Annotated in this window: 45 protein-coding genes and 1 pseudogene (1 of these 46 running past the window's edge); 26 read left to right on the forward strand and 20 right to left on the reverse strand. The window is 44.2% G+C overall.

The window, feature by feature from the left end:
- Window positions 1–1,617, reverse strand: partial view of a TonB-dependent receptor gene (locus KL866_RS15645; RefSeq protein ID WP_214995886.1) — the 5' portion only. The gene continues 747 nt to the left of window position 1, outside the view; only the first 1,617 of its 2,364 coding nucleotides appear in the window; it begins with the start codon at window positions 1,615–1,617; its stop codon lies off the left edge, out of view.
- 311 nt (window positions 1,618–1,928) lie between these two features.
- Between KL866_RS15645 and KL866_RS15650 the strand changes: the two genes are divergently transcribed.
- Together KL866_RS15650 and KL866_RS15655 are read left to right on the forward strand one after the other, a co-directional pair.
- Entirely contained in the window at window positions 1,929–2,210 is a 282-nt protein-coding gene (locus KL866_RS15650) for a PepSY domain-containing protein (RefSeq protein WP_014950922.1), read from the forward strand.
- A gap of 101 nt (window positions 2,211–2,311) precedes the next feature.
- Window positions 2,312–2,881 carry a cytochrome b/b6 domain-containing protein gene (locus KL866_RS15655; RefSeq protein ID WP_214995888.1) on the forward strand — a complete coding sequence of 190 codons (570 nt, stop codon included), beginning with the start codon at window positions 2,312–2,314 and terminating at the stop codon, window positions 2,879–2,881.
- 181 nt (window positions 2,882–3,062) lie between these two features.
- Here the strand turns inward: KL866_RS15655 and KL866_RS15660 are convergent, their stop codons facing one another.
- Complete coding sequence (locus tag KL866_RS15660) at window positions 3,063–3,707, reverse strand: tetratricopeptide repeat protein (RefSeq protein ID WP_214995890.1); 645 nt, start codon at window positions 3,705–3,707, stop codon at window positions 3,063–3,065.
- Window positions 3,708–3,869: 162 nt separating this feature from the next.
- Window positions 3,870–4,121 (reverse strand): TIGR02647 family protein, encoded by a 252-nt coding sequence (locus tag KL866_RS15665; protein WP_025257612.1) that lies wholly within the window; start codon window positions 4,119–4,121, stop codon window positions 3,870–3,872.
- 322 nt (window positions 4,122–4,443) lie between these two features.
- On the opposite strand from KL866_RS15665, the gene ubiD reads away from it, so the two are divergent.
- The 4 genes and pseudogenes from ubiD to KL866_RS15685 all read left to right on the forward strand — a co-directional run bounded on the left by ubiD (window position 4,444) and on the right by KL866_RS15685 (window position 9,619).
- On the forward strand, window positions 4,444–5,910 hold the full coding sequence (gene ubiD, locus KL866_RS15670) for a 4-hydroxy-3-polyprenylbenzoate decarboxylase (protein ID WP_025257611.1): 1,467 nt from the start codon (window positions 4,444–4,446) through the stop codon (window positions 5,908–5,910).
- Window positions 5,911–6,008: 98 nt separating this feature from the next.
- Window positions 6,009–6,704, forward strand: a complete 696-nt coding sequence (gene fre, locus KL866_RS15675; RefSeq protein ID WP_214995892.1) for an NAD(P)H-flavin reductase — start codon at window positions 6,009–6,011, stop codon at window positions 6,702–6,704.
- 204 nt (window positions 6,705–6,908) lie between these two features.
- A pseudogene (locus KL866_RS15680) lies at window positions 6,909–8,320 on the forward strand (M28 family metallopeptidase).
- Between the two features lie 273 nt (window positions 8,321–8,593).
- Window positions 8,594–9,619 (forward strand): ABC transporter substrate-binding protein, encoded by a 1,026-nt coding sequence (locus KL866_RS15685; protein WP_025257608.1) that lies wholly within the window; start codon window positions 8,594–8,596, stop codon window positions 9,617–9,619.
- A gap of 202 nt (window positions 9,620–9,821) precedes the next feature.
- Here KL866_RS15685 and KL866_RS15690 read toward each other — a convergent pair whose 3' ends face one another.
- Window positions 9,822–12,542, reverse strand: coding sequence for an ATP-binding protein (locus KL866_RS15690; protein ID WP_029661593.1), 2,721 nt, complete (start codon window positions 12,540–12,542; stop codon window positions 9,822–9,824).
- 222 nt (window positions 12,543–12,764) lie between these two features.
- Between KL866_RS15690 and KL866_RS15695 the strand changes: the two genes are divergently transcribed.
- The 4 genes from KL866_RS15695 to KL866_RS15710 all read left to right on the forward strand — a co-directional run bounded on the left by KL866_RS15695 (window position 12,765) and on the right by KL866_RS15710 (window position 16,292).
- Window positions 12,765–13,322: a GbsR/MarR family transcriptional regulator gene (locus KL866_RS15695; RefSeq protein ID WP_025257607.1), complete on the forward strand. Its 558-nt coding sequence runs from the start codon at window positions 12,765–12,767 to the stop codon at window positions 13,320–13,322.
- 11 nt (window positions 13,323–13,333) lie between these two features.
- Window positions 13,334–14,707 carry a cytochrome ubiquinol oxidase subunit I gene (locus tag KL866_RS15700; protein WP_025257606.1) on the forward strand — a complete coding sequence of 458 codons (1,374 nt, stop codon included), beginning with the start codon at window positions 13,334–13,336 and terminating at the stop codon, window positions 14,705–14,707.
- An 11-nt stretch (window positions 14,708–14,718) separates the two neighbouring features.
- Window positions 14,719–15,726: a cytochrome d ubiquinol oxidase subunit II gene (locus KL866_RS15705; RefSeq protein ID WP_025257605.1), complete on the forward strand. Its 1,008-nt coding sequence runs from the start codon at window positions 14,719–14,721 to the stop codon at window positions 15,724–15,726.
- A gap of 401 nt (window positions 15,727–16,127) precedes the next feature.
- Complete coding sequence (locus tag KL866_RS15710; protein WP_012519908.1) at window positions 16,128–16,292, forward strand: hypothetical protein; 165 nt, start codon at window positions 16,128–16,130, stop codon at window positions 16,290–16,292.
- Between the two features lie 36 nt (window positions 16,293–16,328).
- Here KL866_RS15710 and KL866_RS15715 read toward each other — a convergent pair whose 3' ends face one another.
- The 9 genes from KL866_RS15715 to prlC all read right to left on the reverse strand — a co-directional run bounded on the left by KL866_RS15715 (window position 16,329) and on the right by prlC (window position 26,294).
- The gene (locus KL866_RS15715; RefSeq protein WP_214995894.1) at window positions 16,329–17,924 is read right to left on the reverse strand and encodes a methyl-accepting chemotaxis protein; all 1,596 of its coding nucleotides are present in this window, start codon (window positions 17,922–17,924) and stop codon (window positions 16,329–16,331) included.
- A 244-nt stretch (window positions 17,925–18,168) separates the two neighbouring features.
- Window positions 18,169–18,651, reverse strand: coding sequence for an Lrp/AsnC family transcriptional regulator (locus KL866_RS15720; RefSeq protein WP_214995896.1), 483 nt, complete (start codon window positions 18,649–18,651; stop codon window positions 18,169–18,171).
- 77 nt (window positions 18,652–18,728) lie between these two features.
- Complete coding sequence (locus KL866_RS15725) at window positions 18,729–19,373, reverse strand: hypothetical protein (RefSeq protein ID WP_214995898.1); 645 nt, start codon at window positions 19,371–19,373, stop codon at window positions 18,729–18,731.
- Between the two features lie 403 nt (window positions 19,374–19,776).
- Window positions 19,777–19,986, reverse strand: coding sequence for a cold-shock protein (locus tag KL866_RS15730; protein WP_012519905.1), 210 nt, complete (start codon window positions 19,984–19,986; stop codon window positions 19,777–19,779).
- Window positions 19,987–20,279: 293 nt separating this feature from the next.
- Window positions 20,280–21,908 carry a ubiquinone biosynthesis regulatory protein kinase UbiB gene (gene ubiB / locus KL866_RS15735; protein WP_025257601.1) on the reverse strand — a complete coding sequence of 543 codons (1,629 nt, stop codon included), beginning with the start codon at window positions 21,906–21,908 and terminating at the stop codon, window positions 20,280–20,282.
- Window positions 21,909–21,931: 23 nt separating this feature from the next.
- Window positions 21,932–22,567: an SCP2 domain-containing protein gene (locus KL866_RS15740; protein ID WP_214995900.1), complete on the reverse strand. Its 636-nt coding sequence runs from the start codon at window positions 22,565–22,567 to the stop codon at window positions 21,932–21,934.
- The gene (gene ubiE, locus KL866_RS15745; protein ID WP_025257599.1) at window positions 22,567–23,364 is read right to left on the reverse strand and encodes a bifunctional demethylmenaquinone methyltransferase/2-methoxy-6-polyprenyl-1,4-benzoquinol methylase UbiE; all 798 of its coding nucleotides are present in this window, start codon (window positions 23,362–23,364) and stop codon (window positions 22,567–22,569) included. The genes KL866_RS15740 and ubiE overlap by 1 nt, the downstream gene beginning before the upstream one ends.
- A gap of 173 nt (window positions 23,365–23,537) precedes the next feature.
- Window positions 23,538–24,251 carry a DNA-3-methyladenine glycosylase I gene (locus KL866_RS15750; protein WP_214995902.1) on the reverse strand — a complete coding sequence of 238 codons (714 nt, stop codon included), beginning with the start codon at window positions 24,249–24,251 and terminating at the stop codon, window positions 23,538–23,540.
- A 6-nt stretch (window positions 24,252–24,257) separates the two neighbouring features.
- The gene (prlC, locus tag KL866_RS15755) at window positions 24,258–26,294 is read right to left on the reverse strand and encodes an oligopeptidase A (RefSeq protein WP_214995904.1); all 2,037 of its coding nucleotides are present in this window, start codon (window positions 26,292–26,294) and stop codon (window positions 24,258–24,260) included.
- A 286-nt stretch (window positions 26,295–26,580) separates the two neighbouring features.
- On the opposite strand from prlC, the gene KL866_RS15760 reads away from it, so the two are divergent.
- The 5 genes from KL866_RS15760 to gorA all read left to right on the forward strand — a co-directional run bounded on the left by KL866_RS15760 (window position 26,581) and on the right by gorA (window position 32,643).
- Entirely contained in the window at window positions 26,581–27,141 is a 561-nt protein-coding gene (locus KL866_RS15760) for a response regulator (RefSeq protein ID WP_025257596.1), read from the forward strand.
- Between the two features lie 23 nt (window positions 27,142–27,164).
- Window positions 27,165–27,989: a phosphate/phosphite/phosphonate ABC transporter substrate-binding protein gene (locus KL866_RS15765; RefSeq protein ID WP_214995906.1), complete on the forward strand. Its 825-nt coding sequence runs from the start codon at window positions 27,165–27,167 to the stop codon at window positions 27,987–27,989.
- 11 nt (window positions 27,990–28,000) lie between these two features.
- Window positions 28,001–29,680 (forward strand): ATP-binding protein, encoded by a 1,680-nt coding sequence (locus KL866_RS15770; RefSeq protein ID WP_025257594.1) that lies wholly within the window; start codon window positions 28,001–28,003, stop codon window positions 29,678–29,680.
- Window positions 29,681–29,746: 66 nt separating this feature from the next.
- On the forward strand, window positions 29,747–31,051 hold the full coding sequence (locus tag KL866_RS15775) for a response regulator (protein ID WP_025257593.1): 1,305 nt from the start codon (window positions 29,747–29,749) through the stop codon (window positions 31,049–31,051).
- Window positions 31,052–31,293: 242 nt separating this feature from the next.
- Window positions 31,294–32,643 (forward strand): glutathione-disulfide reductase, encoded by a 1,350-nt coding sequence (gene gorA, locus KL866_RS15780; RefSeq protein WP_025257592.1) that lies wholly within the window; start codon window positions 31,294–31,296, stop codon window positions 32,641–32,643.
- A gap of 178 nt (window positions 32,644–32,821) precedes the next feature.
- Here gorA and KL866_RS15785 read toward each other — a convergent pair whose 3' ends face one another.
- Window positions 32,822–35,074: a molybdopterin oxidoreductase family protein gene (locus KL866_RS15785; RefSeq protein ID WP_025257591.1), complete on the reverse strand. Its 2,253-nt coding sequence runs from the start codon at window positions 35,072–35,074 to the stop codon at window positions 32,822–32,824.
- 529 nt (window positions 35,075–35,603) lie between these two features.
- On the opposite strand from KL866_RS15785, the gene KL866_RS15790 reads away from it, so the two are divergent.
- Window positions 35,604–38,939 (forward strand): amidohydrolase family protein, encoded by a 3,336-nt coding sequence (locus tag KL866_RS15790; protein WP_214995907.1) that lies wholly within the window; start codon window positions 35,604–35,606, stop codon window positions 38,937–38,939.
- A 77-nt stretch (window positions 38,940–39,016) separates the two neighbouring features.
- On the opposite strand, the gene KL866_RS15795 is transcribed toward KL866_RS15790, so the two are convergent.
- Window positions 39,017–40,561, reverse strand: a complete 1,545-nt coding sequence (locus KL866_RS15795) for a hydroxymethylglutaryl-CoA reductase (protein ID WP_214995909.1) — start codon at window positions 40,559–40,561, stop codon at window positions 39,017–39,019.
- Window positions 40,562–40,993: 432 nt separating this feature from the next.
- Here KL866_RS15795 and KL866_RS15800 point away from each other — a divergent pair, with 432 nt between their 5' ends.
- From KL866_RS15800 to KL866_RS15830, 7 genes are all read left to right on the forward strand, one after another.
- Entirely contained in the window at window positions 40,994–42,247 is a 1,254-nt protein-coding gene (locus KL866_RS15800) for an HlyD family secretion protein (RefSeq protein ID WP_214995911.1), read from the forward strand.
- Between the two features lie 2 nt (window positions 42,248–42,249).
- The gene (locus KL866_RS15805; RefSeq protein WP_214995913.1) at window positions 42,250–44,517 is read left to right on the forward strand and encodes a peptidase domain-containing ABC transporter; all 2,268 of its coding nucleotides are present in this window, start codon (window positions 42,250–42,252) and stop codon (window positions 44,515–44,517) included.
- Window positions 44,514–44,825, forward strand: coding sequence for a helix-turn-helix transcriptional regulator (locus tag KL866_RS15810; RefSeq protein ID WP_214995915.1), 312 nt, complete (start codon window positions 44,514–44,516; stop codon window positions 44,823–44,825). The genes KL866_RS15805 and KL866_RS15810 overlap by 4 nt, the downstream gene beginning before the upstream one ends.
- 47 nt (window positions 44,826–44,872) lie before the next feature.
- Window positions 44,873–45,079, forward strand: coding sequence for a hypothetical protein (locus KL866_RS15815; RefSeq protein WP_025257585.1), 207 nt, complete (start codon window positions 44,873–44,875; stop codon window positions 45,077–45,079).
- Window positions 45,080–45,192: 113 nt separating this feature from the next.
- Window positions 45,193–46,191, forward strand: coding sequence for a RimK family alpha-L-glutamate ligase (locus KL866_RS15820; RefSeq protein WP_214995917.1), 999 nt, complete (start codon window positions 45,193–45,195; stop codon window positions 46,189–46,191).
- A 142-nt stretch (window positions 46,192–46,333) separates the two neighbouring features.
- Window positions 46,334–46,675: a DUF4258 domain-containing protein gene (locus KL866_RS15825; RefSeq protein ID WP_214995919.1), complete on the forward strand. Its 342-nt coding sequence runs from the start codon at window positions 46,334–46,336 to the stop codon at window positions 46,673–46,675.
- 9 nt (window positions 46,676–46,684) lie between these two features.
- Window positions 46,685–47,128 (forward strand): helix-turn-helix domain-containing protein, encoded by a 444-nt coding sequence (locus tag KL866_RS15830; RefSeq protein ID WP_025257582.1) that lies wholly within the window; start codon window positions 46,685–46,687, stop codon window positions 47,126–47,128.
- Between the two features lie 122 nt (window positions 47,129–47,250).
- Here the strand turns inward: KL866_RS15830 and hslU are convergent, their stop codons facing one another.
- Window positions 47,251–48,579, reverse strand: coding sequence for an HslU--HslV peptidase ATPase subunit (gene hslU, locus KL866_RS15835; RefSeq protein WP_025257581.1), 1,329 nt, complete (start codon window positions 48,577–48,579; stop codon window positions 47,251–47,253).
- An 82-nt stretch (window positions 48,580–48,661) separates the two neighbouring features.
- On the reverse strand, window positions 48,662–49,186 hold the full coding sequence (gene hslV / locus KL866_RS15840) for an ATP-dependent protease subunit HslV (RefSeq protein ID WP_025257580.1): 525 nt from the start codon (window positions 49,184–49,186) through the stop codon (window positions 48,662–48,664).
- A 316-nt stretch (window positions 49,187–49,502) separates the two neighbouring features.
- On the opposite strand from hslV, the gene KL866_RS15845 reads away from it, so the two are divergent.
- Entirely contained in the window at window positions 49,503–50,123 is a 621-nt protein-coding gene (locus KL866_RS15845) for a DUF1294 domain-containing protein (protein WP_214995921.1), read from the forward strand.
- Between the two features lie 241 nt (window positions 50,124–50,364).
- Here the strand turns inward: KL866_RS15845 and KL866_RS15850 are convergent, their stop codons facing one another.
- Both KL866_RS15850 and priA read right to left on the reverse strand, forming a co-directional pair.
- Entirely contained in the window at window positions 50,365–50,955 is a 591-nt protein-coding gene (locus KL866_RS15850; protein WP_025257578.1) for an SPOR domain-containing protein, read from the reverse strand.
- A 132-nt stretch (window positions 50,956–51,087) separates the two neighbouring features.
- Window positions 51,088–53,277 (reverse strand): primosomal protein N', encoded by a 2,190-nt coding sequence (priA, locus tag KL866_RS15855; protein ID WP_214995923.1) that lies wholly within the window; start codon window positions 53,275–53,277, stop codon window positions 51,088–51,090.
- Window positions 53,278–53,707: 430 nt separating this feature from the next.
- Here priA and rpmE point away from each other — a divergent pair, with 430 nt between their 5' ends.
- Window positions 53,708–53,920 carry a 50S ribosomal protein L31 gene (gene rpmE, locus KL866_RS15860; RefSeq protein WP_025257576.1) on the forward strand — a complete coding sequence of 71 codons (213 nt, stop codon included), beginning with the start codon at window positions 53,708–53,710 and terminating at the stop codon, window positions 53,918–53,920.
- A gap of 180 nt (window positions 53,921–54,100) precedes the next feature.
- Here the strand turns inward: rpmE and KL866_RS15865 are convergent, their stop codons facing one another.
- Window positions 54,101–54,418 (reverse strand): hypothetical protein, encoded by a 318-nt coding sequence (locus KL866_RS15865; RefSeq protein WP_025257575.1) that lies wholly within the window; start codon window positions 54,416–54,418, stop codon window positions 54,101–54,103.
- Window positions 54,419–55,065: 647 nt separating this feature from the next.
- Between KL866_RS15865 and KL866_RS15870 the strand changes: the two genes are divergently transcribed.
- Window positions 55,066–56,301 (forward strand): malic enzyme-like NAD(P)-binding protein, encoded by a 1,236-nt coding sequence (locus tag KL866_RS15870; RefSeq protein WP_025257574.1) that lies wholly within the window; start codon window positions 55,066–55,068, stop codon window positions 56,299–56,301.
- Window positions 56,302–56,431: the final 130 nt, after the last annotated feature.

The raw sequence follows: 56,431 nt of genomic DNA on the forward strand, positions 1-56,431 counted from the left end.
GCGTGGCAATGTATCGTCAAAGTCGCGCTCGGCATCGAAAGTAAAAGCACCGTCTGCGGTAGTAAAGGTATTTCGCGTATAACGGGTTTCATCGATGTAGCGAACGCCAGCCGTTACATTAATATTGTCGGTCACGTAATAAGATACTTCAGCAACATAAGACGCTATGTCTAGCTCAGCCTCGAAGGTGAACGGTCCTTGTATAAAAATAGGCGGTAGCGCAGGGTTAGAAATAGGTGAGCCATCTGCATTAAATAGCTGAGACACCAACATGGCACGTAGGGCTTCTATTTCCTCTAGCGATGCATTGGTCGCTATATTCTGATTAAGCGGAATGTTTGAGGTGGCCTCAAGCTGTGCTCTTACAGCGTCGAAAGTACCGCGTATAAATGGGTCTACCATTACATAGTAAGGCAAAATCGATTCGTCTTGGGTGATGGACGCGCCTAAGAACGCAGCCAATTTATCACCCGAATCATACACCAAACGCATTGATGCACCTTGAAGCGTGGCATCGTTATCGAAATACGCGTCTTGAATACGCAACGCTGAACCGTCAGCGTCAAAACCTTCGCTTACTTCAACGTCTTTGTAGTAGGCATCGGCGTGTAGACTAAGCATTTGGTTAAAATCGTAGTTTAGGGTTAAGTCGTAGGCTTGGAGCGTACGCTCAATACCTAACTCACCACCCAAACTAAACTCAGCATCAGTAAAAGGGCTAGTATCTCCACCATTAGGGGCGATAGAGCCAGATTTGAATGCGATACCCGGCTGATCGTTATACTCCATTGCCGCACGAGCAATAATTTCTAGCTTCTCATAGCTTGCAAGCCAGGTTGCGCGAAGGGCTTGCACCGACACACCCTGAAGGTCTTCGCTGTTGCACGGCACTTCTTCACCTAGGTGGTTGTACATGTTTGCATTGCCATAATAAGAATCAGCGCTACAAGCATTATTTTCTACAATACCGTCCATTTCTCGGTAAAGCCCAGCAATACGGAAACTGTGGTTGTCGTTAATAGGCTGGTTATACATAAACTCAACTTCTTGGCCTTGCTCTGAGTTATAGCCAACCTGCACCTTTCCTTCCTGTTCAAAGGTTGGAAGGTTAGAGTGAATGCTTACCGCGCCGTTGGCAGCCGCTACGCCAAAAAGTGTTGGCTGCGGGCCTTTTAAAACTTCAACGCGGGCGATATCGTAAAGGGCCACACTGGCTACGGTTTTCTTGCTGATATCAAAGCCATCTTGATATACCGAGATACGAGGCGTTGCTGACACTGATGAAACATCATCGGTGACACCGCGAATATTAAAAGACGGCAAGCTTACGGCTTGTTCCTGAATTTGAACGTTCGGCAATATGCGAGACAGCTCATCAAGCTCCATGATATTGGTACGCTCTAGAAACTGGCTGCCTATAACATCCATAGTAACGGGCACATCCATTACGGACTGCTCTCGCATTTGGGCGGTTACCGTAATCTCTTCTATATAGTCAGTTTCGTTTTCTGTGTCGGGCGCAACTTCTTGTGCAATTGCAGCGGTAGATAGTGCAAGTGCAATTGTCGTAGCAAGCAAAGAGCGTGAATAAACGGATCTAGGGTACAGAGGACGCATCAAATCATTCCTTTCGTGTGCTTATTGGGTGTTTTGTGTTTTTTATAAGCATTTCGCCGATAGATTGGCGACATTGCTTACCTTTTAGAATTATCGAAGCACAAGAATGTAGAGCGCTTTTGAGACGGTTCGATGAAGTATCCGTGACAAATGAAAGGCACTTTTGTGACAGATATATTCCATTCGAAAAATCTAAGCTGTGATAAATGGCTATTGCAAAAACGCCCCTTTGCATCATAGAGCAAACTAAGTACACTCATTCCACGTAGGACAGAAATAACTTTTAACTAAAAAGCGAAATGGAGACTGCAATGAAGAAATTAATGATGGCTACGGCTATTGGCGCTGCGACCCTATTAAGCGCTTGTAGTGCAGAGCATGGCACTACGCAGTGTACTACTGCACCTGAAGCTGAATGGCAGAACCAAGATGCGTTTCAGGCTCAACTATTAGCGCAAGGTTACAAAATTAACGAGTTTAAAGTAACAGGCGGCAATTGTTACGAAATCTACGGCTTCGACAAAGAAGAAAACAAAGTAGAAATTTACTTCAACCCAGTTGATGGCAGCATTGTTAAAAAAGAAATGCACTAAGTCTGTTTTAGCGAGCCGTGCATAAATGCTTGCTTTAATACTTGATGAAAACGCTGCAAACCATTGCAGCGTTTTTTGTTTTATCTTGAGAAAGCTATGTAATGTACAGACCTAAAGATACGCCTTCGGATATTTATATTTGGGATTGGGTAGTGCGCCTGTGCCACTGGGGCCTTGTTGTGACCTTTGTGATCAACTACTTTATTGTGGAGCCAGGTCGCCTTTATCATGAAATAGCCGGCTATATGGCGGTAGCGCTTATATCTATACGGGTCGGCTGGGGCTTTTTATCAACCAAATTCGAAGAAAGTAAAAGGGTTGCTACTGAGTACGCAAGCTTTTCTACTGTATCATTACATCAACAAGCCTTCGCTGAACATGTTCAACACATAAAACAAAAACAAATTCCCACTCATCATGGTCACAACCCGTTCGGTTGGCTCATGATAATGGCTGTTATTACTCTGCTGTTGGGGTTAGGTATTACCGGTTTTATGATGGAAGAAATAGATGCCATGTTTGGTAATAGTACGCTGGAATGGATACACAGTATTATGGCTGATGTTCTTTACGCATGTGTGCTAGTGCATATTTTTGCGGTGTTTGCTGTGCAATATATGGGAAATGTCCAGTTAGTTCGCCCTATGCTCACAGGTTGGCGAAAGCGCTAAGCCCTTGTTAGAGCGAACATGCACTGAGTCCACAAATACGCTAGGGCTATCGCTATTGCAGAAGCCCATTCATGCTATCTGCTAGCTTTTTTCTGTTGGTCTAATTGCCTGTAGCCTCTTATGTTTAAATCGGCTCTGGTAATCAATTGGGCGTTTATTATCAATTACGTACTAATAGCATTTAGCTATCTAGTGGTCGCTTTGCTTCACGCACCGCTTTGGGGTGCATCAGCTTTTCTAAGCGAGCTAAATATGACGATATTTGCTGATGCTGTTTTTTATCGTTGGTCACTGAGTTATAAAGCCAGTGATATGCATCTTCATAATCGTAAGGGCTACCGTGACCGTCTAAAAACAACTCGACCAAATGAATTTGCGCTTTTAAGTTCTTAAGGGCTGCAGCTTCTCGTAAATACACAACAGCGCGAGATTTATCTTGCTGCACCAGTGTGCCTTTTGCGTAGTAACGTCCAAGCTGCTCAAGTGCGGCAGGCAAACCTTGATTAGCGGCGTCTTCCATATAGCCAATTCCACGGGCAGGTTCAGCATCTACGCACACCCCCCATGCCAGCATGTCTCCCCACAAAAACTGATAGGCAGGTACTTTTAACACATCAGCACGGGCTTCAATGTCTTGCACTAGCTGACACCGGTCCGCTACCACTTTATCTAAATGCGTATTGGCGTTAATCATGTCGATTAATGCGTCTTGGCTATAAAGCTGAACTGCGCGAAGTTCTTCAATAGTTTCCCCTTCAAGGGCATGAGCGGAAAAACCCGTTACGGAGGCACAGATTAATAAAGCGGTAGAAATAATTCGTTTCATAGCGAAGCAATAAATGTTGATAACACAAACTTAGTTAAGTTATCGACCTAGTATAGATTAACTTAACTAAGACATGCTTTTCTTTACATAAATAATAGCAAGAGGCCACAGCCTGTTTCGCTTTGGCCTCTAGGCTAAAAGGTATAGCAAAAAACGTCTAGGCTAATGACTACTTTTTCGCGGGCACATAGCCGATTGGATGTGGCGAGCATGGTCGGCAAGATCAATACCTAGATCAGTAAGATAGCCACCATCAGCCTGAGTAATCAAGCCTTTGGAATACAGCCTAGATGCTGCGTTCACCATGCTTTGACTGGCATCGTGGTGAATTTTCAAACCTTGAAGCAGACTGTCTGCAGGAAACTTCAGTAACAAATTTAATTCGTCTAGCATGTCCTGATCGAATGAACTCATGTAACCACCTTAGGCAAAAAGGTTATAGGGTTTAGTACACTGGCCGTTGCAACACCCTTCAGTATAGCGCTTTTATCAAAGCGTTTTACAAACGCACTTTGACCACAAAGCCTGTACAGAAGCGCATACGCCAAAGCACTATTCGCCCTTGATTTGTTAATTTTTTTTAACGCTTTCTTATATCACACCCAAATGGCACCTCTGTAAAGCGTAATTTGCCTGTAAAACGTTTAATCGTGTAATCACAACGCTAACTGATCGGACTTTGGCGCTAAATAGTATATTCTTGCCATATATTGAGTTTGTGGATGCACCTGCACTGATGAAGTACAAAGATTTACGCGACTTTATTCGCCAGCTAGAAGCTAAAGGTGAATTGGTACGCATTAGCCAGCCCATTGATACCGACCTTGAAATGACAGAAATTGCCGATAGGACTTTGCGTGCCGGCGGCCCAGCTCTGTTGTTTGAAAACCCCAAAAACCATGACATGCCTGTATTGGCTAATTTGTTTGGTACGCCAGAGCGCGTAGCTATGGGCATGGGGCAGGAATCTGTTGAAGCACTACGCGAAGTCGGCAAACTGCTGGCTTACTTGAAAGAGCCTGAGCCCCCCAAAGGGCTTAAAGACCTTTGGGAGAAACTGCCAGTATTCAAACAAGTGCTTAATATGCCTGCTAAAGTGCTGAAAAAGGCACCTTGTCAGGAGGTTGTGCTTACCGGTGATGAAGTAGATTTGTCAAAAATTCCGGTACAGCGCTGCTGGCCTGGCGACGCTGCACCTTTGGTAACCTGGGGTTTAAGCGTCACCAAAGGGCCGCACAAAAAGCGTCAGAATTTAGGTATTTACCGTCAGCAGGTTATTGGCAAGAATAAACTCATTATGCGATGGTTATCACACCGTGGTGGTGCGCTAGATTTTCGTGAATGGTGCCAAACGCACCCGGGTGAACCCTATCCTGTGTCTGTAGCACTTGGCGCGGACCCCGCTACCATACTAGGTGCAGTTACCCCGGTTCCAGACACCTTGTCGGAATATGCTTTTGCAGGCTTACTGCGCGGTGACAAAACTGAGGTAGTTAAGTCTATCAGTAATGATTTGCAAGTTCCTGCCAGCGCAGAGATAGTGCTTGAAGGCTACATTGCGCAGGATGAAACTGCGCCCGAAGGCCCTTATGGCGATCACACCGGCTATTACAATGAAGTCGACGACTTCCCTGTGTTTACCGTTACTCATATAACCCACCGCAAGAACCCAATCTACCATTCAACCTACACGGGCCGTCCACCCGATGAGCCTGCTATTTTAGGTGTAGCCCTAAACGAAGTATTTGTGCCGATTTTGCAAAAGCAATTTCCTGAAATTGTCGACTTCTATCTGCCGCCAGAAGGCTGTTCGTATCGTATGGCGGTGGTTACCATGAAGAAACAATACCCAGGTCACGCCAAGCGCGTAATGATGGGCGTGTGGTCGTTCTTACGACAGTTCATGTACACGAAATTTGTGATAGTGTGCGATGACGACGTTAACGCGCGCGACTGGAACGATGTTATCTGGGCCATTACAACCCGCATGGACCCAGCTCGCGATACGGTAATGATAGAAAATACACCTATCGATTATTTAGACTTTGCGTCACCGGTTTCAGGGCTAGGTTCGAAAATGGGTATGGACGCCACAAATAAAATGCCGGGCGAAACCGACCGTGAATGGGGCGTACCCATTGTTATGGATGAAGACGTTAAAAAACGGGTTGATGATATTTGGGACAGTCTTGGTATTATGTAGCGACTATTTTTAGCGCTATTTATTTTGTATTAAGCATGCGCTTGCCTGAAAGCGCATGAAAAGGCGACACGCTAAGCAAGAAGGTTTAAAGAGAATACATGTCAGAAATTAAGTGTAAGGTTGCAAGCATCACGCCTTTAACCGAAGTGGTACAAAAAGTTGAATTAACGCCAGAAAGCCCTGTTGAGTTTAAGGCAGGTCAGTACGCTATGGTGGTCATGGGCGAAAAAGATATGCGCCCATTCTCTATTGCCAACGCCGCCTTTGATAATAGCCGCATTGAATTACACATTGGCGCAGAGCCTGGTAACAGCTACGCCGGTGAAGTGCTAGAGCGCATGCGCGCAGATGGCGAAATTACCCTAAATGTGGGTAATGGCAATGCCTTTTTGCAAAGTAATGGCCTGCCAATGGTGCTTATCGCTGGTGGTACAGGCTTCTCGTATACCTACTCCATTCTGCAAGAGCACCTTAACAGAGGTGACAAAACACCACTTACCCTTTATTGGGGTGGTAAGCACGCGGCTGACTTGTATCTAGCCGACGAGCTAACGGCGCTTGCTGAAGCAAATGAGCACTTCACTTTTGTGCCGGTTGTTGAGTTTGCATGTGATGAGTGGAAAGGCAGAACGGGCTGGGTACATCACGCAGTAATGGCAGACCATGCTGACTTTGCGAACGTTCAGGTTTATGTTGCAGGTCGCTTTGAAATGGCCAAAGTCGTACGCGATGATTTTACACAGCGCGGCTTAAAAGTTGAGAACCTGTTTGGCGACGCGTTTGCGTTTATTTAATCGCTAGCGCAGTAATTACATGCTTGAAGCCGGCTGTCGCCGGCTTTTTTATTTTCCTCTACAGGTACCACATTGTTCTCTCAGCTTTTCTGTATTTGCGTTTATCTTTAATTTCTTGCGATGACTAACTACTCCACGCGTTTACTCCAATTGTAGCCAAGCCACGTATTGGTTATGGTGAAAAGATAAACACTGGAGAGAACAATGATAAAAAACCTATCCGCACTCGCTAACATCAGCGCAAAGATAAGAAAAAACAGCCTACTGGCATCTACTATAATATTGAGCAGCACAGTTTCTTTCGCAACTTACGCGCAAAGCGAACAGCAGCAAGCACTTTACGATATTGCCAAAAATGTCTCCGCCGAAAACATTGAAAAAGACATTACTAAGTTAGTCAATTTTGGTACTCGTCACACCCTTTCTGAAACCGAGTCTGATACCCGTGGTATAGGCGCTGCGCGTCGCTGGATTAAATCTGAATTTGATAAAATTTCAGCTGAGTGCGGCGGCTGCTTAGAAGTGTACTACCAGTCGGAAGTTATCAGCGGTGAAAAGCGTATCCCCGACCCAGTGGAAGTGGTTAGCGTTATTGCTATTCAGCGCGGTAGTACTGATCCAGGCCGCTACGTGATTATGTCTGGCGACATTGACTCACGAGTATCTGATGTAATGGATTTCACGTCTGATTCACCGGGTGCAAACGACAACGCCTCGGGTGTTGCCGGTACTCTTGAAGCCGCGCGAGTATTATCAAAATACAAGTTTAACGGCAGTATCGTGTATGCCGCTTTATCAGGTGAAGAGCAAGGGCTTTTCGGCGGACGTATTATGGCAAACCAAGCCAAAAAAGACGGCTGGCGAATTAAAGCCGTGCTCAATAATGACATGATTGGCAATATTGAAGGGGTTAACGGTGTGATTAACAACACCACGGCTCGCTTGTTTGCCGAAGGTACTCGTGTAACCGAAACGGAAAAAGAAGCGCGAATGCGACGTTTCACCGGCGGTGAAGTTGACTCACCAAGCCGTAACCTTGCCCGCTATATCGATAAAATCGCCGATAAATATATTGAGAATTTAGACACTATGGTGATTTATCGCCTAGACCGTTTTGGTCGTGGTGGTCACCATCGCCCGTTTACGACTTGGGTTATCCGGGTATTCGTATTATGGAAACCAACGAAAACTACACCCGTCAGCATCAAGACCTTCGCGTAGAAGACGGAATTGCCTATGGCGATACCTTAGATGGCGTTAATTTTGACTATGCGGCTAAGCTTACCGGTTTAAATGCTGTTTCTCTTGCAGCAATGGCGTGGGCGCCAAACCCACCTGCAAACGTACAAATTGCCGGTGCTGTTCAGCCTTCAACCTTTTTAAAGTGGGATGCGTTAGATGCCAAAGAGAACCCTCAGCTTAAAGGATACAAAGTATATTGGCGTCATACTGATGCCCCGCAGTGGGAATATAGTAAGTATGTGGGCAATGTCACCGAAGCCATGCTTGAGAACGTTGTTATCGACAACTACTTTTTTGGCGTTGCCAGCGTTAACAAAGAGGGTGTTGAAAGCGTTGTGGTTTATCCAGGTCCTGCGGGAAGCTTTGGAGAATAAGCGTTTGTATTGAGCGCTTATATTGAGCATACCTATACGCATACTCATCTAATTACGTATCCAATCAAGTTCGTGACGTTAAGTTGGTAGTGAAACCGGCTTATCGTCACAAATGTCTTTACTCAACAAAAGCCTGTCTAAACATCAGTATTACACACAATTAATTGATGCTGCTTACATTTTGTTAATTTAAACCAATGCGGGTTTATTGGAATTAAGTGACTAACTACATTACAGTGTAGTTAATGCATTACGGCAGTTCGGAGTTCACTTTTGGTACGATTTAGCGCGTTTTCGCTCTCTTTTTTCACTCGCCGCCTTTCTTTGTTAAGTATAAGCCTAGCTCTATATTGTCTTAGTTCTGTTCAGCTTCATGCTGCCCCCACAACATTGGGTGCAGCTACTTTCGAGACCTATATTAGCGATGATGGGGAGCCTGCTCGTATTAATACTCTACTCGAAAAGGTGTTTAAAAAGGCGGAGTTGGATATTCAACTACAGGTTATGCGACAAGCTTTTCTGGGCAGTTCTGTCCTGACAGGGAAATTAGACGGTGAATTTGCCTACATCAACTTGGGTGAAGACGACAGTAATTATGTACTCTCCGATATCTACTTACCCATTTATCTTTACGCAGTAAGTAAAGATGCGGACGTAGAAGCAGTAAAGCTGTTTCCTCATTTAAAAGGCAATCGGGCTGCTATTGAAAACCGTTTTGCGAATACTCCCTCATTCAGATTACTTAAAGATATAAAGTGGTCGCGTAACCCCACTACGTTTGATGCGTTTCGCCAACTTGCCGACGATAGAGCGCCTTACTTAATTACCACACAGCTTTTAGCCCAAGAATTGAATATTCTATTAGCTAACGATAACGAAGAGACTCTGCACTTTTCAGCCAAACCTTTAGCTAAGACTGGGTTTCAATTAGCCATCAGTAAAAATGTTGCTAACGCTGAAAGCCTTGTTGCGCGGTTTAATAAAGCAATGTCGACTATGCAGGATAACGGCGAACTCAATCAGCCACTCGCATTAGCCTGGTTAACAAAAGATGTGAATGGCGATGGAGTAGCCGATTTTATTGGGCACAGTAGTACAACTACAATCACTGACGTATTAGATACAGCATACTCCCTTGACGGTAAACCTACCTCTGAAAGTAGCATGTTTTATGTTGACGGTGAGCAGTTTGCATCGTTAGAAGAAGCTCGCGCAGCACTCCCTGCTATAAAGAGCATATCGCCCCGTGCGTCGCTTTTAGATAAAACTACCTACCAGTTACTGCTTCGCCGCTGGTAGGTGAATATTAAAAGCGTAGTAAACATGTGGCTTCACAGCTTTGTAAAAGTTACGCTGACCTCTAGCCTTTATAACGTAAAACATTACTTTGCTTAGTTAGCGTTTGATGATGTTTTATCAGCCCGTTTTCAACGCAACGGTAACCGCTAATGCTAACGCTACAATAAAGGCTTTAAGCAAAGCTGCACGGCAAAGGTTAGTGTCAGGTTTTCGGCAAATACATTTCCAAGATAGTCAGTAACTCTTCCCCATCAACGGGCTTGGATACGTAATTGCTAAAGCCTGCCTTAAGTGCTTTTACTCTGTCTGATGTGTAAGCATAAGCTGTTAACGCTACCGCATTTAAATTAGCGATTTCTGGGTTTTCACTTGCGCGTATTTTCATTACTAAACCTAACCCATCCATTTCCGGCATACCAATATCAGAGAGCAGTAGATCGAAGGCTTCTGGCATATCGTTTAGCTCTTTCCATGCGTGCAATCCGTTTTTAACTACGTTAACGCGAGCACCGTTAGATTCCAAAAATAGCTTTATAAAATCTCGCGCGTCTTGCTCGTCTTCTGCAACCAAGATTCGTAGGCCGCTTAAACGCAAAGACTCGGTTAAATCAGTGATTTCGCTATTCTTGGTTTCGATGATGTCATCGTGCAAACTAAGGGGGGCTATAGGCAAAGATACAAAGAAAGTAGTCCCTGAATTTGGTCCATCGCTTTCTGCGTGAATTTCACCGCCGTGCATTTCGACTAAGCTTTTTACAATCGATAGACCTAGACCCAAGCCGTGCTTGTTATGAGAGTCCTTACCTTGATAAAAACGTTCAAAAACACGAGCAATTTGATCCTGGCTCATACCCTTACCATTGTCTTTTACGCGGAACAAGTAGTTAGAATGTTCCCTTCTTCCCCGCACATGCACCGTACCGCCTTTTGCGGTAAATTTGAGGGCATTACTTAGCAGGTTGTTGATAACTTGCTTAATACGCAAGTTATCACCCAGAATTTGCGTGTGTTCATCTTCGCAGTTAATCGACAACTGAATATTTTTACTGGCAAAACCGGCTTCAAAAGACTTCGCCACTTCAGAAATAGATGAAGCGATATTAAGCGAATGCGTACTCAGCTTCATGGTGCCAGATATAATACGCGACAAATCTAAGATATCGTTTATTAAGGCAGCCTGTGTAGACGCAGCGCGCTTTATAACCCCTAGAGCATCGGACATTCTATCGACATTGGTAACATCCATCAGCGCTAAGTCGGTCCAACCCACAATAGAATTAAGGGGTGAACGAAGCTCATGTGAGATGCTAGCCAAAAATTGATCTTTTGCTTTATCTAGCTCTTCTAGCTTACTAATTTGTTTATCTAAAGAGGCTTTTAAGCTTAGCGCGTAAGGTATAAATAGATGGTCAAAACCTTCAATAATAAGTTGGTCGTCTTCAGTCCATTCTACGGATTCATCAGCGACACTTTGTAGATACATATCGAAGGAATTGCGAGGAGTTAAAACCTTGCCAATATCTTTCTTTGCAGCTTCTCGACCAGCCCATCGTATGGTTCTGTCTTTTTGCTCTCTAAACCAAACTGTATAATAACCAAGCTTGGCAGATACGCAGGAGATGTAAATACCGCGAATGCCATTAAGGTCAGATTGTTCCGATACTTCATCAGCCAGCTTATTAATAGCAATTGATTCTTCAGAATTTGTAATAACGAATTTATCGAGCAGTCGCGTTAACGTTTGTTCAGGTGGCGTTCTACCTACCAAATACTTATCCACAGGGGTAATAACCGCCATACCGCATGCGTTCGCTACTTCTAAGAGTCCTTTTTCTTTTTGGGTTATTGCCTCAAGAGGGTTAGCAAAGCTAGTGAGCTGATGAACAATATTGTTCAATTTACGTTGGCGAACTTGAAACTGTTCTTTCTTTTCATGCAAAGCTTTAGTGTGCAGCTGCCACGCATATAAGTGACCGAGAGATTCGCAAACCAAGCGCTTTTTCTGGTCGATATATTTAGGCTCGCTATTGTGACAAGCAAGTAGGCCCCAAAGTTTGCCTTCAAACACTAGCGACACAGAAAACGAAGAACGTACGCCCATATTTTTAAGGTAAGTGATATGAACCGGCGACACCGAACGAACCATAGACATGGATAAATCCAGAGGCGGTCGCTCTGCTACCTGCACAGAAGGTTTTAAAAGAATGGGCTTTTGTTCGACGTCAAATACACAACGTACGCGATTTTTTAAATACAATGCGCGGGCTTGGCTAGGAATGTCAGATGCTGGGAATTTCAAGCCTTTGAATGAACGTGAAGACGATAATTTCGCCTCTCCTATCACTTCGCCGCTATAGGTTTTATCGAACTGATAAACCATCACTGAATCGAAACCAATGTAGCGCTTAAAGACATCAGCAATGGCATCTGCCACGTCGTAAATAGAATCACACCCATCCACATCGGGCAGCAGTGTGCGAAGATCTACATCCATTGGTACCCATTGCTGGGCAGCTTCATAGCTAAGTTGGGGTGTGGGCTCTAACTCAATGACAAGCAGGCCGTTGGAGTCAAACGCTACACCGCTCCCTTCCTTTTCCCAATTATCCAACCACAAGGCATTTTCCGCAAACTTCCACTGATATGCTCGACGCGTATTTCCACCTTTAACGCTTTGATAAATACTGTTAAATGTTGGTGCATCATCAGAAGGTGTATCTATGAGTTCAGTGATGAGTGTTTCACCAGACGTGATATTTACCTTAAATAGCTCAGCGATGTTTTCACTAACAACTTGAATTTTTTTTGTTGCCGGGTCAATTGCTATAACATAACCAAAGCTTTGAACACTTTCGATTAAATGAATAGCTTCATCTTCACAGTTTTGGAGCGAATTTAACTTAGTATCTGTAACGTGTTGCATTGCCTTGGCCGAGAAATTTGGAAAGCGAGCTTTCGTGGGGACGTTATCATCTATCCACGATACCAACTTATAGCGATGAAAGCATGTAATATCGCTAGAACCTCGCAAGTTAACATTTATTAAATTTTGAATTAAAAATTGCTTACAAAGCATTTTATTATTGCTTTTTTTGATCTGACGCAATAAACTTTCAGTAATTTCTGAAACTTCTGGAATATTAAAATGAAAATGACGCCTTTAATTACATCTGCAGTTATGCACTTTGGCGAAATGGGAAGTCGCTGGGGTTTTAATCGAACAGTAGGGCAAATTCTTGCGCTTATTGTCTTGAACGAAGAGCCTATTTCGGCGCAAGAAATTGCTGATGCGCTCAATATTTCCAGAGGCAATACCAGCATGGGTTTAAAAGAGCTTCAGTCATGGCGCTTAGTTAAACAACACCATGTTCCTGGTGAGAGGAAAGAGTTTTTTATTCCCGCTGGCGATATTTGGACTCTTGCCAACAGAGTGTTTGAAGAGCGTAGAAAGCGTGAGATCGACCCAACCATGAGTCTTCTGCGTGATTTGCTGCTTGACGCGCCTGCCAATGAAAAAGAGGCAAATGCTCAAGATAAACTGAACGAAATTCACGATTTACTCGAATCAATTACCGCATGGTCTGAAGAACTTCAGAATCTTGGACCTGAAAAGCTTAATACGCTGATGAAGCTAGGTTCCGGCGTGGGCCGTATGCTTGAGCTTAAAGATAAGCTACTTCCGGGAAAAAACAGCGTTAACTAAGGGGGCTTTCTGTGGATGCATTCTTGCTGTCTCGTTTACAATTTGCGTTAAATATTAGTTTCCATATTTTGTTTCCAACCATCACCATGGCGATGGGTTGGTTTCTATTCTATTTTAAGCTGCGCTCTAACATTTCAGGTCACCCTGTGTGGATGCGCATGTATCGTTTTTGGGTACGTGTATTTGCCCTAAGCTTTGCATTAGGTGTAGTAAGCGGCGTTACCATGTCATTTCAGTTTGGTACCAACTGGCCAGGGTTTATGGAAAAAGTGGGCAACGTTGCAGGCCCACTATTAGGCTACGAGGTACTCACCGCTTTCTTCTTAGAAGCCACGTTCCTAGGCATCATGCTATTTGGTATACGCCGTGTTCCCAATTGGCTGCACACAGCATCTACCCTTATTGTCGCTCTTGGCACCACAACATCCGCGTTCTGGATATTAGCGCTTAATAGCTGGATGCAAACCCCACAAGGTTTTGAAGTAGTCGATGGTGTGGTTTACGCCACTAACTGGAAAGAAATCATCTTTAACCCTTCTTTCCCCTACCGCTTTGTACATATGATGTTAGCGTCTGGGTTAACCGCTAGTTTCCTTATTGCCGGGCTTTCGGCCTACCGCATGCTTAAAGGCGACGATAAGCTTGCACCTAAGTTAGCGCTTAAAACAGCAACCTATACAGCGGCAGTACTAATTCCTTTGCAAATTTTTGCTGGCGATATGCACGGTTTAAATACACTTGAGCATCAGCCTCAAAAAGTAGCGGCGATGGAAGGGCTATGGGAAACCACTGAAGGCGCACCATTGTTGCTTTTTGCAATACCGGACGAAGAAAGCAAAGAGAACCACTTTGAAATTCCCATTCCCTATGGTGCAAGTTTAATTCTTACCCATGAGCTTAAGGGTGAAATAAAAGGCCTAAACGAGTTTGAAGGTGAACACCCGCCCGTAGCCCCTGTGTTCTTCGGCTTCAGAGTTATGGTGGGAATGGGTATGCTGATGCTGGCGGTATCATGGCTTGGCAGTCTTTACCTTATGCGCAAGAAAGAATTCCCTGTCTGGCTTAAACGCACGTTTGCAGGTATGGCATTTAGCGGTTGGATAGCAACGCTTGCTGGCTGGTACGTAACGGAAATAGGCCGTCAGCCCTATTTGGTAAGCGGTGTATTAAGAACCGCTGATGCTGTAACCCAACTGCCACCTGCCAATATTGCATTGTCGTTTACGCTGTACTTGATCATTTATACGGTATTGCTCATCGCGTATATGGGAACATTAATGTTGATGTGCAGAAAGGCTGTGGAAATTGAAGAAATAACGACGGAAGAGCGCGAAGTAGCGAAGGCTAAGATGCAACCCTCTGAACCTGACCCAAGCACGGTATAAGGAGAGCAAATATGTTTGAAAACGTATCGGCAGAAATGCTCGGAAATATTTACGTAGGTGTTCTTGGTCTGTCAGTCATGCTTTATGCCATCTTAGATGGGTATGATCTCGGTGTAGGTGTATTAATTCCGCCTCGAACCGAAGCCTTTCGCGATGACATGATAGCGTCTATTGGACCTTATTGGGATGCCAATGAAACCTGGCTAGTACTCGCTATTGGGTTATTGCTCATTGCTTTTCCTGAGGCACACAGTGAATTTTTACAAACTCTGTACCTGCCAGCTACTTTCATGTTGCTGGGCCTTATTTTACGTGGCGTAGCTTTCGACTTTAGAGCCAAAGTCGTACAAGTTAAAAAACGTAAATGGGACCTGGTATTTAAATATGGCTCTTTGCTCACCACATTGGCGCAAGGTTACATGTTAGGCATTTACGTTACGGGGCTTCGAACCGATTTGTGGGCACAAGGTTTCGCATTGCTGGCCGCTTTTGGTGTAACCGCTGCTTATGCGTTTATAGGATCTTGCTGGTTAATTTTGAAAACAGAAGGTGAATTGCAACAAAAAGCATACTATTGGGCGCGCAGAGGTTTAGGCATTCTGGCTGCAGGTATAATTGCCGTAAGTATTGCCAATCTTACCCTACATGATGATGTTCGAGCGCTATGGTTTTCGGCACCATGGGGTTATGTATTATTTGCTATTCCATTGGCTAGCTTCGCTTTATTAGCGCTATGTGGCATGTTGTTGAAAAAGTTACCCCACGCTAATGGGAAGGGTGAATGGCTCCCCTTCTTTATTGCGTTACTTGTGTTTTTGTTGTGCTTTAGCGCCTTTGCAATAAGTTATTACCCGTTTATTATCCCAGGACAAATGACGGTTTCGGAAGCATTAAGCGATGCAAATTCGCTAAGGTTCCTGTTAATAGGCATAGTAGTTGTTGTACCTGTTATCCTTGCTTACACTGCCATGGTGTACAAGATCTTTTCAGGCAAGTCCGAAAAATTATCTTATTATTAAGCAAAAGCATTTAGCGCTCTTCTTATAACAATAGCTTCTAGCAATAGTGAACATCACTGATATTCAGTGGTGTTCATTCTCTTCGCAGCGATACAATATTACCAAGTGAAAGCGGTCTTGATGCGATCCCTAAGTAAAACGCAGGTAGGCGAGCCTTTTCGAGGTTGTAAAAAGACACTGCGGCTATGCGTCGATGACACTTTTCATACTAAAGTATAAGAACAATGATCCTTTTCGTGTAACAAAGTATACCAATAACCAATGGTGTTAGATCGCAATGAATCTATACTAGGTGTGTAAGCAAATATTAATTCTGAAAAGAACCAAATATACTGTTGACATCAAACTGTAATATTACTATATTTTATTTGGGGCAATTTTTTACCAGAAGGAGCCAAATTATGGAAAATGTATTCCATTCAATCTCACGGTTCTTCAAACGCGCGCACCCCTACCCAGTAGCTCATTATATTGGACGCAAAAACGCGCAGCGTATCTTAGGGTGTAAAATCAAAAAGAAATCCAAGATATTCGCCGAACAGCACGTTGAAGACCAAAATCATTAAACTTATATGGGGCCCGTCAAACCGGCCCCATTTTTTTTAAGTTAATTTGAATATATTCACGTACGCTTGCAGGTTCTCGGCAAGACCAGATAAGCTTTTCGCCTCACTATTTACATTGTTATTCGCGGTCTTGACTTGATCACCAAGCATTTGAAAATCTAGCGCCCCCTCGCGAGCCACTTGCACATGATCTTTAGCATGCTGTACAAAGCCAGACGCTTCATTACTTACTTCAACCAACGATAAAATGCTATTTCGTCCATCCTCCAAGGTAACGACCAAGTCATTAGCTAACCCCAATGCGTTGTGCGCTTTGTCCTTGTTTGACGTCATGGTATCAACAGAGTCGCGAATAGACTGCACAATCTTTTCTAACATCGCGTTAATTTCAACTGTTGATTGATGGGTTCTTGAAGCGAGTGTACGAACTTCATCCGCCACTACTGCAAAACCTCTTCCTGTCTCTCCAGCTCTTGCCGCCTCAATCGCTGCATTAAGTGCTAAAAGGTTTGTTTGATCTGCAATTTCAGCGATAGTTTTCACCACACTCGATACGTTACTGCCATCACTTTGAAGTTTGTCTAACGTAGAGGCGGTGTTATCAATGTCGTGGGTTAAGTCGGAGATAGCGCTGGCAGTGTTTTCAACATCGACTTTGCCTTGTGCTATTTGATTGGCACTGTCTTTAGCTTGCTCAGCTGCTTGTAATGACAAATTAAGGCTTTGCTCCATTTGATTTGACAGGTTGTCCATCACAGAGACCAATTGATTAATGTCTCCCTGAAAGTTGAGAATAGCTGTCGAAGAATGAGAGGTTGCATTGTTGAGCGTTTTCGATGAATGATTCAAATCATTTACGGTTGTTTGAAGGTCAGTCATACCTTTATGAAATACGCTTAATAAGCCTTGGACACTTTGTGTAATAGCATCGAGTTCTTTTAGGTTTTGATTTGGAAGGTTTGAATTTAGATTACGTGTTTTTGAAATTTCGTTAAGTTTATTAGCCATATCTTCAATGGGATTGGCGATATTTGCTTTAGCAAGTACATAGCCCATTGCAGATACAACGAGCAGTAAGATGATCAGAATAAAAACAGTGAACTGGCTAATATTTAGTTCATCAAAGATAGACATAGTACGAGAGTTTGCTGCGCGCTCTACATTTGAACGCAAAGAAGCTAAAAGTTCGTTGAGCTCAGATGCTGCTAGGGTGATATCTTGAAGATTGTCTCGTGCAGTATCCCAGTCGACCGATGCTGCAGACATAGTAAGCTGCAACACTTCAGCTGACACCACTAATGCATCAAATTTTTCTTTGGCGGCATTGCTTCCCAAATAACTGAATTGGGAGAATCTAACGATGGCCGCGTCAATTAATTGCTCTTTTTGTGTAGTGTATTCACCACTATTTATCGTAGTCCCATATAAAGAATAAGCCATGAGTACCAGCTCTTTGCTTTGAGTTTGTATGTCATCAATAGCACTTAATGAAGGGAGTGTTTCAGAGATGTAAGCTTCTACTAAATCTTCTACATTAGCGTTGTTTTTTGTCAGTACAACCGCAGCTATTACTGCAACTACGACAACGAGGAGGTAGCCTAACAAAATCCTTTGCTTGATAGTTTTAAACATGAGTTCCCCTTATTACTTTTGGGGCACGTCATACTCTCGTCGCATTTTACAGCGCCCTTTTTTAAATTTAGCAGGGTCTGAATAAGCCTATCCTACTGTTGAACAAATATAGACCATTTTGTCAGTCTTTTTATTTCAGATTTTTATCGAATGATTGCTTTAATTTTGATCTTTTTTTAAAAACACAAACGTCACAATTTATTGCTAGAAAAATATAAATAAAACTCGACTGTTTTTTAGGAAGCTAAATATGGGTCAAAGGCACTGAGGTAGTGTATTTGATTTGTTCCATTGCGAAGCTTGAAGTGACATCCGAAAATTCTATTCCGTTCACCAATCGCTTGTAAAAATGGTCGAAACAATCCATATCAGTTACGAGTACTTTTAGCAGATAATCGTATTCACCCGACATGCGATAACATTCGACAACTTCATCGAAAGATGCAGCGTGTCTAGCAAAGTTAGCGAGCCACTTCCCGTCATGGCTACCGGCTTTAACCTGCACGAAAACCGTCATAGCCAGTCCAAGCTGCTTTCCTTGCAACAACGCGACCCGTTTAGAGATGATTCCCTTTTCTTCTAACTTTTGAATTCTTCGCCAACAGGGTGTCATCGTAAGACCAACATACTCAGCGATTTCTGCAACAGGTGTGTCTGCGTTATTCTGAAGCACACTCAGTATGGCTTTATCTATTGCATCTATACCGCTTACCTTTTCACTACGCATAGCAACATATCGCTCTTTTTTTCAGTGTTTTAAGTTTATAGTAACTATGATGGGTAATGTTCTTTTTAGTCGGCTCTTTAAAGCCACCAAGGCTGAGTAAAGTCGATATTTTCAGGCGCAATTTCATATTGAAAGGGTGGCGTAAAGACATCCCAAAATGCTTCACGTAAATCCTCATCCACTATGTTAAGTTTGCCCGCGTCGCGGTAGCGAGACAATAGAGCACTATAGGCATCAATTGGCATTTGTGGGTTAGATTGTCGAAAAATAACTCGTCCGCCAAACTCTTCAAACATCGCTTTTTCTGTTTGAAACTGTATAACCTGCTTAGCCGCTATCTCTTTAATGGGTTTCTTTGCCGTTTCACTAGAAACCTGACCTTCAAACTTCTCGATAAACTTGCTTACCAGTGTTTGATTAACAGTTATGCCTTTTTGCTTTGCGTAGTCCTCTAAAACAAGCTTATAAATTCTGTTAGACGCATTTGCACGCACAACATAATCAAGCATACCTGCGTAATTGTCTTTCGCTTGCTGCTTCAAGTTTTTACGTTCTTCTTCGCTAGGCACAACGTCTGCCATACGGATTTCGGTATTAAGCACCATTGCTAAAATACCCTGTTCATCGACTTGTTCATTTGCCTGAGCCGCATAAGCAAGGCTTGAACTAAGAATAAGTAGCGCGGTGGCCAATGAAGATCGAATAGTTGATGTCATGCGCATTAAGCACTCCCTGTAGACGTATTTATACCTGCAGTAACACGCCGCGATTACGAAAGTTTTAAGTCTCGCTGAGTAGGTAATTAACTGCGCGGACTGGTATTACTTAAATGGTCGTTGTAATGAGTAAAGCATTAAACGCTATGCCTACGCAATACCGTGGCGTACTGATATTAGGAATATGCTGCGAGCATAAAATTTATTGTGGTGAACGAGTGCTTGTATGGTGTTGTGCGAAGTAGACGAGAGAGGGTAACGATAGCTACGCTGTAGACTAGCTATTGATGAAAAGCGCTATTCGTTAAAAGTGCTATACACTAAAGCTTCGTCGCGCGTTTAGCGTGAAGGAGGAAACGCGGACAATAGAAAGAAAAACGGCGGTCAAATGACCGCCGTTTTTGAATTCTTAGATAGCTTGCACGTTAGCAGCTTGAAGACCTTTTTGACCTTCTTCAACTTCAAATTCTACTCGCTGACCTTCTGGAAGCGTTTTGTAACCGTCAGAGATGATCGCACGGAAATGAACGAATACGTCCTTACCGCCGTTATCTTGAGTTAGAAAACCGTAACCTTTATCAGCGTTGAACCACTTAACTGTGCCTGTAACTTTAGACATGTCGTATAGACCTCAAATATCGTATTAAATTGCGCATAAGCGCGTGTAACTAAGTTCTTTAGAGTCTTTAAATTGGCGGAGTATTGGGTCTTACTTACGAATGGACAAACAACTTACAACAAATTACAGGGTAACTCGAGTGGTTTTACATATAGCAAATAATACAAAATCGCGTCTATTTAAAGACTTTGGCCAAAAGCCATGTCCACTATAACACTCTTCGGGACGATTACTATACAAATTAATAGATAAACTACGGATTTCATAAATATTTCACCGCAGCGTAACAAAAATCACAGCCCTTTTCGCCATGCCAAATACCAACAAATTGTACCGATTAAGCCTGTAATTGCAGGGAAATACCAAGATAAATCGTATATCGGCAGTATTGCTGACATTAGCATGAATGTAGCGCCTACAACGCTTAGATGAGTGGTCTGAGTTGTTTTCTTTTGCTCTTGAAGCAGTGCTAAATGCGCCCTTTTTTGCTGTAAAGGCAGGCGTTTCATCTGCTGTAAGCTATCGTATAAAAGATCAGGCATTTCGGGCAGCTTTTCTGACCAGAAAGGTAAATTGTCTTTTACTTTCCCCATCATAGCAGTAAACCCAATCTGCTCTTTCATCCAATTTTCAAGAAACGGTTTAGCGGTTTTCCATAAATCGAGCTGCGGGTAAAGTTGACGGCCCAGCCCCTCTATATACAGCAGTGTTTTTTGCAGCAACACAAGCTGAGGCTGCACCACCATATTGAAACGGCGTGCGGTATTAAATAGCTGTAACAGCACGTTACCAAAAGATATTTCTGCTAAGGGCTTTTGGAAAATAGGTTCGCATACTGTGCGAATGGCCATTTCAAACTCATCAATGTTGGTGTCTTGCGGCACCCAACCCGAGTCGGCGTGAAGCTGCGCCACTTTTCGGTAGTCGCGGTTGAAAAAGGCGATAAAGTTTTCGGCCAAATAGCGTTTATCTTCGCGATTAAGCGTACCCACAATGCCAAAGTCGATAGCGATATATTTCGGGTTTTCAGGATGTTCGGTAGATACAAAGATATTGCCTGGGTGCATATCAGCATGGAAAAAGCTGTCGCGGAATACTTGGGTAAAAAACACTTCAACTCCGCGCTCCGCTAACTTCTTCATATTAGTGTTTTGGGTAAGCAAGGCATCGATATTTGAAATCGGCAGGCCGTAAATACGCTCCATAACCAGTACATTGCTGCGACAGTAGTCACTGTAAATTTTAGGTACATACAGCGCGTCAGAACCCTCAAAGTTACGCCCTAACTGAATACCGTTTGCAGATTCACGCAGTAAATCCAGCTCATCGACAATGGTCTTGCGGTATTCCACAACCACTTCGACAGGACGAAGCCGTTTGCCATCCGGTAACCAGCGTTGAAGCACGTTAGCCAAACTAAATAACAGCTCCATGTCTGCCACAATAGTTTCGCGAATGTCAGGACGCAGAACCTTTACTACCACATCTTCGTTGTTATGCTTTAACTTTGCCGCGTGAACTTGGGCGATAGAAGCGGATGCCAGCGGCGCTTTTTCAAATTCACTGAATAATTCGCTTAAATCAGAAAGCCCCAATGCTTGCTTGATAATGTCTTGTGCAGCGTCCGATGAAAACGGCGGAACTTTGTCTTGTAAACGGGCAAGTTCGTTAGCAATAGCAGGGGGAAGCAAGTCTCGGCGGGTAGAGAGCATCTGGCCGAATTTTATAAAAACAGGCCCCAGGTTTTGTAGCGCAAGGGTAATACGCTCGCCGGCTGACTTGCCCTTGTGCTTGTTTCGCACCCAGAAAATGGTATGACGCATAGCCCGCGCGTACCAGGGTAACCACTTTGCTGGAATAAGTTCGTCTAAGCCGTGTTCCAACAATACCTTGTTAATTCGGTATAACCTAACAATACGCATTTATGAGCCTGTTTCTCTCAATCTTACTTAAATTTTTCTTCTAGACGGCGCAGTCTCGCATCGGCACTTTCTGCTCGATCGCGAAGCGCATTAACTTCGTCACTAAAGTGCATGACCGCCAGTTTGTGTGCAGCAAGCTGCTTTTCTTCTACTACGGCGTTGCCGAATACTTTCGCCATGGACGCCAGTGCAGACATAGATTTTTCATGCACGGTTTTCACCGTTTTAACCGTCTGATGGGCAATAACATCGTTAGTCTTTTGTGCCAATAACTCTTCAATGTCGATATCGAGCTGCTGAAACAAGGCACTGACTTGCTGAGCAATATTTAGCTCACCTTCCAAAAAGAGGGCTTTTTGTTGAATAAGGCGAGTAAGTTGGCTGGTTTCTTTTAACTCTGGCAAGGTTTGTAGCGATGTTTTAATACAGCAGTCTTTTGCTCCAAGCGACGCGACAGCATCTTCAAACGAGCCTTGTTCGCTGAGTACGTCGACACGGTCAGAAAACGACAATGTAATACCGTAAGGCAGCGGCGAGACAAACGCTGTAAGCCTAGCGCCATTAAGGGCTTTTAGCCTTTTTTTGCTGCCTTCATCTAAAGACAGCAGTTTATTTAGAGCCGATTCAACCGTTGCGGTAACAAGCGCAGAAGCAGGCATTAAAACTTGTAACCTCTGTGCAGAGCCACGATACCGCCAGTAAGGTTCTGGTAATCACATTGTTCAAAGCCAGCTTGTTCAAACATACCCTTTAGGGTTTCTTGATCTGGGTGCATACGAATGCTTTCTGCCAAGTATTGGTAGCTTTCTGCATCGTTTGCCACCAGCTGTCCCATTTTGGGCAAAATATGAAACGAATACATGTCGTAAAGTTTGCTTAACTGCTCTGACGTGGGCTTAGAAAACTCTAAAACCAGTAAGCGACCACCGGGTTTTAACACGCGGAAAATAGAATTTAGCGCGTTTTGCTTTTCTGTTACGTTTCGAAGACCAAATGCCATGGTTACCACATCGAAATGGTTGTCAGGAAATGGTAGCGCCTCTGCGTCGGCTTGCACATAATCAATATTACTGACCAAGCCACGGTCGCGCAGTTTATCACGGCCCACTTTCAGCATAGACAAGTTTATATCAGCAAGGGTTACACGCCCCGTTGGACCAACCAAGCGCGAAAACTTAGCGGTTAAATCGCCAGTGCCACCGGCAATATCCAACACCCTATTACCTGCGCGCACACCGCTGCAGTCAATGGTAAAACGCTTCCATAAACGATGTACTCCCATCGACATAAAGTCGTTCATTACGTCGTACTTCGCAGCAACAGAGTCAAAAACATTAGCAACTAAAGAGGCCTTCTGCCCTTTATCTACCTGTTTGAAACCAAAGTGTGTCGTATGCTCGGTAGCATTGTCGATTGCAGAGTCTGCTTGCGTAGCGGGAGTTTGATTGTCGCTCATGACAGTCCTGTAATTTGAATATTTTTATTGATGCCGAAGTGTATAGGATTGTTTGCTCAAGCAAAAGCTTTATGCCCGAGTCTCTCCTGATGTAAATCTAGTCTTCGACCAAGACATTAACAGAGCCTACAAAGTGCAGGCTCGCCAATAAAGAATACTAAAGCAGTCTCGTTCTAGGCTACCTGATTGTTTGTGCCCCAGCTGTAGGCAACAATAGCACTAATCTCTTGCAACGAACGGCCGCTTTCCTCATGCCATTGCGCAAACGCGGCATTGGCCGCCGACAGCGACTTTTTCGATGTTAATCCACCATCGACAATCTCGTTTTTGCGCAGGTAATCTTCTACATCACGAGAGAACAAGAAAGTATCAATGCCTAATGCACGGAGCATGTATGGGCCAGTGTTTCCGCCTAGTCGCGCACCGCGCTTTTTTAAAAACGTCCAAAGCTCGGTGATATTGTCTTTATCAAAGCCTGCTACAAATTTGCCAAAACTTCCGTGCTCCATAGCAACGTCTTTAATCATCATGGCATTGTCGCGTACCGTCATCACTTTTTTATAGTTACGAACTATTCGCTTGTCTGACGATTTCTGCTCTAGCATTTCATCAGGCATTAGCAACACTTTATCGACGTTGAAGCCAAAAAACACGGTTTCAAAATCTGGCCACTTTTGCTCTATGACTCGCCATACAAAACCAGATTTAAAGACTTGCTTAGTCATAGCAGCTAGAAAGCGGTTATCGGGTATAGCTTCAGTTTCAGTTTTTGAAAGCGGTGCCTGAAGCATTGCCTCAAGCACCTTTTCACCGCCTTTACGCTTGCACGCTCGGCGGTAAATTGATTGAAAAGACTCTGCCTTAAACTCTGACGTATTCCCTGCCATAGACACCTAGCCTTTAATACCACTATGACGAAGCAAGGCATCTACTTTTGGCTCGCGCCCTCTAAAAGCAACAAATAGGTCCATCGGCGGCTTACTACCACCCATTTCTAGAATGTTCTCTAAAAAGGCTTTGCCTGTGTCGCGATTGAAGATGCCATCTTCTTCAAACTTACTATAGGCATCGGCAGAAAGGACTTCAGCCCACTTATAGCTGTAATAGCCCGCTGCATACCCACCTGCAAAAATGTGTCCGAAACCGTTTTGAAAGCGATTGAACGAGGGAGGAATTACCACGGCAACTTCTTCGCGCACCTTATCTAATGTGCCCTGCACGTCTACTTCACTACCCTTTTCACTGTGCAGTAAGAAATCGAATAGACTGAATTCAAGTTGACGAACCATCTGCATAGCAGATTGATAATCACGAGCGGCAAGCATGCGGTCGAGCAAATCAGCAGGTAGTGGCTCACCTGTTTCGTAGTGACCAGAAATAAAGTTTAGGGCGTCTTCTTCCCAGCACCAGTTCTCTAAGAACTGACTTGGTAGTTCAACAGCATCCCACGGCACACCGTTAATGCCAGATACACCGGCTACGCGCATTTTTGTAAGCATGTGATGAATTCCATGCCCAAACTCGTGGAACAAGGTTACCACTTCATCGTGAGTAAATAGCGCAGGCTTATCACCCACTGGCGCATTGAAATTGCAGGTAAGGTACGCAACGGGAAGCTGTAACTCGCCAACCATTTTTTCGCGACGTACGCGGCATTCATCCATCCATGCCCCGCCACGTTTTTTAGCGCGTGCGTACAAGTCTAGGTAAAAGCTACCACGCAATGCGTCGGCATCGTCAGTTATAGTGAAATAACGCACATCTTTATGCCAGGTGTCGATGCCAGGCTGCTCAATAATTTTCAAACCGTATAGGCGATGTACTACTTCAAACAGACCTGATAGCACTTTGTCTTCAGGGAAATAAGGGCGAAGCATTTCATCAGAAATGGTGTACTTCTCTTGCTTCAATTTTTCGCTGTAATACGGTAAATCCCACGCTGCTAGCTCGATAACACCATGCTTGTCTTTGGCATACACTTTTACCTCTTCAAGCTCTTTTTCTGCCTGAGGTTTAGACTTAGCTGCTAAATCACGTAAGAAGCCTATAACCTGATCGGTAGAATCTGCCATTTTGGTAGCCAGTGAACGCTCTGCATAACTTGCAAAACCTAATAATTCAGCAAGCTCAGTACGCAGCGTTAAGGTCTGTTTAATAATGTCGGTGTTATCCCACTTACCAGCATTTGGCCCTTGGTCTGACGCCTTGGTTGAATAGGCGCGATACATTTCTTCGCGAAGTTCACGATTATCGGCGTAAAGCATAACAGGCAAATAAGAAGGAATATCCAGCGTGAACAACCAACCTTGCAAGTCTTTTTGATGCGCAGCTTGCGCTGCTGCTTCAAGGGCTGACTCTGGCATACCGGCGAGTTCAGATTCATCGGTAATGTGTTTGGTCCAGCCCATGGTGGCGTCCATCACATTATTGGAAAAGGTTGATGATAGCTCGCTAAGCTTTGCCTGAATCTCTGCAAAACGTTTCTTTTGTTCTGCTGGCAACGCAACACCTGAAAGCGTAAAGTCACGTACCGCGTTCTCAATGACTTTCTGCTGTTCTTCGCTTAAGGTTTCATACTCGTCAGACGCTTTAAGTGAAGCATAAGCATTGTAAAGGCCTTCGTGCTGGCCTACCCAAGTACCGTATTCAGATAAAAGCGGCAAACACGCATCATGCGCCTCTCGCAATTCATCGCTGCTTACTACGCTGTTCATATGCGACACAGGTGAAAACATTTTGCTTAAACGGTCGTCCACCTCTTCAAGGCGTAATACTAAATTCTTGTAAGAGTAATCTTTCGACGCTACGACCTCTTCTATTTCATTTTTACAAGCTTCAATGGCTTTTTCGATAGAAGGCTTTATAGAGTTTGGCTCAATAGCAGAAAAAATTGGTAGCCCATCTACCATCTCAATTGCAGGGGTTGTCATAATCTTTTTCACTCTTAATACGTTGATAGAATAATCATGGGGTTTCACTGACTAAAAGCAAGCTATTGTTTAAGGCACTATTGACCTATTTTGAACTTACTCCTAGTGTTAGTGCACGGATCACATAAGTGACATGTTACTAAGAGTCCCCTTCCCTTTAAAAAATTAAGACACGTGCTAAGCCACAAGGCTATGTCACAAATGTCGTATTTCATCCTTTTGTCTACTTTGTCTCCTAGTGATGCAGCGTCTATAATCTTGTTTAATAAATCTACAAGGCACAGACATGAAAACGTTAACGTCAGGCGAGATAGCATCGTACTGCGATGTAAATCTTCGCACTGTAATTCGATGGATAGAAAGCGGGAAGCTCAAAGGCTTCAAACTTCCGGGGCGCGGTAATAATCGCGTCCTCGTTGAAGACTTTATAGAATTTCTTGAACGTCATGACATGCCCATCCCAAGTGCGCTTAAAGGGGTCGCATCGCCTTCAATTCTTATCGTAGACGATGAAATGCCAGTAGCTAAATCTATCCAGCGGGTAGCGAGGCGAGCGGGTTTTGATTCCTACATTGCAACCGGAGGATTTCAAGCTGGAATCATGCTAAGTCAATACGATCCCAAGGTCATGACGCTTGACTTAAGCATGCCGGGCATGGATGGCTATAGTGTAATCGACTTCACCCGCGAACAAAGCAAGTACAGAGATTTAAAAATTATTGTTATCTCTGCGTTAGATGACATAAGTCTTGAACGTGCGCTAGAAATAGGCGCTGATGCTACGCTTCAAAAACCATTTTCTAACCATGATTTGACGAATGTGCTAGAGCAATTCATGTCGATGTAGTCTATACGGAGAAAGGATTTACTATGTCTTGGGCAGCAAAATGCGTTTTATTAATTTTATGTTTCAACGTTATCGCACTCCCTTCAAGCGCTAAACCGCTGACTTTTGCAGTTGTCCCTCAGCAGTCGGCTAAGAAAATGGCTGAGAAATGGCAACCGTTAATCGATTACGTGAGTAATTTCACTGGTCACAGCATAGAATTTAAAACGGCGAAAGACATACCAACCTTTGAAGCTAATCTAGCGAATGGTCTCTACGATATAGCCTATATGAACCCTTACCATTTCGTTGTATTTAATGGATCTGTCGGCTACCGTGCGCTTGCTCATCAAGGAGACAAAAAAATCCGCGGAATCATTGTCGTCAATGAAGAGAGTCCAATTCAATCGCTATCAGATTTAAACGGCGCCGAAATTGCATTTCCCGCACCAGCGGCTTTTGCTGCAACCATAATTACCAGTGCTTATCTTCGCAAAAACAACATTGCGTTTATTCCCCGCTATGTCAATTCACACGATTCAGTGTACTTGTCGGTGCAACGTAAATTTTTTAAAGCGGGCGGCGGCATTTATCGCACACTGAACACCTCACCCGAATCGGTAAAAGGCACCCTTCGCGTGCTGTGGGAAAGTGAAAACTACACGCCTCACCCTATAGCTACGCATCCAAATATGGCACAAGATGATAGACAAGCTATTCTTAATGCATTGATTGCATTGTCTAATGACAGCAGTAAGTCTTCAATCCTTAGTAAAATGGGGTTCAGTAGATTTGTTGCATCTAACGACAATGATTGGGACGACGTTAGGGCACTGGGTATTGCATCGCTCTCAAGACCACACCTATGAGAATTAAGCACATGAAGCTGTCACTAAGGTTTAAAACGATAACTGGGATAGCCAGTATTGCAGCACTCCTGCTACTGGTTCTTATCGTGACAGTATTTCAGTTATTGAATGACCTTGTAGACAGTAACATTAAAAAGTCTGCAGACACCACGGTGTCTCTATTTGTTTCGACGACGAAAAACGCTTTTCTAAGTTACGATTTGGCTTCACTTGATGCCGATGTGTCTGAGATTTTAACCAACCCTAACATCTCGTACGTCAGGGTTAAGGACAAGCTCGGCAATGTGTTTGTAGAAAAAGGTGATGACAGCGCGTTTGGTCGACCTTTCAAGGCTGATATTTCGGTGTCAAATGCCGACGATGGCGTTTACGACACCCGCGCACCTATTACTGTCAACGACACCCTTTATGGTTATGTTGAAATTGGATTAAACATTGCTTCTGTAACCGAATCGGTCTCAAGGGTAAGAAACTGGACAGTCTCGCTGGCTATAATGGAATTCATTTTAGTTGGTTTGTGTTCTTACCTTTTAGGTTCGTTTTTAATGTCTCAGCTACATCGTCTTCTTAAGGGTGCTAAACATCTAGCTGAAGCGGTAAAGCACAATGACTACAAGGATGTCTTTATTCCCGTCCGGGGTAGAGATGAACTAAGCGAACTTGCCGAAGCCTTCAATCAACTTGTTGAGCGCCTTAAAGAAGAATACGAACAGCGCCAACGTGCTCAGGACGAGTTAAAAGAACTCAACACGCTTCTTGAAGAAAAAGTAAAAGATAGAACAGCATTGCTTAATCAGAAAAATTACCAACTAGTAGAAGCGAATAAAGACTTGAAGGAAACTCAAGTACAACTTCTTCAGGCTGAAAAAATGGCGTCTGTTGGGCAGCTTGCAGCTGGGGTTGCTCACGAAATAAACAACCCAATAGGTTTTGTAAGCAGCAACATTTCAACACTTAGTGAATATGTTGCAACTTATCAAGTGATCTTCTCACAAATTCAAGTAGTTTTAGACGAGAAGGATGAGAATAAACGTGCTGTTGCCCTGGCTGATTTAGAAAAAATGCAGGGCAATCGAGATATGACCTTTATCAATGAAGACATTTCTGACTTATTAGTAGATTCACGCGAAGGCTTACAGCGCGTTGCTGAAATAGTTAAAGGTCTTAAGTTGTTTTCTCGCGTTGATAGCGAGCAAATGCAAAAACATAATATTAACGACTGTGTACGTACCACGTTGGCCATGGTCAACAATCAACTGAAATATATATGTACGGTTGAAACGCACTTGGGAAAAATTCCGGATGTAGAAATGAACGTCGGAAAAATATCTCAAGTTATCACCAATCTACTTATTAACGCTGGTCAAGCCATAGAAGCAACCAACAAAAATGGAAAAATAATAATCACTAGCTGCACAGTGGGGGAATTTGTTGAACTCAGCATAGAAGATTCCGGCTGTGGAATTCCGCCAAGTCACCTCGATAAATTGTTTAATCCATTTTTCACTACAAAACCAGAAGGACAAGGTACAGGGTTGGGCCTTTCAATTTCATTCGGTATCGCGCAAGAACACGGTGGAACGCTATCTGCAGCCAGCACCGAAGGAAACGGCAGTACGTTTACCCTATCTATTCCTATCAACCCCGTTTCTAAAGACTCACAAGATAACAGTGGGGTAAATGATGCGTAGAGTAATAGCACCAGATAATGCCATTGCATGTGATAGTTGCTACTTCGCCTATAAGGATAATTTTTTATGACAGAGCCTACAGAACAAGTAACAACCTTTACCGTGCTATTTGTCGACGACGAGCCTAATATTCTTCGTGCAATTAAACGCGCGCTATTCACTATGGATATTACGCTTTTGCTAGCCGATAGCGGCACTAAAGCGCTTGAGTTGATGAGCAATAACGAAGTACATGTCGTTATCTCAGACATGAAAATGCCGCAAATGTCTGGTGCAGAATTCCTGGAACAAGTTGCCGTCAAATACCCAGAAACATTTAGGGTTGTTCTTACCGGTTATGCAGATATCGAATCTACAATTAAGGCGGTAAACCAAGGCAAGATCCATCGCTATCTTCAAAAACCATGGGATAACCAAGAGCTTGTATCTGTAGTTGAAGAAGGGTTAGAACGGGTTAAGTTGAAGGCTGAGAATACGCGCCTTCAAAAACTTACTCGCCTACAGAATAGGAAACTAAGAGACGTAAATGCATCACTTGAGCATGTAGTTCAAAAGCGTACACGCCAAATTAAAGCTGCACTGAACAAAATTGAAAAGCACAACATTGCGATGGAGCAAGTGCTATTTAACGTAATAAGCATTAACCCCGACATAAACGGAAAATTTGCCATTGAAGTAAGTGAGTTAGCGTCGAAGCTTGCGCGTATTGCCCGGCTAGAGAAAGACGAAATAAAACAAGTACGCTACGCAGGCCTTATTTGTGAACTTGGCCTTCTAGGGCTTGAAAGCGAAGACTTTAAAGCACCGTTTTCAAAGCTTAAATACCAACAGCAACAAAATTACTTATCGCAGACCAAGAAGGCCTCATTGATACTAGCGCCAGCTCACGAGCTGCAGCAGGTGTCAGATATTATTGAGTTTCAGTTCGAGCATTACAATGGCTCAGGCTTATATAACAAAGTTGCCAAAGAAATTCCTGCAGGCGCGCGTATTTTGGCAATAGCTAGAGATTACTGGCGCTTAGTTACAGGCAGAATGAGTGGCGTTGAAATGAGCCCTCGCGATGCTAAATTAGAAATGAAAAAGCACAGAAATACACGCTACGATGGCGAGTTTTTAGATCTTTTGCTAGAAGCAGAAGATGTAACCACGTCTAAGCTACTTTCTACATCATTGAAAGCTTCACAACTGAAGGCGGGCATGGTGCTTGCCCAAAACTTATATAACGATAGCCATATTCTAATCCTACCTGAAGGTCATATATTTAGTAACGCGACCATACAAAAGCTCGTGCATTTTGAAGAAGAACGTGGAAAAGCGTTTAGTATTCAGATAGAACCAGAAGAGCTTTCTGCTACTATAAGTGAGTAAGCTCTGAAGGTTATGTGCTGAAAAAGGGCAAGCGCGACATAATACATGTCTCGTTTCGCCTCGCCCTTTTATTTACAACGCACTGTCCCCATTGACTAACTAATTGAAATTCTATTGAGCAAATCTCGGTCTTTTGATTACTCTTGCAAACAGAACCGATAGCAGATGATTTGCTGTGCGAACGTGTTAGCGCGTATATACTTGTACTCACGTTCGTAAAACCGACAAAGAAGGCTTTTTGAATGACACATTTTGATTATATTTGTATTGGTGGTGGCAGTGGCGGTATCGCATCTGCGAACCGTGCGGCGAAGCACGGAAAGAAAGCCGCTATCATTGAGGCGAAAGATATAGGCGGTACCTGTGTAAACGTTGGATGCGTACCGAAAAAAGCCATGTGGTACGGAGCCCAAATTGCTGAAGCTGTACACCGCTACGCACCTGAATATGGATTCGACTTGTCGGTAAATCATTTCAGTTGGGATAGCCTTATTGCCAGTCGTCAGGCCTATATCGAGCGTATTCATGCGTCTTACGATCGTGTGCTTACTGCAAACGACGTTACCTTGATTCGCGGTTTTGCAAAGTTTATTGATAACAACACGGTAGAAGTAAACGGCGAAAAGTATACGGCCGACCATATTACGATTGCCGTTGGCGGTCGCCCAATAGTCCCAGACATTGAAGGTGCCGAATACGGCATTGATTCTGATGGTTTCTTTGCGTTAAAGGAGCAGCCTAAGCGCACAGTCGTGGTTGGAGCGGGATATATTGGCGTTGAACTGGCCGGCGTACTTCATGCCCTTGGCACAGAATCGCACCTGGTCGTTCGAAAACACGCACCGCTACGAAACTTCGACCCCATTATTCATGAAACCTTAGTAGATATGATTCACGCTGAAGGCTGCAAACTACATAATCACACCAGCGTTGAGAAAGTAGAAAAGGCTGACGACGGTGAGCTTTCAGTGCATCTAACTAATGGCGAAGTGCTAAAAGCAGACTGCCTAATTTGGGCGATTGGCCGTAAGCCCTCTACTGACAAAATTGATATTGAAAACACCGACGTTGAGCTTAGTGAAGACGGTACGGTAAAAGTAGACAAATATCAAAATACCACAGCGAAAAACGTATATGCAGTGGGCGATATTACTGGTGAGGCAGAGTTAACGCCTGTTGCGATTAAGGCTGGAAGGTTGCTCAGTGAGCGTTTATTCAATGGTCAGAAAGATGCACATATGGACTATTCTTTAATTCCAACCGTTGTATTCAGCCATCCACCTATCGGCACCATTGGTCTAACAGAAGAAGAAGCGATAAAAGAGCACGGTGAAGACAATATTAAGGTGTATACGTCTAGCTTTGCATCTATGTACACTGCGGTAACTCGTCACCGTCAAATGACCAAAATGAAGTTGGTATGTGCGGGCGACAACGAAAAAGTAGTGGGGTTACACGGTATTGGCCACGGCATGGATGAGATTCTACAAGGCTTCGCTGTTGCCATAAAAATGGGCGCGACCAAAGCTGACTTTGATGCATGTGTAGCTATTCACCCTACAAGTGGTGAAGAATTTGTCACCATGACCTAAAGGGTGCGTTCTTCACTGATGGGCTTGATATAGATAAGTTGTTGCAGAACAATTTGTGAAATATAGCGATATGCAAACTCGCAGGTGAAAGTACAGTGAGTAGAAGGCCTACTTGTTGAACACCTCACTACAAAAACCGGCATTTATTTGTAAGTAAATGCCGGTTTTTTTTACGCGCTTAGCTTGCTTTTTCTAGCTCGACGGGTACACCGTTCAACACTGCATTGCCAGACAATTCATCCACCAGTAAATCGTCAGTAAGTATGTTGGTGTTTACACCCGGATGCTGACTTGCCACAGACAACTTTATACCTTTCTTGTTATGTCCCCATCCATGTGGGATAGACACCACACCTGGCATAATTGCATCCGTGATTTCAGCCTCTATGGTGACTTGGCCCACTCGTGATTTCACGCGTACCTCATCGCCATCTGCAATGCCGTATCTTGCCCCGTCATCAGGGTGAAGCTGGAGCGTACAGCGGTTGTTGCCTTTCACCATACGGGGGCTGTTGTGCAGCCACGAATTATTGGTTTTAATATGTCTTCGCCCTATCAAAACGAGGGGCTGATTTTGTGCTGTAACATAGCTCGCTTTTCCAAAGAAATGCGTGTTTACCCTGTCCAAATCAGCCATGAAGTAAGCAAAATCTAAGTGAATCTTTTTATCTTCATGGAACAATGCATGAGGCAGAGACGGTTGCAGCGGGCCTAAATCAATACCATGCGGATGTGCTTTAAGCATATCAAGGGACAACCCCCGCGCTCGAGCATCAAATGAAACCTTACTTGAGTCTGCAGTTGAACTTTCGCTTAAGTGAGTACTTGAGTTATCACTAGCAGCTCCCTCTTCAGACAGGGCTCGACTATAAAGCCCTGATTTTAATAAATCGTCCACGACACCTTTAGGTTGCTTGCCCCAAAGCCCAGCGTAGTGGGCTGTGTTTTTTCCGTTTAGCGCATCGAGCCGTTCTGCCAAAGACAAATAAATCTGCCAATCGGTAAGCTGATCTTTATCGACCTCCACCACAGCTTCAGAATATTTAGCAAAGTTACGTACCGCAAAATTATGAAATACAACGTCGTAGTGGTCGCGTTCTAGCGCAGTTACCGGTGGAAGAATAACATCAGCATGACGAGAGGTTTCGGTAACGTAGAAGTCTACGGCGACCATAAAATCGAGTTCTTCAAATGCTCTATCAAGTTGCTCTGCGTTTGGCGTGGTGACAACAGGGTTGCCCGCACCAACGACCATGGCCTTAATTTGACCTTCTCCTGGGGTTAAAATTTCCTCGGCCAAACACGCTACAGGGTATTCGCCCGCAAAAGCAGGAAGCCCTCTAACCCGAGAGCTAAACCCACCCATACTTCCTTTACCTGATACTGGCAAAATATCTGCTGCTGGCTGGGTAAACATCATGCCGCCGCGCTTATCTAAATTCCCTGTAAGCATGTTAAACAGCATAATGAGGTATTGGGTTAGTGTTCCAAACGCTTGAACGCTTGCTCCCATTCTGCCATAGCAAACTGCAGATTCTGCATTACAGAAATCGACAACAAGCTGCGTTATCTGTGAAGCTGAAATCCCCGTTAGCTCGCTCACTTTTTGCACAGAGTAATCTTTAACGTAATTTTCAACTTCTTTTATATCTTCTGCATAGGGCAAAATCCCATCCATCTTGTGTAACTGCTTTTCAAACAGCACATTCAGCATAGCCAGTAATAACAGTACGTCGCTTCCTGGGCGAATAAAGTGATGCTCGCAGCTGATATCGGCAGTTTCACTTCGTTTAGGGTCAATAACGACGACTTTTCCGCTACGCTGTTGAATGCCCTTTAAGCGTTTTTTCACGTTAGGCACTGTCATAATGCTGCCATTAGATGCCAGAGGGTTTCCACCAATGATCATAAAGTGCTGAGTATGATCGATATCGGGAATTGGAACTTGCGACATATGACCAAACAGCCTGCGGCTAATGATGTGGTGGGGTAGTTGGTCAACCGACGTAGCAGAATAACGATTATGGGTTTTAAGAGCCCTATAGAAATAGGGCCCGAACAATATCGACCCCATATTGTGCGCATTAGGATTCCCTAAATACACGCCTACCGCATTGCTGCCGTGTGCCTGCTGAATATTGTGTAGGTTGTTAGCGACCAGCTCAAAGGCTTCATCCCAGGTGATCTCTTCCCAGGCGCTCTCTTCTCCTTCAAGTCTTACCCTTTTTATCGGGCGTTTTAAGCGATCAGGGTCGTCGTACAAATCTTTTAGCGCACTGGCTTTCGGACAAATATGACCTTGGCTAAAGGGGTTCTCTTTATCCCCTTTTATTGACAGTATTTGACGGCCTTTTGTTGCTACTTCAATACCACACATTGCTTCACACAGTGTACAAGTAGAATAATGTAATTGTTGTTCAGCGTTGCTCACGGTAATTCCTACACAATCTATTGTTAATAACTTGTTATGAAGTTAGCGATTATTGCTGTAATAGACAAGCATCATTGAGAGTGATGGTAGGTGGACAGGACTATCTGAAGTCGATAAGCGGTTGTTTTAGCAGCGGCAGTTTTTTAAACCCTAACTCTATGACGCTTTAGCAACATAGCAGCGCCGCTATCTTCCATTTAGCGCTGCAAGTATGTGCGCTGATAGCTTAGACCAACTTCTGAGCAGCGCTTTTACAACAAGGTGTGGTCGTCATACCTAAAGTCTCGAAATATTGCTCAAATTTAGCGAATTAAATGTGAAACAAGCGCAAGCGTTAACAACGCTTGAAAATTGTTCAATGTGAGTTAAGCGCTAATATCAGGCTTGCAATCGCATTAGCTAAATAAATATCTCTCACTTTGCAGTAATATTAACCCTAGTTTTACAATTTAAGAGTACGTAGTTTCACGTTTAGTCATGTACTCTGATGTAGACAGAAAATAAATAACAAGCACCTGGAAACACCAATATGATAACAACAAAGAAAAGTTTACTGGCCATCACGCTAGTAAGCGCTCTGGGCTTGGGCGTAGCACCTACTTTATACGCTCAAAACGACAGTGAAGAAAATACAGAATACGAGCTCGATAAGTGGGAAGTGAGTACCCCCCCTTACGCGCTAAACGAAGTTAACATTAAAACCAACGAGACCACATGGTCTAGCTTAGACGTTGCTCCCAACGGCAAGTTCATGGTTTTTGACATGCTGGGCGACTTGTACAAAGTTGACATGAGTGGCGGCGATGCAACGCCGCTTACCCAAGATTTTGCGTGGAATATTCACCCTGCAATTTCTCCCGATGGAAAACAGGTTGCGTTTATCTCAGATAAAGATGGGTTAAGCAATGTGTGGGTTATGGATATTGACGGCAGCAATCTTCGTCAGGTAACCAAAGAAAAGAGTAATCTTATCCACTCACCTAAATGGAGCCCAGACGGCGAATACCTAGTGGTAACTAAAGGCATTATGTCTAGCCGCAGTATTCCGGCAGGCGAGATTTGGATGTACCACAAATCCGGCGGCGACGGCCTTCAAATTAAAGCCCGTAACAGTGGCAAACGCGACCAACAAAACATTGCCGACCCTGTGTTTTCTCACGACGGTAAGTACATTTACTTTACCGAAAATACGGTTCCAGGCGCCCACTTTGAATACAACCGGGACCCGCTAGAGGGCATTTTTGCTATCACTCGCTACGACCGCGAGACCGGCGAAGAGAGCCGCTACATAAGCGGTACAGGCGGCGCGGTAGTCCCTACGCCATCTCCTGATGGAAAATACATAGCTTTTGTACGCCGCGTTAAAGACAGAACCGCGCTTTTCATTAAAGACATCAAGACAGGTGTAGAAACACCGCTGACATTGGAATTAGAGCGTGACATGCAAGAAGGTTTTGGCTCAGAAGGCTACTTTGCCTACTTTGACTGGATGCCTGACAGCAGCAAAATTGTATATTGGACAGGCGGTAAGTTTCACACCATCGACGTGGAAGATAAAGCCACCAGCACCATGGAGGTGACCGTTGAAGGCACGGTGAAATTTGCTGATGCGTTACGTTTTGACGTTGATGTAGCACCTGATGAATTTGACGTTCGCATGATCCGCTGGTCGCAAATGTCGCCCAACGGTAAAACTGTTCTCTTCCAAGCACTAGGAAAGCTATACGTGCGCGACATAAAGTCGGGCAAAATTAAGCGCCTGACTAAACAAAACGACCATGATGAGTACTATCCCCGCTTTTCTAACGACGGAAAATCAATTGTTTATACGACTTGGAATGACCAAGACTTAGGCACCGTTCGCGTAGTTTCTGCCCGCGGTGGTAAAGGAAAAGTCATTACCCAGCAGCCAGGCCACTACATTGAGCCGTCGTTCTCTGCCGATGGCGAGAAAGTAGTTTTCCGCAAGTTTACGGGCGGCTACTTGCTAGACCCGAAATACTCAGTTGAGCCAGGAATTTACGTAGCAGACCTTGAAGAAGATACGGTCGAAAAAATCTCTGAAGGCGGCTACAACGCGCATTTCGCCGGTAGCGATGACCGCGTATATTTCACCGAGTCAGCTGGCGGCGAAGCCTATTATGAAACGCAACTTTCTAGCGTTAACTTTAAAGGTAACGACAAGCGAACTCATCTATACGGCGCAGATAAGGTGAGTGAGTACAAACTTTCACACGATAAGAAGTGGGTAGCTTTTGTATATCAATTTAAAACCTACGTGGCGCCTTTTGTTGAAAATGGTAAGCGCGTTACCATAGGTCCGAACATGACCTCACTGCCGGTAACGCAGCTTTCAAGCCGTGCGGGTGAATATCTGACGTGGTCGCCTGATAACAAAACCCTAAGCTGGTTTAACGGCCCTACGCTGTTTAGTCGTTCACTAGATGAAGCCTTTGCCTTTGTTGACGGCGCAGCTGAAACTTTGCCTGAGCCAGTCGCTGAAGGTATGGATTTATCGTTCACTACTAAAGCTGATAAGCCATCTGGTTACAAAGCCTTGGTTGGCGGTAAAGTGGTAACCATGCGCGATGCTGACAATACCCAAGAGGTGATTGAAGATGGCGTTGTGCTTATTAAAGACAATCGCATTGAAGCGGTGGGTAAACGTGGCGACGTCACCATCCCTGAAGGCGCTATGCAGATAGACACCTCAGGTAAAACTATTATTCCAGGGCTAGTTGATGCGCACGCTCACGGTTCGCAGGGCCGAAATGAAATTATTCCTCAGCAAAACTGGAGTCAGTACTCGAATGTGTCGTTCGGTGTAACAACCATTCATGACCCATCAAACGACACGACAGAAATTTTTGCTGCGGCAGAATTACAGCGTAAAGGCGATATAGTTGCGCCGCGTATCTACTCCACCGGCACCATTTTATACGGTGCGGAAGGACTAGGTTACAAAGCGATTATCAACAACTACGAAGATGCCTATTTCCATGTAGAGCGCCTAAAAGAAGCCGGTGCTATTTCGGTTAAAAGTTACAACCAGCCGCGTCGCGACCAGCGTCAGCAGGTACTGTGGGCAGCAAAAAATCAAGAGATGATGGTGGTGCCTGAAGGTGGCGGTAAGCTTCAGCAGAACCTGACTATGCTGGTAGACGGTCACACCGGCCTTGAACACAGTATTCCTGTTGAAAAAGGCTACAGCGACGTAACTCAGCTATGGAAAGCTACAGAGTTTGGCTACACGCCGACCTTTGTTGTGTCGTACGGCGGCATGATGGGTGAAGAGTACTGGTACGACAAAACAGAAGTGTGGAAGAACCCGCGTCTTCTTCGCTATACCCCGTCAACAATTCTAGATAGACGCGCTATTCGCAGACCAACTGCGCCAGAAAACCAGTACAACCACCAAAACGTAGCCAGCTACGCCAAAGAGCTTCGAGATAATGGGGTCAGTGTACATATTGGCGCCCACGGTCAGCGTGAAGGCTTAGCTGCGCACTGGGAGCTGTGGATCATGGAACAAGGCGGCTTCACGCCATGGGAAGCACTGCGTGGCGGCACTATCGATGGCGCGAAACACCTAGGTATGGGCAAAGATCTTGGCAGTATCGAAAAAGGTAAACTTGCTGACCTAGCGGTGATTGATGGCGACGTACTAAGCGACATTAGAAAGAGTGAATTCGTAGAATACACTGTACTGAATGGACGCGTATACGAGTCGGCCACCATGAACGAGGTAGGCAGCAAAGAAAAACGCAAGCCCTTTTTCTTCGAACAAGACAATGCCACCTTTATGCCGCAGCAAACGGCAGATGAAGTGGAAGCGAAAGCACACCACTATCATTGGGAGCATTAATAAGTGAACCGCTAAACAAAAGGGGCTTCACATTATGTAAAGCCCCTTTTTACTCTCCGTCATTTTATTTAGTCTTGCTATCGGTTTCGCCCATACTGTTCGTGTGACGACACCCAGTCTGACGAACTAATGGCAGAAGCTAAAGATATCTCGCCGGCTAGTACCACCGACGCCACGATTTCTGCAAATTTGTACACGCGATCTCGACCGTAGCAGTCTAACAATTCTAAGCATTCTCGCTGTGTACCAATACCAGTCCCGCCGCCATAGGTAGCCACAATAAGGGAAGGAATGGTGATAGATACGTACAAGTCGCCATCGTCAGTTAGCTCTGAATACATCATGGCCGCCGACGACTCCGACACGTTTGCTACGTCTTGCCCTGTTGCTATAAACATGGCGGTAATACCGTTTGGCGAATGTAGGCCCGTATTATTCACACCCGACAAAAATGACCCTACGCCAGCCACACGGCCATGATAATCGATTTGTTTAGGGTCAACGCGCATTACCTCTAATAAATGCTCTCGCTTAATGGTGGCTTCAGCAGTCACACGTTTACCACGGGTACGCATAATATTTATTTGAGAGGCTTTTTTGTCGGTAGCAAAATTAGATTCAAGGTAGAAGTTCTCTATTCCCTCGTAATGGTCGAGTATCCACCCGCAGGCAGCAAAGGTTGCGCGCCCCACCATGTTTTGGCCTGCAGCGTCGCCTGTCTTAAAGTTAAACCTTAAAAAGGCAAACTTATTCGATAGAAAATGATCAATATACGTCAACTTAGCGATACTTGAGGTTGCCTCAGCTTCTTCTTTAATCTTTTCGAAGTTCGTTTTTATCCACTTTACAAAGTCCCTGGCACCTCGTGCATTCTCAAAGATGAAAACCGGCGCACGCTGCATGGCGTCATCGACTACCGTTGCTGTTACACCACCGCTCATATTAAGCAATTTCATACCGCGGTTGTACGACGCCACCAACGTTCCTTCCGTAGTTGCTAGCGGCACTACAAATTCCCCTTGTGCATGCTCTCCGTTTATCTTTAAAGGCCCGGCAATACCAATAGGAACTTGTGCTACACCAATGAAATGCTCAATATTGCCTTTTAGCGCTTGCGGGTCGATGCTGTACTTACCTACATGATCAATTTTCTTTCCCGTGGCGCTTTCGAAATACTCTTGGCGTGTTTTTATAATGCTCTCACCATAGTCATCCATATCGTCCCGAGGAATAAAAACACTGCGTTGTCCTGGCGCAGTTATATTATCTTCTACTTCAAATTTAAGCTTTCCAAAGGGAGAAGCAGAAAAGCAAATGCCTAATTTACGTTTTTCAGGACAAGGGGCTTCATCAACATCTAAATGCACGGTAATGGTTTGACGCAATCCAAAGTGCTCTCCGTCTGATTTATTTAATTCCTCTACAGAAATGCTAGAGTCAGGAGTTAGCTGAAGTGAAATTTTATGTTCTGGAATTTTTTCGCCATCAAGGGATATCCACTTCACTTCTTTAATGACCGAGTCTTTTAATCTATTTTTCAAAGAAAACGATAAGCCATTATCTGTCTTTGTAAGACTAGCGCGTGTGTAAAGTTGCTTTAAAAGTATGCTGGGCACAAACATGAGTCTTCCTTCTGTGTATTCTTACCGTGCTTTTTTCATATTCCTTGTTTTTTATAGCACATTCTTTATACAGTTCTATGACTTCTTACTAATTTCTCGCTATTTTCTTGCTCGATATCAACATTCAATTTTAGGCCAAGCACTTTCAAAAATGCGCCAAGCCTAATGAAGCCGCGTGCTACCTAAAAAATAGACCTTAGCTGCAATTCATCACCTCCCCACTACACCTAAAGTAAACACCGTCACCGCAGTTATGTTGACCACAAGGTATCTGGTAGTAACAAAACGGAGGCATCAAGGATTGTGACGCCAAGGATTAATAGCCGATACGGAAGCGGCAGCCAGATACTTTTTACGTGTAGTAGAGCATTTAAAACTGGATTGTTTTAACAAGTGCTTCGATTACGAAGAGCAAAAGAGAAAGGGACGACTATGAGAACAGAGCTGTTTAGAAAAGAAGTTATTGAGGAACAATCAAATGCTGCTGTAGGCAGTTTTTTAATGACGCCTAAACCAATTATCTCAGCTATTGCTGGCCTGCTCGTGACGTGGATTGTGGCTGTTGTTGTTTATCTAAATATGGAAAGTTACTCACGCAAGGCGTCGGTAAACGGATGGCTAGAACCGAGCCATGGCGTTTTTAAGCTTTATTCAGATGCTAGGCGCGGTAAAGTGCTCAATGTGTTAGTAAGCGAAGGCCAGTTAGTCGAAAAAGGCGCACCGTTAATAAAAATCAGCTACAGCAGCAAAGATGCATTAGGCAATAGGATTAGCACACAGTTACTTATTGAGCTTGAAGCTAAGCAAAACAGAACGTATCAAAGTATTCAGCGCCTTCGCGCTTTGCATTTGTCTCAACAACAGCGTTTAGAAGAACAACTCTCCCAAGCAAAAAGGGACTCAACAGCATTAGAGGCCGTTGTAGCATTATCCCAATCACAGTGGCTTTTGGCATCAAAACAATGGGATAAAGCTAAAACTTTGCTAGACCAGGGCAATATCAGCCGTGCTGACTTTGAAAACCAAACGCTTCAGCGTTTGACCGCAGAGCAACAGCTTACTCTGGCGAAAAAAGACTGGAGAAGCGAACAAGCTAATATTGCAGATCTCACACATGAACTCGGCACTTTGCCGCAGCAGCAAGCTAACGAGATGGCGACGGTAGAGAACACATATAGTGACCTCACTCAACAGATTGTAAACCATAAAAGTAATACAGAAGAGACAGTTTATGCGCCACATACAGGTGTGGTATCAGGTCTACATGTAAAAACGGGTTATACCGTTGACAGTTCTCGCCCGCTCCTGACTCTGCTTCCTGAAAATACTGACATTCAAGCGCGCATAGCAGTACCCGTGCGATCAGCGGGATTTTTACGCAAGGGGCAGGCCCTTCATATTCGTTATGACGCATTTCCCTATCAAAAGTTTGGCGTACAGTCTGGAGAAATTGTGAAGATTTCCCCGTCGTTGGTCCTGCCCGGCGAGCTTTCCGATGTACCGATCTCTATAAGCGAGCCCGCCTACCTTGTTACCGCAACACTCAGTACAAACGAGATATTGGCCTATGGAAATCGCATTTCATTGAAAGCAGGGATGACATTTTCAGCAGACGTAAATTTAAGTCAACGCACCTTGATGGAGTGGTTAATGGAACCGCTATATAGCATCACAGGGAAACTTTAATCATGATGCGTACTAAACAACCCTTTTCGGTGAACTTCCTTTATACCAAGCGAGTACCCGTTATTTTACAAAGCGAAGCTGCTGAATGCGGGATTGCTTGTATGGCCATGATTGCGCAGTACTACTCTGATAAGCGCGACCTCAACGCCTTACGTCAAACCATGTCTGTTTCGCTGCGAGGTACAACGTTAAAAGATGTGATGCGAATTGCCAGTGACTTGGGTTTTCAAACCCGCGCTATCAAGGTAGAAATGGAGCATCTTGAGCAATTATCCTGCCCAGCCATAATGCATTGGGGTATGAATCACTTTGTTGTATTAACAAAAGTGAAGGGGAAAACAATCACCATCCACGACCCCGCACTTGGACAAAGAAAGTTCAATTTTGACGAAGCCTCAAAGCACATCACGGGTATAGCGCTAGAAGTCGCACCAAGCGACACATTTAGCCCTAAAAAGTCTATGCCACGTCTTGGACTTACTCAATTTTTCTCGCGCACGATAGGCTTTAAACGCAATTTACTTACCCTTTTCGCGCTATCGATAGTACTGCAACTCTTTGCCCTTGCTGCACCTTACTACATGCAAACAGTCGTAGACGACGTACTGATATACAACAACGACGCATTGCTCAAGGCCCTTGCCATTGGCTTTACCTTAATATTAGTCATTGAAACCTTTACCAGCGGTATAAGAAAGTTCGCTATTTTATCTGTTTCTTCTCGCCTTCAACTTCAAATGTCAGCATCGGTTTTCAAGCACCTTCTATCACTTCCGTTGGACTATTTTGATAAGCGACATATTGGCGATGTAGTATCCCGTTTTGGCTCGCTAGCGAGTATCCGTGAATTTCTGACGACTGGATTGGTAACCGCGTTACTTGACGGGATAATGGCGATCATCACTTTAACGGTAATGATTCTATATTCATTCAAACTCACCCTGGTGGTTGTTGCGATTGTGCTTACCTACCTAGCCGTTCGCCTTGGCCTACTGCCATTTATTAAGCGACTTACCACTGAACGCATCGCCCTTGCTGCCTCTGAACAAAGCCACTTCATGGAGAGCGTGCGTGCCATCTTACCTATTCGTGTGTACGGTCAAGAACAACAACGCCATGGACATTGGCAAAACAAACTAGTAGCCACGCTCAATAAAGACATTACGCTTGGAAAAATCAATATTGGCAGTGCACTGACCAACCATTTCTTGTTTGGTGCTGAAAACTTGATAGTTGTTTACATTGGCGCAAGTCTTGTTATGGAGGGTAACCTTTCCGTAGGTATGTTGCTTGCGTTCATGGCATACAAAACACGCTTTATTGGTGCTCTGGATGGAGTAGTTAACAAGCTAATAGAGCTAAATATGTTAGGTATTCACTTCACCCGCTTGAGCGATATTCTACTTACGCCAGTTCAGCAAAAGCCTAAGTTACTTAACAGCAAAATTGGGCCTATTGAGTTTGCAGAAGCTCAACCAACTAGCCCGTTCTTTTCAACCTCAACTATTCCCAACACATTCTCACGCAGTACTTTATCTTCTGAAAGGCTAACTAATACAAACTCTGATACAAACGGAGACTCACGCATTACGGCGCTTGATGCACACTCTCTTAGCTATCGCTACAGTGATACAAATGATTGGGTGTTCAAAAACCTAACGCTTTCAGTGAAACAAGGAGAAATCGTAGCGATTATAGGTGACAGCGGATGCGGAAAGAGCACTTTACTAAAGTGCTTGATGGGCCTTTACTCGGTTTCAAACGGCAGCATAGAGCACCCTTGCTTTACAAACCCAGTTATTGCGTCAGTACTTCAAGAAGACGTCTGTTTAAGTGGCACTATCGGCCAAAATATTTGCTGCTTTGAAGAAGCGCCCAACCTTAACAAAATGGTTCACGTCGCTCACCTCGCCTGCATTCACCACGATATTATGCAAATGCCCATGCAATACCACTCTTTGGTAGGTGATATGGGAAGCAGTTTAAGTGGTGGACAAAAACAGCGTCTGCTTTTAGCAAGAGCCCTTTACCAAGAGCCTGACATTTTGTTTTTAGACGAAGCAAGCAGCCACTTAGATATGGCAAACGAGGCTCAGATAAATCACCACCTTAAGTCTCTAAAGATGACACGAATTATTGTGGCACATCGCCCTCAATCTATCGCCATGGCAGACAAAATCTATCGTTTGTCAAAAGGCACATTACACCCATGCTCTCCCACTGAAGTAACAGGAAGCGCAACATCAGGTAAACACGGAGAAACACGATGAAAAAACATGAAATTAGAGAACCAGCAGTATTAATGACCGCCGCTGAACGCATGCAAATAGGTGAAAGTGGCCTTACCGCTAGTGGCAGCGTTATTCCTATCGACTCTTTGTCGAAACGCGAGTTACAAGTAGTGCACAAAATAATGGAAGGCCGCTCTAACAAGGTTATCGCCTCAGAGCTATTTATCAGTGAACGAACGGTAAAGTTTCACTGCGCCAACATTTATAAAAAGCTCAATATTAGTAGCCGCTCAGCACTTATCGCCTGTTGTTTTAGAACACTTTACCAAGAGGTGGTTTCGCTCTAAGCGTAGCCACTTTATTACTCAAAACGCCACTACAAGGAGCGTACTTTATGAAACACCATCAACTAACTCAAAACCAACCAACAACTACTGAGCCCGTTGCTTTAGCCGAAGCTCAGCTGTTTGAGGTATCCGGCGGTCTACGCATTCGTTTAAGCGATAGCGTGCCGGTAGTCGGCCCAGCCCCCAAAGAGCCGGTTTATATAACCTTGGCCATTGGTGAAGGCGGCGGCAAACTACCGGATATTCTGTCGTAAATTTAGCCCACTAAGGTCAACACATGGATAAGGTATTAACTATGTCATTTCCATGTGTTGCTCTTTTAGCTAATAGATTCCTACAACCCACAACCCGTTAGCAAGGAGCGCGAATGCACGTTGCACTTTTAGGAAGTGAGAAAGATCCACAAATTCAACACGTAGGGAAGGCGCTTAGTCAAACAGCTACTCCTTTTTATATCGCTAATACGCAACAATTCGGTTCAGCGTGGAGTATTAGCTATGATCCAGATTTTGATGATGGGTTAATCCACTTTAACTCATCCTCTTTGTGCGACCAGCCCAGAGTGACTTTTTCGAACACCAAAGCGGCCTACTGGCATGAATATTTGCCGGGGACTTCGTTGACAGCATCAGGTGAGAATAGTCGCCCCGATCACACTGCGAATAACAAAATTAAAACCGAAAAGCCTAACGATAAGTCATCTAACCTGCTAGAAAATGCTACTTGGACCGAGCAAGAACGGGCTAGCACTTTACTTTGTTGGTTTAGCTATAGCGACATCAAGTGGGTGAATTCTATCGACGCCGTGAGAAGCCACCAATGTAAACCTTATCAATCGCGTATTGCAGGCAAATTAGGTGCTCATATTCCCTACACCTTTGTAGGTAACGCACCCGAAGTTGCCTCTCAGTTTTGTAACAATATGCGAGAGATTATTTATAAGCCCGTACGCGGCGGTCGCACAGCACAGTTTGTAAATAAACAACCTAATATGCGTCCACTTCTTAATACGCTTTTAGCTGAACGCCCCGTTACCTTTCAAAAGTATATCGCCGGCGTAAACGTACGAAGCTATGTGCTTGGCGATGATGTGCTAAGCGTACAAATCGACTCAAGCGAACTAGATTATAGGAACGACGACAATGCCAGTGTGTCTGTGACTATTATCCCAAACGAGGTGCAGCGTATGGCCATTAGAATTTGCCAAGCGTTAGGCATGCATTGGTGCGCAATCGACTGGCGTAGAAGTGCGAAGGGAAAGTACTTTTTTCTAGAGGCGAACCCCAGCCCTTATTTCCTAAAAGTAGAGAACGATACTGGCATGGATATAACAGACAAATTGGTGTCGCTGCTTGCGAAGATATAGTTTTTATAAACATTTTAATAAAACCTATTTGCTTCTAAGCGCTTTTGTAAATTCTCTCAGCTGTTATTTACATAGCTGTTAAAAATGCTTATTGACAATACACCCTCAACCTATCAACATGATAGGTAACGGATGGATAATTATGGTCCGAAAGTCCCCCAAAGGCGTTAAGGAATTCCCTCTTACAGCGGAAACTGCAAGGAAGATAATGAGCGATCTTGCAGAAAACCATACTCATAGAATTCGGTGGAGTAAGCATGTAAAGCAGCGTATGCATGAACGAGGGGTAACTACAGGTCAGGTGATGACTTTACTTAAGAGTAAATATTCAGTGTTTAGGGAAGGGCCATATCTTGATATAACCGGAGACTGGAAATTTAATCTGAAAGGTTTAGCAGCGGGAAAAGTCATTGAACTAACCATAGCACTAAAGAATCATCATGATAGTCCAACATCAGTTCTTGTTACTGTCTGGATAGTTTGAGAGGTTTATATGTACCATTACACTGAAAGTGGGTTGTCAAATGTGTTTCTGAAAAATGGTGTTACTGTTGAGATTGTCGACGGCGAAGAATACACAAGTATTGACGACATGAACGGCCTACATAGCGCGATAGCGCAAGCGATTGTAGACACCAACAAACCTCTTGCACACGATGAGTTTAAATTCTTACGTATTGAATTAAATATTTCTCAGAAAATACTCGCGACTCGTTTTGGTGTCGATGAACAAACCATTGCACGTTACGAGAAAGGGCAAACGAAAATTCCAAGGACAACAGATGCTGCTTTAAGGGCGCTGTACATGGAAAGCCAAGAAAAGAATAATCCTGTTAGTTACTTTCTTGATCTACTTGCCGATACTCAGGCTGAAGAAGCTGCAAGTATAATTCGTCTTGAAGAAATTGAAGATCACTGGGAAAAAGTGGCAGACTAAACCTTACTTTTTTCCAACAAAAAAGCCGACGTCATTCATGGAGTCGGCTTTTTACTAACTATTTGTGTAGAAGCGAATACTCACAACCCAACTACAGGATGAGGCCTCTTCTTAGCTATTAATTAAAGGATGAAACGCGATAGGTCTTCGTTATCTACCAAAGTTTCTAGATGGCTGTTAACGTAATCTGCATCAATCACGAACGACTCACCGCTTTTCTCAGAAGCATCAAACGAGATGTCTTCCATTAGGCGTTCAAGCACGGTGTGCAAGCGACGTGCGCCAATGTTTTCAGTACGCTCGTTCACCTGCCATGCCGCTTCTGCAATACGCTGAATACCCGAATCGTCGAAGCTGATATCAACCCCTTCTGTCTTCATTAGCGCAATGTACTGGTGGGTTAACGACGCATTTGGCTCGGTAAGAATGCGTTTGAAGTCGCCTACTTTAAGGGCAGATAGCTCAACGCGAATAGGTAGACGCCCCTGCAGCTCTGGAATAAGATCCGACGGCTTGCTCATCTGGAATGCACCCGAGGTAATGAACAAGATATGGTCGGTTTTAACCATGCCGTGTTTTGTCGATACCGTAGAGCCTTCTACAAGTGGAAGCAGGTCACGCTGTACGCCTTCACGAGAAACATCGCCTGACGTATTGCCTTCGCGCTTACAAATTTTGTCAATTTCGTCTACAAACACAATTCCGTGCTGTTCTACTGACTCAATGGCTTTTTCTTTCAAATCTTCTTGATTTACAAGGCGTGCTGCTTCTTCTTCAATAAGCAGTTTGAACGCTTCTTTAATTTTCAGCTTCTTCTTTTTCTTTTGCGAACCCGACAAGTTTTGGAACATGCCTTGAAGCTGATTAGTCATTTCTTCCATGCCAGGAGGCGCCATAATTTCTACGCCCATCTGCGGAAGTGCCACATCAATTTCAATTTCTTTGTCGTCTAAGTCGCCCTGACGTAGCTTCTTGCGAAATGCTTGGCGCGTGCCGCGGTCTTCAACGTCTTCTTTGTTGCCCCAGGCGTCTTCTGGAGGAGGAAGTAAAACGTCTAAAATGCGCTCTTCCGCCGCTTCTTCAGCGCGGAATTTCACTTTTTTCATTTCATTTTCTTTCGTCATTTTTACCGCGATGTCGGCTAAATCACGAATGATGGTTTCAACTTCTTTACCCACATAGCCCACTTCGGTGAACTTTGTCGCTTCAACTTTAATGAAAGGCGCGTTAGCAAGCTTTGCTAAACGGCGAGCAATTTCAGTTTTACCCACACCCGTTGGGCCAATCATCAAGATATTTTTTGGCGTAACTTCTTGGCGCAGCTCAGGCTCAAGCTGCATACGGCGCCAGCGGTTTCTAAGTGCAATAGATACAGCGCGCTTGGCATCTTGTTGACCGATAATGTGTCGGTCTAACTCGTGAACAATTTCTCTTGGTGTCATCTCAGACATGAATAAACCCTTTTCTAACAATACTTGTTGTACTTGCTACGCAAACGAGCGACAACAAGCCAATAACAGCTTTCGCTATTACTTAGTAATCTAGTACATCAACCGTTTGGCTATGGTTAGTGAATACGCAAATATCACCGGCAATGGTCAGCGATTTTTCAGCAATTTCTTTAGCACTTAGTTCGGTATTATCTAACAGAGCGGTAGCTGCCGCTTGTGCGTAGTTACCACCAGAACCAATAGCGATAAGATCTTGTTCTGGCTGTACTACGTCGCCGTTACCGGTAATGATAAACGATGCGGTTTCGTCTGCTACGGCAAGCAGGGCCTCTAATTTTCGAAGCGCCCTATCAGTCCGCCAGTCTTTGGCAAGCTCTACAGCGGCTTTAGTTAAATGTCCTTGGTGCGCTTCAAGTTTGGCTTCAAAGCGTTCAAATAGCGTAAATGCGTCGGCTGTACCGCCCGCAAAGCCCGCTAGAATTTTATCGTGGTACAAACGGCGCACCTTGCGTGCATTGCCTTTCATTACGGTATTGCCTAGTGATACCTGTCCGTCACCGGCCATTACCACTTGATTCCCACGTCGTACAGATACAATCGTTGTCACGTTACTTCCCCGTTTAGCTGGGCGCTGCTGCGTTTTATATGTACCTTTTTCGCGGAACTAAGGCAGCAGCGTAATAATTCAATAACAAATAAGTGGGGGAAGGCATTTTAATTTCAAGGGTAAGGCAAAAGAATGTGCGCTCAGAACTGCCTACTATATGGGCTCAGTGTGTGCGCTATTGTATTGAATACTCCATTTATTGAGTGCATACTCTCGCCGATAAACCCTATGGCCGATTGAAATAATGCCTAGGTGATAGAGCACAGATAAAGTAGCAACACTGAAGCCGCTACATAATGGTATTAAAGGAGTGATCGTGAAGTATCAGGGAAGAATCCATCAATGGGACGATGCTAAAGGTTTTGGCTTTGTAGAGCCTAATGGTGGTGGCACACGCGCGTTTGCTCATATAAAGGCGTTTAAACAGCGCTCCAGGCGGCCAGTTAATGGCGACATTATTGTTTATGAAGTTGAGCAAGACAGAAAAGGTAATCACCGCGCCTGCAACATCAGCTTACTTAAAGACCACAAAACAAAACGCTCACGCGCCAATAAGCCCACCTCGCAAAGAAAGCGTAATGTTATCGTACTGAGCCTATTCTTTGGTGTACTGGCGTTATCCGTATTGGTAGACCAGTTACCGACCATAGTACCGATTATTTATGGGGCGGTAAGTATGCTTACCTTACTGTTTTACGGTATTGATAAATGGGCCGCGAAAAACGACAAGTGGCGAATTTCAGAAGCAAAACTGCACCTATTAAGTTTATTGGGGGGCTGGCCTGGCGCACTGCTAGCCCAGCAGATGTTTAAACACAAGCGCAGTAAATCGGCATTTATGAGGGTTTATTGGGTAACGGTTTTAGTTAACCTCATTTTGCTTGGGCTAATTGCATTTGAAGTTATTAGTACTCAGGCATTCATGATAGTAATTTAGCGAAATCGATACACTTCAATTTCAAAATCAAAACCGCTTTCATACCCCTTTACATACACCCATCCTTTGTTCGGTAGGCGTTTGTACTCACTTTGATTTAAGCATAAGCGCCCATCGGATAGGGTGCCGCTCTCTTTTAGCAAAAGTGGATGTCGACAGTGCTTAGAGCCGCTGCCTTTTTCATAAGCAAATTTTCGTTCTATTTCTAATCCCTATGGGGCTTACTACATGCTATCAAGTGCTACAAATTCCAGTACCAAATTTGGCATGTGGCAATGTTCACTTTACGCAGGCTGTGCTTAGCTTTTTCTGCATCTCGCTTAGACTCATAAGGGCCAAGAATAACGCGGAACCAATCGCCGTTGCTGCCAGTGCTGTGTCTGATAAGTGCTTCTAAACCTTGGAATGCAATTTTGGCTTTCATCTCTTCAGCCTGTGCGCGAGTTCTAAACGAAGCGCACTGCATTAAATAACGTTTATCCGACTTTTCCTGCTCCCTTACTTCAACTTCTACCTCGTACCCTGGCAGGGTCTTAATGTACTCCCATTCTTCTTCAGGCAGTTCAGGTAAAGACTCTTCTGTGGGGGCAACAGGTCGCGAAGCTTGTGTATCTACGTCATCTTCTACATTGTCTTTTATCGACCACAAAAATACACCGAAGCCAATCACTAAAGCGAAGATGCCTATGAGACGAACAATAGGAAGCTTCCCAGAAACAGAGGCGTTAGATTGTGCGTTAGATCGCGCATTTGTGGCCGGCTTTCTACCTTTACCAGCGGGCTTCTTTTTTTGAGGAGTGCGTCCACGAGAGACATAATCGCGTTGAGCCATAGTCGGCAATATTCCTACTTGTTATCGTTGTTTGTATGCGTAAGAAAACGTCATATACCAAATCTACATGAAGAGACAGCATATCTGCAGCTTCAATCGTGCAGAAATTTTAACGTATTGCTACCCAACAAGCTAACTGAAATCGGTAGGATCTATATCTATTGACCACCTTACCTTCATTGCCTGCGGCAGCGCCTGTAAAAATGGCAGCGCTAAACGTAGTGCATTATGAAGCGGAGCGCGTTTTTGATGGCTGCACACCAGCATAAACCGAAACCTGCCTTGCCGCTTTTCTATTAGACAAGGAAACGGACCGTTTATTTCAATGGCATGCTGCTGATTAAATACTTGCTTACTTTCCTGTAGAAAGCGATAAGCCAAACTGCTATCGGTAGCCTCTGCGCGAACAACAAACTGGCTAATAAAAGGGGGTAACCCTGCTGCCTTACGCTCCATTAATGCGTGTCTGGCGAAATGCCCATAACCGTTATGCACTAAGTCTTGTAGCAAAGGGTGATGAGGATTATGGGTTTGAAGCCACATTTCACCAGGCTTGCTGGCGCGCCCTGCTCTTCCAGCAAGCTGAGTAACAAGCTGGGCAAGCTTTTCTGGTGCTCTGAAATCGGCACTAAAAAGAGCACCATCACAATCTAGTACTGCTACTAGAGTGACATGAGGGAAGTGATGCCCCTTTGATAGTATCTGGGTGCCTACCAGCAGCTGGTACTCTTGTCGATTTATTGCATCAAGGGTCTGGTGTAGCTTGTCTTTGCCCCGCACGGTATCGCTGTCTATGCGCACTTGTTTAACACCGGGAAATAAGCTTGCAAGCCCTTGCTCCACTTGCTCGGTCCCCGTACCCGCCGTAACTAATTCATTATGGTGGCACGCTTCGCAATTTGATGGCATTGAACGCATGCCCCCGCAGTGATGGCACTGTAAACGGTTTTGAGCTTTATGTACGGTATAAGGTCGGTCACAGCGCTTACACATTACGGTTTCACCACAGTGATGACATAGCAGTGCGGGCGCATAGCCTCTGCGATTCACAAACACCAACACCTGATTTCCTGCGCTAATGTGCTGGCGCATTATCGTTAGCAGACCTTGTGAAATACCGTAGTGAATTGGCTGGTCGCGCGCGTCTAACACATGCTGATGCGTGCTTTTTGCCCCTCCCGCTCGCTTAGTTAGCTGTAAATGTGCATAGCGGCCACTTAATGCATTATTAAGTGTTTCAAGCGCGGGCGTGGCACTACCTAATAAAAGAGGAATATTGTGCTGTTTAGCACGCATAGCAGCTAAATCGCGAGCGTGGTAACGCAGCCCATCCTGCTGTTTAAAAGACTCGTCGTGCTCTTCATCCACAATTAACATGCCGGGGTTATATAGTGGCGTGAAAATAGCCGAACGAGTACCTATGATAATACCGAGTTCACCGGCTTTTGCACGCTGCCAAACATGTAAACGTTCTTTATCAGAAATCTGAGAGTGTAGAACGCCCACCGCAATACCAAAGCGCTTTTCAAAACGAGAAACCGTCTGGGGTGTAAGTCCAATTTCTGGCACAAGTATAAGCACCTGCTTTCCGTCACGCAGCAAGGGTTCGATGGCTTGAAGGTACACTTCCGTTTTACCGCTACCAGTAACCCCTTCAAGTAAACTTACCGCGAAGTTACCTTGCTGACGGTTTAGCGCGGCAATGGCAACCGACTGTTCAGTGTCTGGAATTGGCTTCTCAGATAAAGCTAAAGAACTAAGCCAGCTGCTTGGCTTAAATTCTGGCGTTATTTCTTCGATACTTGCTAATGACTTTTCAACGACGGCTTTGACCGCAGGTGCACCATATTGCTTACGAGCTTGCGAAGCTAATAAGGCACCACCAGCCAGTGCAGTGAAACAGGCTTGTTGTTTAGGCGCTCGCGATAACGTGTCTGCAGCCGTTTGTTTACCTTCTTCGGTAAGCATTAGCATGTCTTGTGGCGTGGGGGCCGCCGAATCGCCTTTGCGCAATAAAACAGGCAGCATAGCGTGCAGGACTTCACCCGGCGCATGATGATAATACTGCCACAGCCACTGAGCCATTTTTAGCAACACATCATCTATAATGGAGCTGTCGTCAAGTACCGACTCGATAGCTTTTAACTTGTCGACGTTGTCAATTTCACTTTCAGGTTTTTGTAGGGTTTCAACAACCACACCCACTAATTTGCGTGGGCCAAAAGGCACAACAACTCTCACACCCGCACTGAGTGCGTTGTCGTGGGTATATGTGAAAAGTTGGCGCAGTGGCACTGGCACGGCAACTTGGATAAAGGCCATTGCGGACGTTCTACCTTATTTGATGACTGTTACAGCGCGCAATGCGCATACTGAGCTTGTTATATTGAAACTGCTTATACTAAGGCTACTTGTTTAGCCACACACTACAGCGCTTTTTCTGTTGCTAGCATTGTACTTATATATTTAAGCGTATTGGCCTAGCCTTGAAACACAAATATTTAAACATATTTTACTGTTAAGCATAAAAAGAATGTTTTTTTGTTTTGCCCTTCTTGTACGGCTATCTTGCTTAGCCCTCTTGATTAACGATTGGGCAAAAACCGCTTGATCAAGCCACTCCCATCCTTTATTATGCGCCGCTCTTTTGCGATAGGCTGTTCTTTGAACGACTTATCATTTGAATTAAGTAACGTATGGTGTGCGACTTCGGGTTGTATAGCGATACGGCCTTATTATGTGAGGTAACCCAATGAAACAAGATATCCACCCAAAATACGAAGAAATCACAGCAACTTGCTCATGTGGTAACGTATTGAAAATTCGTTCTACGCTTGGTAAAGACATCAACCTAGACGTATGTTCATCATGTCACCCATTCTACACTGGTAAGCAACGTAACGTTGATACTGGTGGTCGTGTTGATCGCTTTAAGAAGCGTTTCGGTGCATTGGGCAAAAAGTAAGCCTGATATCGAGTTCGAAAAAAGCGCCTTTATGGCGCTTTTTTATTGCTCGCATTTCACGCTTCACATAAATAAGGTAAGCCAAACAGAGCACTACTACCGATATCTACCGAAAGCCAATGCTTCGCCAATGTAACTAATTATTGTAACTAGCTTTGCGACATTCAGCTTAACGCGAAATCAGTGAAGGTTTTTAGCGTTAGATAAGTGCCTATCCCAATTGCCGCCACTGACTGTCTTACACTGTTCTTCGCTATCAAAATAAATACCAACAGGCGCTGACTTAATTGACGCCAAAGCAATATTCACTCGGCTTATGAAGTCTATGTCCCATCCATTAGCTAACGCCCGCTGCTTCTCCTGCTCGGTATTGAACACGGCAATTACCTGCGGCGCTCTCCAATGCCCTACGTGCGTTAGCCAAACAAATCCATTGTTGTCAGATTTTACGTTTTCGCATACCTCAGTTAGCACGGCTACTAGTTTTCTTTCTGTCATGTCCTCGCCTTCAGTGTAACTTCTAAATAGGCTGTCATAGCATTTTATCAGAAATTTAGAATGGAAAATTACCAAGGTAATCACCTGCGTTGCATTTATCTAACTTGGTTTATGGCCGATAGATTAATCACCACGTTATCTTCTTAAAAACCTCTATTATCACCTATCATACAATAGACAGCCAGAATGAACCAATCGGCATATATAAATAACATGAATGACAATTATAGCCCTATTTTACTGGTCTAATTAGTATGTCTAACCTACATTGGTATCTGAGAATTCTGATCAGATATGTACACAGTGATTGGCTGTGTTAGAGTTGCGATCGGCACCTTGATAGTGAGCATTAATTTTGTGAATAATACTTAACTAACAAGGCTTGTGGCGCTTTTGGGTATAAATTTAGGTCTAAGCGTTAGACCTACTTCCAATTGCGGTATGTGAGGGAAATCAGAACGGATTAACGCCAGACCTGCAGTTTCCGACATATCACACCAGTGCTAACAACGATTTATAATCACTTTTGTCATTACTTGGTTGTAACGCGCTTACGTTTATCTACCTATAACTATAACGATAATAAAATAGCTACAGAGCGTGAACGATAACACCGATGAACCCTACATCTAAGGATACCTTTTTACATGTCAGATTTTAGACAACGCGCACTCGACTATCACGCCAAACCCACACCTGGAAAAATCCGCGTAGAGCTATCTAAGCCAGCCGATAGCGTAGACGACCTTGCTCTTGCCTATAGCCCGGGCGTTGCCGAGCCGGTGAGAGAAATCGCCGAAGATGCAGATAACGCCTATAAATATACGGGTAAAGGTAACTTGATTGCCGTTATCAGTAACGGAACCGCGATCTTAGGGTTGGGGAACCTAGGCCCACTAGCATCGAAGCCTGTTATGGAAGGTAAAGCGCTGTTGTTTAAACGCTTCGCTGGTCTAGATGCCATTGACATTGAAGTGAAGCATCGTACTACAGAAGAGTTCATCAATACTGTTGCTAATATTGCTGACACGTTTGGCGGTATTAACCTAGAAGACATCAAAGCGCCTGAGTGCTTTGAAATTGAGCAAGAGCTCATTAAGCGCTGTAAAATTCCGGTATTCCATGATGATCAGCACGGTACCGCTATTGTAACCGCAGCAGGTATGCTTAACGCTCTGGAGATTCAGGGTAAAAATATAGAGAGCGCTAAAATCGTTTGCATGGGTGCTGGAGCAGCAGCGGTTGCCTGTATGGAATTGCTTATTAAGTGTGGTGCCCAGCGCGAACGTATCTACATGTTAGATAGAAAAGGCGTTATCCACACTCGTCGCGAAGACTTAACTGAACACAAAAAACTGTTCGCTAACAATACTGATAAGCGCACCCTTGAAGATGTAATGGAAGGCGCAGATATCTTTGTTGGTGTATCAGGCCCTGATGTTTTACCGCCAGAAGCGCTTTCTTTGATGGCTGAAAACCCAATTGTATTTGCATGCTCTAACCCTGACCCAGAGATAAAGCCTGAACTTGCTCACGAAGTACGTAAAGACCTAATTATGGCTACCGGACGCTCTGACTATCCTAATCAGGTAAACAACGTGCTGTGCTTTCCGTTTATTTTCCGAGGCGCTCTAGACGTTCGCGCAACAGCCATTAATGATGAAATGAAAGTGGCGGCGGTTGAAGCCCTTCGCGCTATCACGAAGGAACCTGTTCCAGAAGAAGTATTAACTGCAAGTAAAAGTGACAGCCTAACATTTGGTAAGGAGTATATAATTCCTAAACCTATGGACCCGCGACTGTGCGAGCGTATTGCTACCGCAGTTTCTAAGGCGGCCATTGAATCTGGCGTAGCACGCTTGCCTGAATCCCCAGAAGAGTAGAGTTCTGGCGCGTAAGACTTTATTAGTTGAGTTAACGCTAAACCATTATTTGTTAAAAGCTGCGCTTAAAGAATACGAGCACATAAAAAACGGCGCTGTGTTGTAAGTTTAACTTACAACACAGCGCCGT

This window comes from Alteromonas sp. ALT199 (genome assembly GCF_018619335.1).
Taxonomy (GTDB): Bacteria; Pseudomonadota; Gammaproteobacteria; order Enterobacterales; family Alteromonadaceae; genus Alteromonas.

Excerpts from the sequence above, each read along its gene's own strand:
- KL866_RS15650 (WP_014950922.1), top strand. The coding sequence starts at position 1,929 with ATGAAGAAATTAATGATGGCTACGGCTATTGGCGCTGCGACCCTATTA.
- KL866_RS15655 (WP_214995888.1), top strand. The coding sequence starts at position 2,312 with ATGTACAGACCTAAAGATACGCCTTCGGATATTTATATTTGGGATTGG.
- KL866_RS15660 (WP_214995890.1), bottom strand. The coding sequence starts at position 3,707 with ATGAAACGAATTATTTCTACCGCTTTATTAATCTGTGCCTCCGTAACG.
- KL866_RS15665 (WP_025257612.1), bottom strand. The coding sequence starts at position 4,121 with ATGAGTTCATTCGATCAGGACATGCTAGACGAATTAAATTTGTTACTG.
- ubiD (WP_025257611.1), top strand. The coding sequence starts at position 4,444 with ATGAAGTACAAAGATTTACGCGACTTTATTCGCCAGCTAGAAGCTAAA.
- fre (WP_214995892.1), top strand. The coding sequence starts at position 6,009 with ATGTCAGAAATTAAGTGTAAGGTTGCAAGCATCACGCCTTTAACCGAA.
- KL866_RS15690 (WP_029661593.1), bottom strand. The coding sequence starts at position 12,542 with ATGCAACACGTTACAGATACTAAGTTAAATTCGCTCCAAAACTGTGAA.
- KL866_RS15695 (WP_025257607.1), top strand. The coding sequence starts at position 12,765 with ATGAAAATGACGCCTTTAATTACATCTGCAGTTATGCACTTTGGCGAA.
- KL866_RS15705 (WP_025257605.1), top strand. The coding sequence starts at position 14,719 with ATGTTTGAAAACGTATCGGCAGAAATGCTCGGAAATATTTACGTAGGT.
- KL866_RS15710 (WP_012519908.1), top strand. The coding sequence starts at position 16,128 with ATGGAAAATGTATTCCATTCAATCTCACGGTTCTTCAAACGCGCGCAC.
- KL866_RS15715 (WP_214995894.1), bottom strand. The coding sequence starts at position 17,924 with ATGTTTAAAACTATCAAGCAAAGGATTTTGTTAGGCTACCTCCTCGTT.
- KL866_RS15720 (WP_214995896.1), bottom strand. The coding sequence starts at position 18,651 with ATGCGTAGTGAAAAGGTAAGCGGTATAGATGCAATAGATAAAGCCATA.
- KL866_RS15725 (WP_214995898.1), bottom strand. The coding sequence starts at position 19,373 with ATGCGCATGACATCAACTATTCGATCTTCATTGGCCACCGCGCTACTT.
- KL866_RS15730 (WP_012519905.1), bottom strand. The coding sequence starts at position 19,986 with ATGTCTAAAGTTACAGGCACAGTTAAGTGGTTCAACGCTGATAAAGGT.
- ubiB (WP_025257601.1), bottom strand. The coding sequence starts at position 21,908 with ATGCGTATTGTTAGGTTATACCGAATTAACAAGGTATTGTTGGAACAC.
- KL866_RS15740 (WP_214995900.1), bottom strand. The coding sequence starts at position 22,567 with ATGCCTGCTTCTGCGCTTGTTACCGCAACGGTTGAATCGGCTCTAAAT.
- ubiE (WP_025257599.1), bottom strand. The coding sequence starts at position 23,364 with ATGAGCGACAATCAAACTCCCGCTACGCAAGCAGACTCTGCAATCGAC.
- KL866_RS15750 (WP_214995902.1), bottom strand. The coding sequence starts at position 24,251 with ATGGCAGGGAATACGTCAGAGTTTAAGGCAGAGTCTTTTCAATCAATT.
- prlC (WP_214995904.1), bottom strand. The coding sequence starts at position 26,294 with ATGACAACCCCTGCAATTGAGATGGTAGATGGGCTACCAATTTTTTCT.
- KL866_RS15760 (WP_025257596.1), top strand. The coding sequence starts at position 26,581 with ATGAAAACGTTAACGTCAGGCGAGATAGCATCGTACTGCGATGTAAAT.
- KL866_RS15765 (WP_214995906.1), top strand. The coding sequence starts at position 27,165 with ATGTCTTGGGCAGCAAAATGCGTTTTATTAATTTTATGTTTCAACGTT.
- KL866_RS15770 (WP_025257594.1), top strand. The coding sequence starts at position 28,001 with ATGAAGCTGTCACTAAGGTTTAAAACGATAACTGGGATAGCCAGTATT.
- KL866_RS15775 (WP_025257593.1), top strand. The coding sequence starts at position 29,747 with ATGACAGAGCCTACAGAACAAGTAACAACCTTTACCGTGCTATTTGTC.
- gorA (WP_025257592.1), top strand. The coding sequence starts at position 31,294 with ATGACACATTTTGATTATATTTGTATTGGTGGTGGCAGTGGCGGTATC.
- KL866_RS15790 (WP_214995907.1), top strand. The coding sequence starts at position 35,604 with ATGATAACAACAAAGAAAAGTTTACTGGCCATCACGCTAGTAAGCGCT.
- KL866_RS15795 (WP_214995909.1), bottom strand. The coding sequence starts at position 40,561 with ATGTTTGTGCCCAGCATACTTTTAAAGCAACTTTACACACGCGCTAGT.
- KL866_RS15800 (WP_214995911.1), top strand. The coding sequence starts at position 40,994 with ATGAGAACAGAGCTGTTTAGAAAAGAAGTTATTGAGGAACAATCAAAT.
- KL866_RS15805 (WP_214995913.1), top strand. The coding sequence starts at position 42,250 with ATGATGCGTACTAAACAACCCTTTTCGGTGAACTTCCTTTATACCAAG.
- KL866_RS15810 (WP_214995915.1), top strand. The coding sequence starts at position 44,514 with ATGAAAAAACATGAAATTAGAGAACCAGCAGTATTAATGACCGCCGCT.
- KL866_RS15815 (WP_025257585.1), top strand. The coding sequence starts at position 44,873 with ATGAAACACCATCAACTAACTCAAAACCAACCAACAACTACTGAGCCC.
- KL866_RS15820 (WP_214995917.1), top strand. The coding sequence starts at position 45,193 with ATGCACGTTGCACTTTTAGGAAGTGAGAAAGATCCACAAATTCAACAC.
- KL866_RS15825 (WP_214995919.1), top strand. The coding sequence starts at position 46,334 with ATGGTCCGAAAGTCCCCCAAAGGCGTTAAGGAATTCCCTCTTACAGCG.
- KL866_RS15830 (WP_025257582.1), top strand. The coding sequence starts at position 46,685 with ATGTACCATTACACTGAAAGTGGGTTGTCAAATGTGTTTCTGAAAAAT.
- hslU (WP_025257581.1), bottom strand. The coding sequence starts at position 48,579 with ATGTCTGAGATGACACCAAGAGAAATTGTTCACGAGTTAGACCGACAC.
- KL866_RS15850 (WP_025257578.1), bottom strand. The coding sequence starts at position 50,955 with ATGGCTCAACGCGATTATGTCTCTCGTGGACGCACTCCTCAAAAAAAG.
- priA (WP_214995923.1), bottom strand. The coding sequence starts at position 53,277 with ATGGCCTTTATCCAAGTTGCCGTGCCAGTGCCACTGCGCCAACTTTTC.
- rpmE (WP_025257576.1), top strand. The coding sequence starts at position 53,708 with ATGAAACAAGATATCCACCCAAAATACGAAGAAATCACAGCAACTTGC.
- KL866_RS15865 (WP_025257575.1), bottom strand. The coding sequence starts at position 54,418 with ATGACAGAAAGAAAACTAGTAGCCGTGCTAACTGAGGTATGCGAAAAC.
- KL866_RS15870 (WP_025257574.1), top strand. The coding sequence starts at position 55,066 with ATGTCAGATTTTAGACAACGCGCACTCGACTATCACGCCAAACCCACA.